The organism is Streptomyces sp. NBC_01016 (assembly GCF_026341035.1).
Classification (GTDB): Bacteria; Actinomycetota; Actinomycetes; order Streptomycetales; family Streptomycetaceae; genus Streptomyces.
The window spans coordinates 5,364,262-5,420,740 of record NZ_JAPEOQ010000001.1 but is presented as its reverse complement, the minus strand read 5'-3'; the positions used below and the strand labels follow the sequence as shown (position 1 = coordinate 5,420,740).

The 56,479-nt window shown below is 70.2% G+C and carries 53 protein-coding genes and 3 pseudogenes (2 of these 56 running past the window's edge); 15 read left to right on the top strand and 41 right to left on the bottom strand.

Annotation, left to right across the window (positions count from 1 at the left end):
* From OG746_RS24400 to OG746_RS24380, 5 genes are all read left to right on the top strand, one after another.
* Positions 1-228 carry the 3' portion of a rhamnulokinase gene (locus OG746_RS24400; RefSeq protein ID WP_266717870.1) on the top strand. Its footprint begins 1,215 nt before the window's first position, so only the last 228 of its 1,443 coding nucleotides appear in the window; its start codon lies beyond the left edge, outside the window; its stop codon occupies positions 226-228.
* 92 nt (positions 229-320) lie between these two features.
* Positions 321-1,094 (top strand): (Fe-S)-binding protein, encoded by a 774-nt coding sequence (locus OG746_RS24395; protein ID WP_266717868.1) that lies wholly within the window; start codon positions 321-323, stop codon positions 1,092-1,094.
* Entirely contained in the window at positions 1,091-2,569 is a 1,479-nt protein-coding gene (locus tag OG746_RS24390; protein WP_266717866.1) for a LutB/LldF family L-lactate oxidation iron-sulfur protein, read from the top strand. Before OG746_RS24395 ends, OG746_RS24390 begins: the two co-directional genes overlap by 4 nt.
* A complete protein-coding gene (locus OG746_RS24385) occupies positions 2,566-3,213 on the top strand; it encodes a LutC/YkgG family protein (protein WP_266717864.1) in 648 nt (215 codons plus the stop codon). Before OG746_RS24390 ends, OG746_RS24385 begins: the two co-directional genes overlap by 4 nt.
* 23 nt (positions 3,214-3,236) lie before the next feature.
* Positions 3,237-4,400, top strand: coding sequence for an ABC transporter ATP-binding protein (locus OG746_RS24380; RefSeq protein WP_266717862.1), 1,164 nt, complete (start codon positions 3,237-3,239; stop codon positions 4,398-4,400).
* A gap of 67 nt (positions 4,401-4,467) precedes the next feature.
* On the opposite strand, the gene OG746_RS24375 is transcribed toward OG746_RS24380, so the two are convergent.
* The 4 genes from OG746_RS24375 to OG746_RS24360 form a co-directional block, all read right to left on the bottom strand.
* The gene (locus tag OG746_RS24375) at positions 4,468-5,628 is read right to left on the bottom strand and encodes an NAD(P)/FAD-dependent oxidoreductase (RefSeq protein ID WP_266717860.1); all 1,161 of its coding nucleotides are present in this window, start codon (positions 5,626-5,628) and stop codon (positions 4,468-4,470) included.
* Positions 5,629-5,717: 89 nt separating this feature from the next.
* Positions 5,718-6,677 (bottom strand): ABC transporter substrate-binding protein, encoded by a 960-nt coding sequence (locus OG746_RS24370; RefSeq protein ID WP_266717858.1) that lies wholly within the window; start codon positions 6,675-6,677, stop codon positions 5,718-5,720.
* Positions 6,677-7,351, bottom strand: a complete 675-nt coding sequence (locus OG746_RS24365) for an ABC transporter permease (protein ID WP_266717856.1) — start codon at positions 7,349-7,351, stop codon at positions 6,677-6,679. The genes OG746_RS24370 and OG746_RS24365 overlap by 1 nt, the downstream gene beginning before the upstream one ends.
* Positions 7,348-8,052 carry an ABC transporter permease gene (locus OG746_RS24360; protein WP_266717854.1) on the bottom strand — a complete coding sequence of 235 codons (705 nt, stop codon included), beginning with the start codon at positions 8,050-8,052 and terminating at the stop codon, positions 7,348-7,350. Before OG746_RS24360 ends, OG746_RS24365 begins: the two co-directional genes overlap by 4 nt.
* A gap of 119 nt (positions 8,053-8,171) precedes the next feature.
* Here OG746_RS24360 and OG746_RS24355 point away from each other — a divergent pair, with 119 nt between their 5' ends.
* Positions 8,172-9,137, top strand: coding sequence for a pirin family protein (locus OG746_RS24355; protein WP_266717852.1), 966 nt, complete (start codon positions 8,172-8,174; stop codon positions 9,135-9,137).
* A 313-nt stretch (positions 9,138-9,450) separates the two neighbouring features.
* Positions 9,451-9,603, top strand: a pseudogene (locus OG746_RS45445) (transposase); the annotation flags it as partial.
* A gap of 376 nt (positions 9,604-9,979) precedes the next feature.
* Here OG746_RS45445 and OG746_RS24345 read toward each other — a convergent pair.
* Both OG746_RS24345 and OG746_RS24340 read right to left on the bottom strand, forming a co-directional pair.
* Complete coding sequence (locus tag OG746_RS24345) at positions 9,980-10,672, bottom strand: SGNH/GDSL hydrolase family protein (RefSeq protein WP_266717848.1); 693 nt, start codon at positions 10,670-10,672, stop codon at positions 9,980-9,982.
* 143 nt (positions 10,673-10,815) lie between these two features.
* Positions 10,816-11,544, bottom strand: coding sequence for an SDR family oxidoreductase (locus OG746_RS24340; protein WP_266717846.1), 729 nt, complete (start codon positions 11,542-11,544; stop codon positions 10,816-10,818).
* 112 nt (positions 11,545-11,656) lie between these two features.
* Here OG746_RS24340 and OG746_RS24335 point away from each other — a divergent pair, with 112 nt between their 5' ends.
* Positions 11,657-12,049: a MerR family transcriptional regulator gene (locus OG746_RS24335; protein ID WP_266717844.1), complete on the top strand. Its 393-nt coding sequence runs from the start codon at positions 11,657-11,659 to the stop codon at positions 12,047-12,049.
* Positions 12,050-12,099: 50 nt separating this feature from the next.
* Here OG746_RS24335 and OG746_RS24330 read toward each other — a convergent pair whose 3' ends face one another.
* The 4 genes from OG746_RS24330 to OG746_RS24315 all read right to left on the bottom strand — a co-directional run bounded on the left by OG746_RS24330 (position 12,100) and on the right by OG746_RS24315 (position 17,209).
* Positions 12,100-13,374 (bottom strand): MFS transporter, encoded by a 1,275-nt coding sequence (locus tag OG746_RS24330; protein ID WP_266717842.1) that lies wholly within the window; start codon positions 13,372-13,374, stop codon positions 12,100-12,102.
* A gap of 98 nt (positions 13,375-13,472) precedes the next feature.
* Positions 13,473-15,293: a sensor histidine kinase gene (locus OG746_RS24325; RefSeq protein WP_266717840.1), complete on the bottom strand. Its 1,821-nt coding sequence runs from the start codon at positions 15,291-15,293 to the stop codon at positions 13,473-13,475.
* Positions 15,294-15,428: 135 nt separating this feature from the next.
* A complete protein-coding gene (locus OG746_RS24320; protein ID WP_266717838.1) occupies positions 15,429-16,235 on the bottom strand; it encodes an ABC-2 transporter permease family protein in 807 nt (268 codons plus the stop codon).
* Complete coding sequence (locus OG746_RS24315; RefSeq protein WP_266717836.1) at positions 16,232-17,209, bottom strand: ATP-binding cassette domain-containing protein; 978 nt, start codon at positions 17,207-17,209, stop codon at positions 16,232-16,234. Before OG746_RS24315 ends, OG746_RS24320 begins: the two co-directional genes overlap by 4 nt.
* A 323-nt stretch (positions 17,210-17,532) precedes the next feature.
* On the opposite strand from OG746_RS24315, the gene OG746_RS24310 reads away from it, so the two are divergent.
* A complete protein-coding gene (locus tag OG746_RS24310) occupies positions 17,533-18,153 on the top strand; it encodes a response regulator transcription factor (protein WP_266719172.1) in 621 nt (206 codons plus the stop codon).
* A gap of 35 nt (positions 18,154-18,188) precedes the next feature.
* Here the strand turns inward: OG746_RS24310 and OG746_RS24305 are convergent, their stop codons facing one another.
* A complete protein-coding gene (locus OG746_RS24305; protein WP_266717834.1) occupies positions 18,189-18,311 on the bottom strand; it encodes a hypothetical protein in 123 nt (40 codons plus the stop codon).
* A 58-nt stretch (positions 18,312-18,369) separates the two neighbouring features.
* Between OG746_RS24305 and OG746_RS24300 the strand changes: the two genes are divergently transcribed.
* Positions 18,370-19,656 (top strand): IS256 family transposase, encoded by a 1,287-nt coding sequence (locus tag OG746_RS24300; protein ID WP_524540447.1) that lies wholly within the window; start codon positions 18,370-18,372, stop codon positions 19,654-19,656.
* A 56-nt stretch (positions 19,657-19,712) separates the two neighbouring features.
* On the opposite strand, the gene OG746_RS24295 is transcribed toward OG746_RS24300, so the two are convergent.
* From OG746_RS24295 to OG746_RS24275, 6 genes and pseudogenes are all read right to left on the bottom strand, one after another.
* Complete coding sequence (locus OG746_RS24295; RefSeq protein ID WP_266719221.1) at positions 19,713-20,237, bottom strand: hypothetical protein; 525 nt, start codon at positions 20,235-20,237, stop codon at positions 19,713-19,715.
* A gap of 51 nt (positions 20,238-20,288) precedes the next feature.
* Positions 20,289-20,476 (bottom strand): annotated as a pseudogene (locus tag OG746_RS24290) (hypothetical protein); the annotation flags it as partial.
* A complete protein-coding gene (locus tag OG746_RS24285; protein ID WP_266717832.1) occupies positions 20,436-20,906 on the bottom strand; it encodes a GNAT family N-acetyltransferase in 471 nt (156 codons plus the stop codon). The gene OG746_RS24285 and the pseudogene OG746_RS24290, both read right to left, overlap by 41 nt.
* Positions 20,907-21,108: 202 nt before the next feature.
* On the bottom strand, positions 21,109-21,336 hold the full coding sequence (locus tag OG746_RS45565; RefSeq protein ID WP_353962431.1) for a hypothetical protein: 228 nt from the start codon (positions 21,334-21,336) through the stop codon (positions 21,109-21,111).
* Positions 21,323-21,667, bottom strand: a complete 345-nt coding sequence (locus tag OG746_RS24280; RefSeq protein WP_266717830.1) for a hypothetical protein — start codon at positions 21,665-21,667, stop codon at positions 21,323-21,325. The genes OG746_RS45565 and OG746_RS24280 overlap by 14 nt, the downstream gene beginning before the upstream one ends.
* Positions 21,668-22,016: 349 nt before the next feature.
* Positions 22,017-23,008: pseudogene (locus OG746_RS24275) on the bottom strand (LLM class flavin-dependent oxidoreductase).
* A gap of 130 nt (positions 23,009-23,138) precedes the next feature.
* Here OG746_RS24275 and OG746_RS24270 point away from each other — a divergent pair.
* Positions 23,139-23,624, top strand: a complete 486-nt coding sequence (locus OG746_RS24270; RefSeq protein ID WP_266717829.1) for an HIT family protein — start codon at positions 23,139-23,141, stop codon at positions 23,622-23,624.
* A gap of 69 nt (positions 23,625-23,693) precedes the next feature.
* Here OG746_RS24270 and OG746_RS24265 read toward each other — a convergent pair whose 3' ends face one another.
* Positions 23,694-24,329: an HAD family hydrolase gene (locus OG746_RS24265; protein WP_266717827.1), complete on the bottom strand. Its 636-nt coding sequence runs from the start codon at positions 24,327-24,329 to the stop codon at positions 23,694-23,696.
* Positions 24,330-24,457: 128 nt separating this feature from the next.
* On the bottom strand, positions 24,458-25,159 hold the full coding sequence (locus OG746_RS24260) for a TetR/AcrR family transcriptional regulator (RefSeq protein ID WP_266717825.1): 702 nt from the start codon (positions 25,157-25,159) through the stop codon (positions 24,458-24,460).
* 106 nt (positions 25,160-25,265) lie between these two features.
* On the opposite strand from OG746_RS24260, the gene OG746_RS24255 reads away from it, so the two are divergent.
* Positions 25,266-26,681: an MFS transporter gene (locus tag OG746_RS24255; protein WP_266717823.1), complete on the top strand. Its 1,416-nt coding sequence runs from the start codon at positions 25,266-25,268 to the stop codon at positions 26,679-26,681.
* 73 nt (positions 26,682-26,754) lie between these two features.
* Here the strand turns inward: OG746_RS24255 and OG746_RS24250 are convergent, their stop codons facing one another.
* The 9 genes from OG746_RS24250 to OG746_RS24210 all read right to left on the bottom strand — a co-directional run bounded on the left by OG746_RS24250 (position 26,755) and on the right by OG746_RS24210 (position 37,814).
* Complete coding sequence (locus OG746_RS24250) at positions 26,755-27,951, bottom strand: GDSL-type esterase/lipase family protein (RefSeq protein WP_524540446.1); 1,197 nt, start codon at positions 27,949-27,951, stop codon at positions 26,755-26,757.
* Positions 27,952-28,019: 68 nt separating this feature from the next.
* Positions 28,020-29,171: an FUSC family protein gene (locus OG746_RS24245; RefSeq protein ID WP_266717819.1), complete on the bottom strand. Its 1,152-nt coding sequence runs from the start codon at positions 29,169-29,171 to the stop codon at positions 28,020-28,022.
* A 134-nt stretch (positions 29,172-29,305) separates the two neighbouring features.
* A complete protein-coding gene (locus tag OG746_RS24240) occupies positions 29,306-30,235 on the bottom strand; it encodes a LysR substrate-binding domain-containing protein (protein ID WP_266717817.1) in 930 nt (309 codons plus the stop codon).
* 64 nt (positions 30,236-30,299) lie between these two features.
* A complete protein-coding gene (locus tag OG746_RS24235) occupies positions 30,300-31,148 on the bottom strand; it encodes an HpcH/HpaI aldolase/citrate lyase family protein (protein ID WP_266717815.1) in 849 nt (282 codons plus the stop codon).
* On the bottom strand, positions 31,145-32,320 hold the full coding sequence (locus OG746_RS24230; protein WP_266717813.1) for a CaiB/BaiF CoA transferase family protein: 1,176 nt from the start codon (positions 32,318-32,320) through the stop codon (positions 31,145-31,147). The genes OG746_RS24235 and OG746_RS24230 overlap by 4 nt, the downstream gene beginning before the upstream one ends.
* A 77-nt stretch (positions 32,321-32,397) precedes the next feature.
* Positions 32,398-33,798, bottom strand: coding sequence for a GntP family permease (locus OG746_RS24225; RefSeq protein ID WP_266717811.1), 1,401 nt, complete (start codon positions 33,796-33,798; stop codon positions 32,398-32,400).
* Between the two features lie 86 nt (positions 33,799-33,884).
* On the bottom strand, positions 33,885-34,649 hold the full coding sequence (locus OG746_RS24220) for an alpha/beta fold hydrolase (protein WP_266717809.1): 765 nt from the start codon (positions 34,647-34,649) through the stop codon (positions 33,885-33,887).
* Between the two features lie 132 nt (positions 34,650-34,781).
* The gene (locus OG746_RS24215) at positions 34,782-36,836 is read right to left on the bottom strand and encodes a phosphocholine-specific phospholipase C (protein ID WP_266717807.1); all 2,055 of its coding nucleotides are present in this window, start codon (positions 36,834-36,836) and stop codon (positions 34,782-34,784) included.
* Between the two features lie 249 nt (positions 36,837-37,085).
* Positions 37,086-37,814, bottom strand: a complete 729-nt coding sequence (locus tag OG746_RS24210) for a TetR/AcrR family transcriptional regulator (protein ID WP_266717805.1) — start codon at positions 37,812-37,814, stop codon at positions 37,086-37,088.
* 89 nt (positions 37,815-37,903) lie between these two features.
* Here OG746_RS24210 and OG746_RS24205 point away from each other — a divergent pair, with 89 nt between their 5' ends.
* Entirely contained in the window at positions 37,904-38,788 is an 885-nt protein-coding gene (locus tag OG746_RS24205; RefSeq protein WP_266717803.1) for an SDR family oxidoreductase, read from the top strand.
* A gap of 10 nt (positions 38,789-38,798) precedes the next feature.
* Here the strand turns inward: OG746_RS24205 and OG746_RS24200 are convergent, their stop codons facing one another.
* Complete coding sequence (locus tag OG746_RS24200) at positions 38,799-39,812, bottom strand: LacI family DNA-binding transcriptional regulator (protein ID WP_266717801.1); 1,014 nt, start codon at positions 39,810-39,812, stop codon at positions 38,799-38,801.
* A 188-nt stretch (positions 39,813-40,000) separates the two neighbouring features.
* On the opposite strand from OG746_RS24200, the gene OG746_RS24195 reads away from it, so the two are divergent.
* Complete coding sequence (locus tag OG746_RS24195; RefSeq protein WP_266717799.1) at positions 40,001-41,479, top strand: glycoside hydrolase family 43 protein; 1,479 nt, start codon at positions 40,001-40,003, stop codon at positions 41,477-41,479.
* 151 nt (positions 41,480-41,630) lie between these two features.
* Here the strand turns inward: OG746_RS24195 and OG746_RS24190 are convergent, their stop codons facing one another.
* Complete coding sequence (locus OG746_RS24190; protein WP_266717797.1) at positions 41,631-42,782, bottom strand: LCP family protein; 1,152 nt, start codon at positions 42,780-42,782, stop codon at positions 41,631-41,633.
* Positions 42,783-42,838: 56 nt separating this feature from the next.
* Entirely contained in the window at positions 42,839-43,366 is a 528-nt protein-coding gene (locus OG746_RS24185; protein WP_266717796.1) for a transglycosylase SLT domain-containing protein, read from the bottom strand.
* 532 nt (positions 43,367-43,898) lie between these two features.
* Between OG746_RS24185 and OG746_RS24180 the strand changes: the two genes are divergently transcribed.
* Complete coding sequence (locus tag OG746_RS24180; protein WP_266717794.1) at positions 43,899-45,302, top strand: FG-GAP-like repeat-containing protein; 1,404 nt, start codon at positions 43,899-43,901, stop codon at positions 45,300-45,302.
* A gap of 226 nt (positions 45,303-45,528) precedes the next feature.
* On the opposite strand, the gene OG746_RS24175 is transcribed toward OG746_RS24180, so the two are convergent.
* The 10 genes from OG746_RS24175 to hutH all read right to left on the bottom strand — a co-directional run.
* Positions 45,529-46,779 (bottom strand): multidrug effflux MFS transporter, encoded by a 1,251-nt coding sequence (locus tag OG746_RS24175; protein WP_524540445.1) that lies wholly within the window; start codon positions 46,777-46,779, stop codon positions 45,529-45,531.
* Positions 46,776-47,288 (bottom strand): MarR family winged helix-turn-helix transcriptional regulator, encoded by a 513-nt coding sequence (locus OG746_RS24170; RefSeq protein ID WP_266717792.1) that lies wholly within the window; start codon positions 47,286-47,288, stop codon positions 46,776-46,778. Before OG746_RS24170 ends, OG746_RS24175 begins: the two co-directional genes overlap by 4 nt.
* Positions 47,289-47,365: 77 nt before the next feature.
* A complete protein-coding gene (locus tag OG746_RS24165; RefSeq protein WP_266717791.1) occupies positions 47,366-48,724 on the bottom strand; it encodes an aspartate aminotransferase family protein in 1,359 nt (452 codons plus the stop codon).
* Between the two features lie 48 nt (positions 48,725-48,772).
* Positions 48,773-49,882: a phosphotransferase gene (locus OG746_RS24160; protein WP_266717789.1), complete on the bottom strand. Its 1,110-nt coding sequence runs from the start codon at positions 49,880-49,882 to the stop codon at positions 48,773-48,775.
* A gap of 199 nt (positions 49,883-50,081) precedes the next feature.
* Entirely contained in the window at positions 50,082-51,032 is a 951-nt protein-coding gene (locus OG746_RS24155) for an SDR family NAD(P)-dependent oxidoreductase (protein ID WP_266719166.1), read from the bottom strand.
* Positions 51,033-51,216: 184 nt separating this feature from the next.
* Entirely contained in the window at positions 51,217-52,650 is a 1,434-nt protein-coding gene (locus tag OG746_RS24150; protein WP_266717787.1) for an amino acid permease, read from the bottom strand.
* A gap of 291 nt (positions 52,651-52,941) precedes the next feature.
* Positions 52,942-53,718: a histidine utilization transcriptional repressor HutC gene (gene hutC / locus OG746_RS24145; RefSeq protein WP_266717785.1), complete on the bottom strand. Its 777-nt coding sequence runs from the start codon at positions 53,716-53,718 to the stop codon at positions 52,942-52,944.
* 88 nt (positions 53,719-53,806) lie between these two features.
* Complete coding sequence (locus OG746_RS24140; protein ID WP_266719164.1) at positions 53,807-54,667, bottom strand: alpha/beta fold hydrolase; 861 nt, start codon at positions 54,665-54,667, stop codon at positions 53,807-53,809.
* A 58-nt stretch (positions 54,668-54,725) separates the two neighbouring features.
* A complete protein-coding gene (locus tag OG746_RS24135; protein ID WP_266717783.1) occupies positions 54,726-55,295 on the bottom strand; it encodes a HutD/Ves family protein in 570 nt (189 codons plus the stop codon).
* Between the two features lie 167 nt (positions 55,296-55,462).
* A protein-coding gene (gene hutH, locus OG746_RS24130; RefSeq protein WP_266717781.1) for a histidine ammonia-lyase crosses the window boundary here: on the bottom strand, positions 55,463-56,479 show its 3' portion. 519 nt of this gene lie beyond the right edge of the window; the window shows 1,017 of its 1,536 coding nt (coding positions 520-1,536); the start codon falls outside the window, past its right edge; the stop codon is at positions 55,463-55,465.

Below are 56,479 nucleotides of genomic sequence, written 5' to 3'. Positions count from 1 at the left end.
CTGCTGTGCCAACTCACCGCGGACGCCTGCGGGTTGCCGGTCGTGGCGGGACCCGCCGAGGGCGCCGCGCTGGGCAACGTACTCGTTCAGGCGCGGGCCGACGGCGTCGTGGGCGACCGGGTCGCGATGCGCCGGCTCGTCGCCGACACCCAGCCGCTCGCCCGCTACGAGTCCAGCGGCGACCGCAGCGCGTGGGACGCGGCAGCGGCACGCGTCCGCACCCCGTGACCAGCCCCCGCTGACGACGTACGCTGCACCCGTCCGATGATCACCCGCAGTCCAGCCGCGCCAACCGAATCCGACCGACCGAAGGGGCCCCGATGCGTGTCGCGCTCTTCCTGACCTGTGTCAACGACACGCTCTACCCGGATACGGGCCGCGCCGTCGTCAAGCTCCTCAACCGGCTCGGTGTGGAGGTCGACTTCCCCGCCGCGCAGACCTGCTGCGGCCAGCCGCACTACAACACCGGTTACCGCCGCGAGGCCGAGCCGCTGGCCACCCACTACGCCGACACCTTCGGCCCCGGTCTCGCCTCGGGTGATTACGACGCAATCATCACGCCGTCCGGATCGTGCGCGGCGATGGTGCGCGAGCTGTACCCGCGGATGGGCGAACGGGCCCGCTCGGAGGGCCGCGGCGGCCACCTCGCGACCACGCTCGCGCCGGTGATCCCGAAGACGTACGAGCTGACCGAGTTCCTGGTCGATGTGCTGAAGGTGACCGACGTCGGCGCGTACTACCCGCACAAGGTGACGTACCACCCCACCTGTCACGGCCTGCGCTCCCTCGGTCTCGGCGACCGGCCCACTCAACTGCTCAGCGAGGTCCAGGGACTTGAGCTTGCCGAGCTGCCGGGCGCGGCCGAGTGCTGCGGCTTCGGCGGCACCTTCGCGGTGAAGAACGCGGACGTGTCCTCGGCGATGGGCACGGACAAGGTCCGCAACGCCGAATCGACGGGCGCGGACGTGCTGTGCGCCGCCGACAATTCCTGCCTGATGCACATCGGCGGCACCATGTCCCGCCTCAAGGTCGGCATGCGCCCCGTCCACATCGCCGAGATCCTGGCCAGCACCGAAGAGGAGCCCCTGGCATGAGCGGCACTTTCGTCGGGATGCCGGCCTTCCCGAAGGCCGCGCACGACGCCGTACGCAACACCACCCTGCGCGCCAACCTGAAGCACGCCACGCACACCATCCGTGACAAGCGCGAGCGCGCGGTCTCCGAACTCGACGACTGGGCACGCCTTCGCCAGGCGGGCAAGGAGATCAAGGACCACACGCTGCACCACCTGGAGCACTATCTGGTGCAGCTGGAGGAGTCGGTCACGGCGGCGGGCGGCACCGTGCACTGGGCGCGCGACGCCGACGAGGCCAACCGGATCGTGGCCGGGCTCGTCAAGGAGACCGGCGAGTCGGAGGTCGTCAAGGTCAAGTCGATGGCCACCCAGGAGATCGGCCTCAACGAGCACCTCGAGACCGAGGGCATCCACGCCTACGAGACCGACCTCGCCGAGCTCATCGTCCAGCTCGGCAACGACCGGCCCTCGCACATCCTGGTCCCCGCCATCCACCGCAACCGCGGCGAGATCCGCGACATCTTCCGCAAGGAGATGGGCAGTTGGGGCCGCCCGGCCCCGGAAGGACTCACCGACACCCCCGCCGAACTCGCCGAGGCGGCCCGCCTGCACCTGCGCGAGAAGTTCCTGCGCGCCAAGGTCGGCATCTCGGGGGCCAACTTCATGGTCGCCGAGACCGGCACCCTCGTCGTGGTCGAGTCCGAGGGCAACGGCCGCATGTGCCTGACCCTGCCCGAGACACTCATCTCGGTCGTCGGCATTGAAAAAATTGTGCCGACGTGGCAGGACCTGGAGGTCTTTCTCCAGACCCTGCCGCGTTCCTCGACCGCCGAGCGCATGAACCCGTACACCTCCACCTGGACGGGCACCACCGACTCCGACGGCCCCCAGAACTTCCACCTGGTCCTCATCGACAACGGCCGCACCGACACCCTCGCCGACGAGGTCGGCCGCCAGGCCCTGCGCTGCATCCGCTGCTCCGCCTGCCTCAACGTCTGCCCCGTCTACGAGCGGGCCGGCGGCCACGCCTACGGCTCGGTCTATCCCGGCCCCATCGGCGCCATCCTCAGCCCCCAACTCCGGGGCACCGGCAGTGAGATCGACGCCTCGCTCCCCTACGCGTCGTCCCTGTGCGGCGCCTGCTACGAGGTGTGCCCGGTCGCCATCGACATCCCCGAGGTCCTCGTCCACCTGCGCGAGCGGGTCGTGGCCGGCGGCCCCGCCACCCGCAACGGCAACAAGGTCATGCTCCGCCCGGCCAAGGGCCACGCCGCCGAACGCGCCGCGATGCGCGCCGCCACCTGGGCCTTCACCCACCCGGCGGCACTCGCCACCGGCCAGCGCCTCGCCTCGCGCACCCGCCGCTTCCACCCACGTACGGTGCCCGGCCCCGGCAAGGCCTGGACGGCGACCCGCGACCTGCCCAAGGTGCCCGCGGAACCCTTCCGCGACTGGTGGAAGCGGACGAACGGCGGCAAGGAGACGAACAAGTGAGCAGCAGAGACGTCATCCTCGGCCGGGTGCGCCGCGCCCTCGGCGGCCCGGTCGAGGCCCCTGATTCGTACGCCAAGGACATCGACCGCAGCTATCTGCGCGAACACGGCAACCGGACGACGCAGCAGACGGTGGAACTCCTCGCGGAGAACCTCGCCGACTACCGGGCGATCGTGCACCGGGCCACCAGTGAGGAGTTGCCGGCCACCATCGCGCGGCTGCTCGCCGGGCACGGGTCGCGGGCCGTGGCGGTGCCGCCCGGGCTGCCGGACGGCTGGCTGGCCGAGGCCGATGCCACGCAGGTCCATGACCGCGCCGAGAACACCCCGGCCGAGCTCGACGAGGTCGACAGCGTCGTCACCGCCTGCGCGGTCGCGATCGCAGAGACCGGCACCATCGTCCTCGACGGCTCCCCCGACCAGGGCCGCCGCCGCATCACCCTCGTCCCCGACCACCACATCTGCGTCGTACGCGTCCCGGACCAGGTGGTCTCCTCGGTCCCGCAGGCCCTCGAACGGCTCGACCCGACCCGCCCGCTGACCTGGATCTCGGGCCCGTCCGCGACCAGCGACATCGAACTCGACCGGGTCGAGGGCGTGCACGGACCACGCACTCTGGAGGTCGTCCTGGTGAGCGGCGGCTGAAGGGCGCGGCTAGCGTTGGTGACATGATCCGGTTCGACCATGTCACCAAGCGGTACGCGGACGGCACGATGGCAGTGGACGACCTCTCGTTCGAAGTGAACGAGGGCGAACTGGTCACGCTCGTCGGCCCTTCCGGCTGCGGCAAGACCACCACGATGATGATGGTGAACCGGCTGATCGAGCCGACGTCGGGTCACATCCACGTCGAGGGCGAGGACATCTCCGGCGTCGACCCGGTGCAGCTGCGCCGCCGCATCGGCTACGTCATCCAGCAGGTGGGCCTCTTCCCGCACCGCACGATCCTCGACAACACGGCGACCGTGCCCGCGCTCATCGGCTGGAAGAAGGCGAAGGCCAGGGCGCGCGCCGCCGAGCTGCTCGATCTGGTGGGCCTGGACCCGAGCACGTACGGGAGCCGCTATCCGGAGCAGCTCTCCGGCGGCCAGCGCCAGCGCGTGGGCGTCGCCCGCGCTCTCGCCGCCGACCCGCCCGTGCTCCTGATGGACGAACCGTTCGGTGCGGTCGACCCGGTGGTGCGCGAGCAGCTGCAGGACGAGTTCCTGAAGATGCAGGCGGCTGTCCGCAAGACGGTCCTCCTCGTCACGCACGACATCGAGGAGGCGGTCCGGCTCGGCGACCGCATCGCGGTGTACGGGCAGGGCCGCATCGAGCAGTACGACACACCGGGCGCGGTGCTCGGCTCGCCCGCCACCCCGTACGTCGCCGAGTTCGTCGGCGCGGACCGGGGCCTGAAGCGCCTGTCGGTCACCGAGATCGAGCCGGACGACCTGGAGCAGCCCTCGGTGGCCCGCTTCGAGGAGTCGCCCGCCCGGGCGGCCGCCCGGATGCGCGAGGACGGGGCGCGGTGGGCGGTGGTGCTCGATGAGGGCGGTGACCTGCACGGTTGGGTCGGTGTCGACGAGGCGTCACTGGCCGGTCCCGACGGCCGGGTCGGCGATCTGGCCCACCGGATGCGGGCATGGGTGCCGGTCGGCGCGCCGCTCAAGCAGGCGTTCGGAGTGATGCTCCAGCACGACGCGGGCTGGGTCGCGGTCCTCGACGGCGCCCGTTTCCTCGGCGTCCTGACCCCGGCGAAGCTGCACGAGGCGCTGCGCCGGTCGGTGGACGCGGACGCACAGGGCGTGGGGCGGGACGAGGTGGAGTTCGACTCGGTGGCGGACGCGTGACCAGGCGTCACGGACAGGGGTCGGCACAGACGCGGGCGCATACGCAGGGACAGAGGCAGACGTAACCCTAAGGTTGAGGTTGAGACTCCCGCCCGCGGCGGTTCATCGCCCGCAGATTCTCGTCCTGTACGTCGCCGTTGATCGCCCGACCGGGGCGGTACGCGTCCAGTTCCTCGGCCGCCCGCCCGCTCGTGATCTCCTGCGCGGCGAGCCTGCCGAGCACCGGGGCGAGCGTCACCGCGCTGTGCGACACCAGGTGGTACAGGCCGGGCGCCGCATCCGCCTCGCCGACCAGCGGCAGCCCGTCCAGCGGCACGGGTCGTACACCGATGCGCGCGTCGGCGATCCGGGCCCCGCCCAGGCCCGGCACGACGGTGCTCGCGCGCCGGTGCAGCTCCGAGGGCAGGCCGTCGGCGGCCATCCCGTCCAGGCGCGCGTCGACCTCCCACGACAGGGCGAGCACGCCGCCGTCCGCCGTGGGCCGCAGGTCGATGCCGGGCGCCGAGAGGATCGCGGTCAGCGGCTCCTCGGCCAGCGGGGCGCTCTCGGCGACGAGCCCGGGCACGTGCCGCAGCGGCAGCCGCGCCCCGGCGAGCGCGGCGATCTGGTCGGCCGCGGGCCCCGCACAGTTCACGACGACGTCCGCGCCCCAGCTGCGCTCTCCCGCCTCCGCGCCGACGACCCGCGCGCCGTCGCGGAGCAGTCCGGTGACGCGGGTTCCGTAGTGCGCTTCGGCGCCGGCCCGTACGGCGGCGTCGAGCAGGGCGTTCACCAGGCGCGGGGCGTCGAACCAGGCGGTGCCGGTGTGCACGACGATCTCGTCGACGGTGCAGGCGGCCGGGTCGACGGCGGGCGCGAGCTCGCGCAGTGCGGATGCCGGGGCGTTGCGGCAGTCGTGGCCCCATTCCCGTACGCGTGACGCCTGTTCGAGCAGTGTGCGCTGTGCGTCGTCGCTGTCGGCCCACTGGACGAGCGGCACCGGGTGCCGCCAGGTGGGTCCGTCGAGTTCCTCGGCGAGGGCGCGGTGGCCGTCGGAGCCCTGGCGGTTCAGCCGGTAGTAGGTGTGCGGGGTCTTCAGGTGGGTGACGTCGGCGGCGAAGGTGGCGCTGGAGGTGCCGGACGCGGGCCCCGCCTCCTCCAGCACGACGACTTCGACGCCCGCGCGGGCGAGGTGATAGGCGACGCAGGCGCCCAGCACGCCCGCCCCGACGACGACGGCTCGATTCATACGGCTTCCTGTACGTGTCCCGGTTGCGGTCGGTCGGTCAGTCAGTCAGTCAACTCCCCGACTGCCCGCCGGACCGCGGCACACACCTCTCAACCGCCCTGCCGCAGCAGTCCCTTGTTCTCCAGGTAGGTCCGCGCGACGTCCTCGGGCAGTCGGCGCCAGCTGTCGACCTGCTGGTTCATGGAGGCGAGGTCGTCGGTGGTGAGCACGGAGTTGAGCTTGCCGAGCGCCTCCGCGACCTTCTTGTTGCCGGCCCGCGAGCGGTTGACGACGGGCACGAGGTAGTCGGCGTTCTGCAGCTTCTTGTCGTCGTCGAGCAGCACGAGCCCGAAGTCGCCGAGGGTGGCGTCGGTGGTCGTGGTGAGCACCATCTGGTCCTGCCCGTTCTGCACGGCGTTCTTGGCCTGCGTGGTGCCGACGCCCTTGGGGTCGATCCCGGTGACGTCGATGCCGTAGACCTTCTCCAGTCCCGGCTGGCAGTACGGCCGTTGCACGCACTCGTCCCCGGCGGCGACCCGCACCTTGAGGCCGGAGGCTCCGAGGTCGCTGAGCGTCTTGAGGTCGTGCTTCTTCGCGTAGGCCTCGGTCACCGCGAACGCGTTCTGGTCGACGGCCTTGCCCGCGTCCAGCACATCGAGCCCGCGCGGGGCTGCGAGGGATCGCAGGGACTTCATGGTGGCGTCGAGATCCGGCGAGCCGACGGGTTTCGCGTCGGGCCCATGGGCCTTGGCGTTGAGCCAGTCGGCGAAGGTGGCGGCGTACTCGGGCACGACATCGATCTGCCCGGACTCCAGGGCGGGCTCGTACAGCTCGCGGTTGCCGACGGACAGTAGCTCGGTCTCGTACCCCGCCTGCTTCAGCAGCAGCGCATACATATTGGCGAGCAGATCGCTCTCGGTGAATCCGGCGGATCCGATGACGAGGTGCTTGCTGTCACCGGGCGGCGCGGTCACCTCACCGCGATCCTCCAGCGAGGGCCCCGTGGCACACCCCCCGACGAACAACACGAGCCCCAGCAGAAGAGCCACTCGACGCAACAACCTGCTCATCAGGCCCCCCTCCCCCGCAGCCACCCGGGACCGAACCGCTCGGCGAGCTCGAACAGCGCCTCGACGACGAGCGCGAAGACGGCCACGAGCACGGCTCCCGCCACCACCTGCGGCGTACTGGCGAGATTGAACCCGGCGGTGATGATCCGCCCGAGCCCGCCGCCACCGGCAATGGCGGCGATGGTGGCGGTGGCGACAAGCTGCACAGCCGCAATGCGCACACCATTCATAATCATCGGCAGCGCGAGCGGCACCTCAACCCGGAACAGCATCTGCCGCCCCGTCATCCCCATGCCCCGCGCGGCCCTCACGACCTCCCGGTCGACGCCGCGCATCCCGACGTACGCGTTGGTGAGCAGCGGCGGCACCGCGAACAGCACGAGGGCGACGACGGTGGGCCCCTCGCTGTACTGCCCAAACGGTGTGAGCAGCAACAGCACGAGCACGGCGAAGGTGGGCACGGCGCGCCCCACGTTGGCGATGTTGACGGCGAGCGCCCCACCCTTCCCGAGATGCCCGAGCACCAGCGCGACCGGCAGAGCAATAAGACAACTGATGACGAGACAGACGACGGTCAAGGTCACGTGCTGGGCGAGCCGGTGCCAGACGCCGTTGTCGCCGGCCCAGTGCGCGGAGTCGGCGAGCCAGTTCCAGGAGTCGGAGAGGAGATTCACGCGCGACTCGCTCTCGTCCAGGGGGTGAGCAGCCGCCCGATGGCAAGGAGCACCACATCGGCGACGAGCGCGATGACGACGCACAGCACGGAGGCGGTGAGCACCTGGGCCTTGAAGTACGTGTTCATGCCGCTGTAGATCAGATTCCCAAGCCCTCCGTAGCCGACGATGGCGCCGACGGTCACGAGCGAGACGGCGGACACGGTGGCGATACGCAGCCCGGCGAGCGCCGCGGGCAGTGCGAGCGGCAGCTCGACGGTCAGCAGCAGCCGGATCGGCCCGTACCCCATGCCGCGCGCGGCCTGCCGGGTGTCCTCGGGCACGGACCGCAGCCCGGCGAGAATGTTCCGTACGAGGAGGGTGAGCGAGTAGAGCACAAGCCCGGCGATCACCAGCGTGGCGGACAGCCCGTACACGGGCAGCAGCAACGAGAACATCGCGAGCGACGGGATCGTGTAGAGCACGGTCGTCAGGGCGAGCACGGGCCCGGCGGCCCACCCCCACCGCCGCGCCAGGAGCGCCAACGGCACGGCGATCACCACGGCGATGGCGACAGCCACGACGGTGATCTCCAGATGCTGCACGGTGGCATCCATCAGCATGTGCCGACGCGTGCTCAGATACTCGCCGCAGATCCAGTCGTTGCGGGCGAGACAGTCGTCGGGCGGCGAAGTGCCGGACCCACCGTTCACAAGGCGCACCCGACCATTCCAGTGCCTTGCCCGCGGCTCGGCGCGCCGGGTGACCCGTACGGGCGGCGCTCCGCTTTCCCCGGGCCGCACACCTGACGCGGCGCGGCCCCGGGGCTAGGGTCTGCGTCATGAGCAATCTTGACCGCGAGCCAGTGCCCTCGGTGTGCGGCGGACGCGGCTTCGTCGTCGCGGAACCGGTACGCGAACTCCTCAGCCCGCGCCGCGTCCGGCTCGGCGGGTCCACGGAGGTGCGCAGGCTGCTGCCTAACCTGGGCCGCCGCATGGTCGGGGCGTGGGCCTTCGTCGACCACTACGGCCCGGACGACATCGCGGACGAGCCCGGCATGCAGGTGCCGCCGCACCCGCACATGGGTCTGCAGACGGTGAGCTGGCTGCACGACGGCGAGGTGCTGCACCGCGATTCGACGGGCAGCCTCCAGACGATCCGCCCCCGCGAGCTGGGCCTGATGACCTCGGGCCGGGCGATCTCCCACTCCGAGGAGAGCCCGCGCGCCCACGCCCGCTTCCTGCACGGGGCCCAGCTCTGGGTGGCGCTCCCCGACTCCCACCGGCACGTGGACCCGCACTTCGAGCACCACGGGACGCTGCCGACGGTGACGGCGCCCGGCCTGACGGCCACGGTCATCCTCGGTTCCCTGGACGGCGCGGCGTCCCCCGGCACGACGTACACCCCCATCGTGGGCGCGGATCTCTCCCTCACCCACGGCACGGAAACGCGCCTCCCCTTGAACCTCGACTTCGAGTACGCGGTCCTGTCGATGTCCGGCGAGGCCCACGTCGACGACGTCCCCCTGCTCCCCGGCTCGATGCTCTACCTCGGCTGCGGCCGCACCGAACTCCCGCTCCGCGCGGACTCGGACGCGGGTCTGCTGCTGCTCGGCGGGGAGCCGTTCGAGGAGGAGCTGGTGATGTTCTGGAACTTCATCGGGCGGTCGCAGGACGATATCAGCCAGGCACGTGAGGACTGGATGACAGGGTCTCGGTTTGGTGAGGTGAAGGGGTACGACGGAGATCGGCTGCCGGCGCCTGAGCTTCCGTCTGTCCCCTTGAAACCAAGGGGACGCGTACGCTGAACAGCGGTTATACAAGTGCAGTAGAGGTGGATTCGGCCCTCCAGCAGAGCACCCCAAGGTCGATGCGGTGCCCTGCCGTCCAGCGCCTCACCGGCTGCTAGTTTCACCTTCAACTGCATGCGAGCGCAGCCAGGTGCGCTCAGGCCTAGTCAGACGGATGCTGGCTCAATGCTGGGTCAACTGATGACTCGTCAGGCCAGCCTGCGCCTGGCGTTGGGTCTGCCGCACGATCGGGTGACATCTTGACCTGCCCCATGTCCTGGGTTCCAGTTCTGGTGGCTAGCTGGCGGCCCTTCACGGAAGGCTGGCAGCCATGCCTCGTCCCTATCCTCCGGAGTTCCGGGCGCGTGCCATCGCGCTGGTCCGCGCCGGCCAGCAGGCCAAGCAGACCGCGGTCGAGCTCGGCATCCATCCCGTCACGCTGTCCAAGTGGTTGCGCCAAGAACGACACCATCCCGGCAGCCGGTTAGTCACCGAACCTGGAGCCCAAATGGTGGGGCAGGTCAACCTGTCACCTAAATCTGCAGCAGACCCGGCCCGCGGGGGTGGGAATTTTTAGATATTGGATCGCTCGGATCGCCGGGGCGGCTTCGCTGTCCTCTCTGGGGGAGAGCCGATGCAGCGTACGGCGGTGCTGTTGCCGTCCACAGAACTCAGGGGCCCGCTATGCCGACTCGAACGAGCGGTCTCGGCTGGCCTCCTTGCCCGACCCGTCCGCCTGACCAGCCCCACCGAGGATTGTCAGAGCCTCCGCCTAGCCGCGACTGGGAGACCTTCCTCACCGGCCGCGTGAATGTCCATGCCTGAGATACCAGTGGGGCGGAGGAACTCTCTCCGCCCCATCAGAGCGCCACCTTTCCGGCGACGATCCGGGCCCATTCCCGGTAGCCGTGGGCCGAGGGGTGGAAGCGGTCCCGGGCGAAGAACTCCGGGCCCATCGGGAGAACGTCCACGGAGCCGACCCAGGTCACGTTCGCGAACTCCGCGCAGACCCGCTGCGAGACGTCGTCCAGTGCCGTCGCCCGTTCCGCCAGGTACCGGCCCAGCGTCCCCGGCACCGAGGGGAACTCCCCGAACGCCGGTATCCCCGTCACCACCACCTGCTCCGCTCGCTGCCCCAACTCTTCGACGACCGCGTGCAGTTCGTCACCCCAGCCCTGCGGGCTGGTCCGCCCGAGGACGTCGTTGACCCCGGCAAGGAGCGCGGCCACCTGAAGATCCGGGCCGACCTCGGGCAGCAGCCGGTACCGGATACGGCGCACCGTCGCCCCGTACTGGCCGTGTACCGCCCACTCCACCGGTCGGCCCGTGCGTGCGCCGAGTTCGCGGGCGAAGTGCCCCGTGAAGCCCTTCCCGTGGCTGTCCACTCCGCAGCCGGCCGCCGTCGACTCTCCGAGGACAGCGATCCGCACCGGCTCATCTTCGGCCGGGCTCTCGGTACCGGAGGTAGGCCCGCCCGCAGGCGTCAGGGTCTCGGTACGCATGCGGACGAGCAGTCCTTGCGCGGCTATGACGGGGAAGAGCAAGGGGTTCATCAAAGATCCTTGGAGGTGAGCGGGCGAGAGCGGCCGGTAGGAGCTGCCGAGGCCGGGGGTTGCCCCCGGAGAGCTTCCGTGCAACAGCAGTGAAAGGGAAGACGCCGATCATCAGCCCGGCGCATCCGGAGGCCAGGAACGGCTCAGACCTGTTCGAAGTGGAATGCCTTGATGAAGCAGTCGCGGGGTTGGGCGAGGGCGAAGAGGATGCAGTCCACGAGTGACTGGGCAGTGAGAGCATCCTGGGCGCCGCGCGGGGTGGTCTCCCACTCCCCCGACAGGGGGTCGGAGTTGTCGAAGTCGGGCGGGTACAGGGAAATCGCCCGGACCCCCTGGGGCCGCAGGCGCTTGGAGAGGATTTCGGCGAAGCCTGCCTGGGCGCTCTTGGCCGCGTAGAAGGCGTCGTGCGCGTCCGAGCGGTGATGGCCGGCCGTCCCGCAGGCGGAGATCATGGTCACCACGTCCGGGCGGAATGAGTTGAGGAGGAGGGGGAGGAAGTTCTTCACGGCCAGGACCGTGCCGGTGGTGCCGGAGGCGAGGGTGTCGGTGATGTCGGCGTCGGAAGCCGACAGCAGATCCGGGCCGTGGAGGTAGCGGGAGCCGTTGTTGATCAGTACGTCGATACGGTCGGTGTGCCGGGCGACGTCGGCGGCGAAGGCGCGGATCGAGGCGGGGTCGGTCAGGTCGCAGGCGGAGGCGTGCACCTTGTGGTGGCCGCGGGCCCGGATCTCGTCGCGGACGTGTTCGGCGGCGGCGAGCGTGCGCGCGGAGAGGAAGACTTCGGCGCCGAGGTCCGCGAGGCGGAGGGCCAGGGTGCGGCCGAAATCGCGGCCTGCGGCGGTGATGACCACGCGGTGGTCGTCGAATGTCATGTCCGTGCTCCTGCTGTGGGGCCGGGCAGCGGGCGTCCCGGTCGTGCTGAGATCATGCGGGCCACGGTCGTCCTTCAAGCACGCTTGAAGTCAAGAGCAGGGAGGGGGCGGCGTGCGGTATCTGCCGATCGGGGAGCTCGCGGCGCGGGTTCACGTACGGGCTTCGGCGCTGCGTTACTGGGAGGAGCGCGGTCTGCTGCCGGGTGCGCGCCGTGAAGGAGGGCGCCGGGTGTGGCCGGTGAGTACTGTGCGGCGGGTCGCTCTGATCAAGATGGCGCAGCGGGCTGGGTTCACGCTCGCCGAGATCACGCAGCTCCTTGCCGGTGACGCCTCCCCGTCCGCCACGCGCCAGTGGCGGGAGATGGCCACCCGTAAGCTGCCCGAACTCGATCAGCACATAGCACAGGCCCAATCCCTGCGGCAGGCAGTCGCGGACTGCCTGGAGTGCGGCTGCATGAACTTCGACCAGTGCGTACTGCTCGACGCTTCTGACGTCACACCGTGAACACGGGAACACCCAGGGGACACTGACGGCGACCCGGCGGGAGGCCCTCCTTATCGCTCCGCGCGGACCGGGCCACGAGGGGGCGTCCCGTACCGGGCCCTGGCGCGGAACCCGGTGGCAACGAGGGCCAGTACCAGTGTCGCGACCCCCGAGACGGCGAGGGTGTCCCGGGGGCCAAGTGCGGCGACGAACGGACCGCCGAGCGCGGTGCCCAGGGGCGCGGCGGTGAGCAGGGCAGCACCGCGGGCGGCGAGGACGGTGGTCAGCCAGTCCGCGGGCGTACGGTCCTGGAAGAGGGTGAAGGACAGAGCGGTGAAGGGGCCGTAGATCAGGCCGCCCATGGCGAAGCACGTGAAGGTGACGGCCGTCGGGGCGCCGAGCCCGAAGGGCAGCAGGGTCAGTCCCCAGCCGGCGACGATGGCCAGGGTGACGGGCCATACCGGGAGTCTGCGCAGGGCACCGACCGTAAGGCCGCCGAGTACCGCGCCCACCCCGAAGAGCGTCCAGTACAGCCCGAGGACACCGGAACCGGCGTGCAGGTCTTCGGTGACGTGCAGCGGGAGGGCGACCTCGACCGGACCGTAGAAGAAGTTGAAGAACCAGGTCAGGGCGAGGATCCCGAGCAGTTCGGGCTGTCCGCGCAACATGCGCAGGCCCGATGCCGACCGGGCGGTGCCGGCGGGCGCGGACGCCGGCGCCTGCTTCGTCCCGTCGCCCAGCCGGCCCACCTGTACGGCCAGGACGACGAAGGACAGGGCGTCGAGGCCGATGAGCCAGGCCGGACTGACAGCCGTTGCCAGGAATCCGGCCAGCGCGGGGCCCGCGATGACGGACGCCGAAGCGCTGGAGCTGATCAGGGCGTTCGCGGGCAGCCGCCGTTCCGGAGGCAGGATCTGCGCGACGAGGGAGTACTTTCCCGCGCTCCCCCACGCGTGCAGCACCGACGAACCGGCAAGCAGCACCACGTACAGGACGGGATGCAGGACCCCTGCCACCCAGGCCAGCGGCACGCAGCCCAGACACAGCGCGCGGAGCCAGCAGTCCACGGCGAGCAACCGCCGGGCGGGCAGCCGGCGCAGCCACCGCCCGAAGACCAGCGCACCAGCCGCGCCGGGCAGGGCGTACGCGGCGATCGCGGCACCCACGTACAGACCGGACCGGCCGGGCGGCGCGGTCTGCACGGCCAGCCAGGCCACGGCGACGATGCTCATCCCGTCCCCCAGGTCGGAGACCGCCAGCGCCGGGAGGAGCCGCCGGAACTCGCGGTACGAGAACAGGGACCGGTAGGTCTGCGGCAGCAGTCGGGACGTGCGTGTGGGCTTCATCGGCCCAGGCTTCTGGTTCACGTGCGCTTGAAGTCAAGGGAGTTCCTTGGGTAACGGTGTGGCGGAACGGGCGGCAAGGGCCCCTCGGACCTGCGTTTTCACCGGGAAACGGGATGTGGAACGAAGCCGAGGAGTCCGGCAGGGTCCGATACGTTCCTTGGCCCCGGTACGGGCGTACGACGCACTTCGTGCCCCTCACTCAGGGAGGGGTGGCTTGCGGACACCGTGTCCTTTGTCAGCAGCGAGTTGCCGGACCAGCAGAGCCGGTAGAGGTCGACCTGGGCCAGCAGATCGCGGCTGGACCGGTAGAACTCGCAACGGGTGCCGGGCGGGCGCGACATGGAACGGACGTGGTCGGACGGGTAGGGGTAGGAGCGGTCCGGCAGCAGAGGGGCGAGCTCCGCGCGCGGCCGGCCGATGGCCAACTCGTCGAACCGGGAAGGCGGCAGCACGCTCGTCGTGAGCTGCCAGGCCAGGAAGAACGCGGACGGCACGAAGAAGGCGGCTGCGACGACAGGTGCCACCAGGGCGGCGGCGGAGCGGCGACGGGCGTCTCTCCGTACGGAGGCGAGTCGCTTGGTGGACTCCGGTACGAAGGTGTCTGGAGGCGTGTCCGTGTCCGGATACGGATCCGAGTCGGGGGTCGTATCCGGGTGCGGAGCGGCCCCGGACGACAATGCGGACCGCCGGGTTCCGACCGGTGTTCCGGGCGCAGTGCCTGGTACCGGCACCGGTGTCCCGGGACGGACGGTGGCCTGGTGCGGAAGGACTGCGGTGACCTGGAACCCGCCTGCGCCGGGCCCGGTCCGCAAGGAGCCACCGAGCACCGTCACCCGTTCCCGGAGCCCTGTCAGCCCCCGGCCGCCGATGTTCGCCTGCCCCTCGCCCGCGTGCGCCGGTCCGCCGGCCGACGCGACGGCGTTCACCACGCTCACGCGGGTACGGACGGCCTCGTGGGTGATCCGTACCCTGATCGCACAGTCCGGCGCGTGCTTCACCGCGTTCGTGAGAGCCTCCTGCACCACCCGGTACATCCCGCGTTCGACCAGAGGGGACATCGAGGGCACCGCCCCACGCCGCTCCCAGCGCACCGGCACCCCGGAAGCGGCCGCCCGTCCCAGGAGGTCCTCGACGGAGTCGTTGACGGGCAGGCCCGTACCCATGTCCGTGACGGGCGGATCGTGCAGGACGGCAACGGTCTCCCGCAATTGCTCCACCGCGTCCGCGATCGTCCCGCGCAGCTCTGCGAGGTCGGCGCGGTCGCGGTCCGTGAGGTCGGGCGAGAGTTCCAGGGCCCCGGCGCGAACGGCGACCAGGCTCAGGGCGTGGCCGAGGGAGTCGTGCATGTCGGCCGCGATGTCCGCGCGTTCGGTCAGCCGCGCCTGCTGTGCGACCAGATGCTGCCGCTCCTCCAGGCTCCGGGCCAGCCACCAGCCCTCCCGCACGAGTTCGCGTCGGCCACGCCAGTGCCGCCCGGCCAGCCAGGGCAGCAGAAGGGCGGCGGGCAGCACGGTCAGCGTGTAGAACCACCACACCGGCTGCACTCGCAGCACCGCGCACGTCGCGAGATCTACCGCCGCACACCCAGCGAGCACGAGCAGCGGGCGCCCTGCCGCGGCGACCCGGGCACCGAGCGCGCAGCTCAGGGCGGCCAGCGACAGGACGTGGGCGTTGCCGGGGGTCGCGGAGTCGGCCAGGCCCAGCACGCACAGCCCGTTGACCAGTACGACTGCGGCCCCCGGCCGGTGGCGGGACCATGGCACGGCCACCGCCAGGACGGCCAGCGGGAGGAACAGATCCAGGACCGGGGAGGCCGTACCCGCGTCCAGGAACCCGTAGCCGGTGGCGGCTGCGAGCACACTCCACAGGGCCACGTTGCCGGTCACAGATCTGGTGGAGGGTATGCGTGTGTGCAGCATGACGCGTCGGCCGTCCTTCCGGTGGCTGTCCTCTGGGGGGCCTCACCTGTCCTGGTCGATTCTGCGAGCCGGTACCTGACGCCCGACGAGGGGGGGCGGCACGGCGAGGGTGTCAGAGCCGGTTCCGGCACGGGGTCATGCGTCCCGGCGTCGCAGCACGAAGAGACCGGCCACATGCGCGGCGACGGCCCACACCAGCAGGATCAGCAGGCTCACCGCGTCCGGGAACGGAGCTTTGCCGTTGCCCAGCATGAAGTAACCACCCACGGTCTGCGGCATGTACTCGTTGATGGCCAGCAGTACCGGGCCCCCCAGCCCGACCAGCATGCTGGGCAAGGCTGATACCAGGAAGAAGATCATGGCAACGGCGCCCGCCGCCGTCCGCAGGGCGAACGACACCCCTACCGTCAGCACGCAGACGAGAGCGGAATAGACGCCCATGGCAAGGGTTTGGTACACCGCCTTCGACAGCTCGAAACTGGCGTGCCCCTCGAACGGCCCCCAGGCCAGCGCGATGCCCAGCACAGCCCACACCAATCCGGCGACGAAGCCCACCAGTGCGCTCAACAGCGCCTTGGCCAGCTGCACATGGCGCCTGACCGGCACCCACAGCAGTGAAGTGCGCATGCTGCTCGTCGAGTACTCACTCGTCACCGTCGTCATCGCCAGGACCACCAGGGCGAACTGGGTGAGGATGACCGACGACACCGAGGCGTTACCGACCGGCTGGACCGGCTTGTCGTTGATCCGGGCGATCGACCCGTAGTAGAAGGTGAAGATCGCGGTCACGATCAGCCCGACCAGCAGGCAGACGTACGGCGTTCGAATCGTCCACAGCTTGGTCCACTCCGAGGCGAACGCGCCCGCGAGCCCGCCACCGGTATGGCCGGAGGCCGTGCGGCCACGGCGGCCATCACTCACGTCGGTCGTTACGGCGCTCATGCCCCCGCCCCCTGTCCCTGAACCCGTGTCTCCTCGGAACCCTGGCCGCCGAACACCGTGTCGCCCGTCTCGTACTCCACGCTCTGCGCGGTCAGTTCCATGTACGCCTGTTCCAGCGAAGCGGAGACCGTACGCAGTTCGTGCAGTCTCAGTCCTAGGCGGTGGGCCAGGTCGCCGACCTGCTCGACGCTACGGCCCTTCACGACGATCTCGTCGGCCGCGGGCGACTCCACGGTCACATCACCGTCCTCCAGGAGGTGGCCGGTCAGCCTGCGCAGGTCCGCCACGTCCGGGGTGCGCACCCGCACCGACGACAGCGAGCTGTTGGCCAACAACTCGGTCATCGGAGTGTCGGCCAGGAGTTTCCCCCGACCGATGACGACCAACTGGTCGGCGGTCAGCTGCATCTCGCTCATCAGGTGACTGGACAGGAAGACCGTCCGGCCCTCCGCTGCCAGGGACCGCACGAGTTCTCGTACCCATCGGACACCGTCGGGATCAAGGCCGTTGACCGGCTCGTCGAAGATGAGGACCTGCGGGTCGCCGAGCAGCGCGCCCGCCACACCCAGTCGCTGGTACATGCCGAGGGAGAACGCCCCGGCGGAGCGCCGTGCCACCTTCGCCAGGCCGACCGTCTCAAGGACCTCGTCCACCCGGCGCAGCGGAATGCCGTTGCTGCGCGCCTGCGCCACCAGGTGGCTGCGTGCGGAACGAGCCGGGTGCAGTGCCTTGGCGTCAAGGAGCGCGCCGACCTCGCGGATCGGGTGCCGCATCGAGGAGTACGGCCTGCCGTCGATCAGCGCCTCTCCCCCGGAGGGATGGTCCAGGCCGAGAATCATGCGCATCGTGGTCGACTTACCGGCGCCGTTGGGCCCCAGGAAGCCGGTCACCTGCCCGCCTTTGATGTCCAGCGTCAGACCGTCCACGGCGACGGTCTCGCCGTAACGTTTGGTCAGTTCCCGAAGGGTGATCACGGAGCTCCTTCATGCCGGTCACGGACCGCGGAAGCCGAGGGAGGCGTGCACCGACCGGCGCATGGGGCTCAGCCCTTGGGCAGCCACCGCGTTTCCTGTACGAGAGCGACGCTAGAAGTCCGCGGGAACGGCGCCCATTGGACGAACGGCAGCGGCGTGCTGCCCTTCGTCAGGGGTGTGCCCCGCCCCTGGGCTGATGTGTGAAGTACGCCGCTCGCGCGGCGGCGCGGCGGCCGTAGGCTCGCCGCGTGGAAGACACAGCAGTGGAAGACACAGCGTCGGACAGCCGGCCGGTCCGTGTCCTGATAGCCGACGACGAGGCGATGATCCGGGCGGGGGTCCGGGCCATCCTCGCCCGTGACCCCCACGTCGAGGTGGTGGCCGAGGCAGTCGATGGGCACGAGGCCGTAGCGCTCGCCCGCAGGTACCGGCCGGACGTGGTCCTTCTCGACATCCAAATGCCCGGTCTGGACGGGCTGGCGGCAGCGGCCCGCCTCCACAAGGAGTCGGCGCCGGTCGGTGTGATCATGCTGACGACCTTCGGCCAGGACGACTACGTCACCCGCGCGCTGGAAGGCGGCGCCGACGGCTTCCTGCTGAAGGCCGACGACCCGAGAGAACTCCTCAACGGAGTACGGGCGGTGGGAGCCGGCGGAGCCTACCTGTCCCCACGGGTCGCAGCCCGGGTCATCGCCGGGCTACGCGCGCACCGGGCGGCACACCCCCACCGCTCACTGGAGCGGCTCACGGAACGGGAACGCGACGTCCTGGCCGGACTCGGGACAGGTCTGTCCAACGCGGAGATCGCGAGCCGACTGCACCTCGTCGAGGGCACGGTGAAGGCACACGTCAGCGCGGTGCTCGCGAAGCTGGGTGCACGCAACCGGGTGGAGGCGGCCATCTCCGCGTACGAGGCCGGCCTGGTCCCACCGGGCCGCCGTTGACCCAGGCGGAATGTGGACCCCGTGCCTCCTCGTCTCTAGGCCGCCCGTCGGGTCCGCGCGTAGTGGCGCCGGGCGCGGTCCCGGTTGCCGCAGTCCAGGACGGACACGAGCGAGACACCGAGCAGCGAGAGCTTGGCGAACAGTGGACGGTCCTCCACGACCAGGTGAGGGTCTGTACGGTGAGTGGTGTAACTCCCTTGTAGAGAGCGACAGTTGATGACTGACGTGACGAGTGGCACCGAGGCCGGCAAGGCAGCCACGGATGTGTCCGAGGCCGTGGACGATGCCCTGCTGAGCGAGCTGATGGAGCGGGCGAAGGCCGGCGGGGTGAGCCTGACCGGCGAGGGCGGGCTGCTGCAGCAGCTGACCAAGCGGGTGCTGGAGTCCGCGCTCGAGGGCGAACTGACCGCGCACTTGGGCCACGAGCCGGGCGAGCGGGCCGAGGGCGGCCGGGAGAATTACCGCAACGGCCGGCGCGCGAAGACAGTGACGACCGAGGTCGGGCCGGTTGAGATCGAGGTGCCCCGGGACCGGGCTGGCAGTTTCGAGCCGCAGTTGGTCAGGAAGCGGCAGAAGCGGCTCGGCGGGGTCGACGAGATGGTGCTGTCGCTGTCCGCGAAGGGCCTCACCCATGGCGAGATCTCCGCGCATCCGGCCGAGGTGTACGGCACCGAGGTGTCCAAGTCGACGATCTCCACGATCACCGACAGCGTGCTGGCCGGCATGGCCGAGTGGCAGAACCGCCCCCTGGACGCGGTCTACCCGGTGGTCTTCGTCGACTGTGTGAACGTGAAGGTCAGGGACGGTCAGGTCGCCAACCGGCCGGTCTACATGGCCGTGGCCGTCACCGCCGACGGGCAGCGCGACATCCTGGGCCTGTGGGTCGGTGAAGGTGGTGAGGGCGCGAAGTACTGGCTGCAGGTCCTCACCGAGATCAAGAACCGGGGCACGTCCGATGTCCTGATGCTCGTCTGCGACGGGCTGGCCGGCCTGCCCGACGCGGTGAACACGGTGTGGCCACGGACCATCGTGCAGACCTGCGTGGTCCATCTGCTGCGGGCGTCGTTCCGTTACGCGGGCCGCCAGGACTGGGAGAAGCTCGCCAAGGCCCTGCGGCCCGTCTACACCGCGCCGACCGAGGACGCCGCCCTGGAGCGGTTCGTGGAGTTCACCGACGCCTGGGGGCACAAGTACCCGGCCATCGTGCGGCTCTGGGAGGCCTCCTGGGCCGAGTTCGTGCCGTTCCTGCAGTTCGACGTGGAGATCCGCAAGATCGTGTGCACGACCAACGCGATCGAGTCGATCAACGCCCGCATCCGCAAAGCCGTCCGGGCCCGCGGGCACTTCCCCACGGAACAGGCCGCTCTCAAGTGCGTCTACCTGGCCGTGATGAGCCTGGACCCCACCGGCACCGGACGCAAGCGCTGGACCATGCGCTGGAAGGCCGCACTCCAGGCCTTCGACATCACCTTCGACGGCCGACTCACCGCCGGCCGCAGCTGAATCAATCAATCCGACCGAGTTCCACCGATCGCTACACAGTCCCTGGGGGCACGGCACTAACCGCCGGGAAGGGGCGCGGAGTAGCGCTTGAGGACCTGGGCAGGGTGGTCTTCGTCGGTGGGCCAAAGCACGACGTGGTAGTGGTCCTCGCCTTCCAGGGCGTCCTCGGAAAGCCTGTTCAGGCCGTGGGAGTAGATGCGCACGGCGTAGTTACCGAGGGCAAGAGGGATGCGGGGAATCTTGTCGCTGGCGTCCTGCATGGAGATCAGCAGGCGTCCTGAGGGGAGCGCGAGGCCGGCCTGTGTGACGTGGTCGGCTTGCCGTAGTTCCGTGCCGTCGGCCGGGGGTGCGCGGCGCACGTCCACGGTGACGGGAACATTGAAGGGGCGAGCGGCTCCGATTCCGACAACGCCAGGAGCAGTGTTGATCCAGTCCGCAACCAGTGCATCGAACCAGCCCAGTTCGGGTTCGCCCAGGTCTGCATCGTCGTCCTGGATCAGCAGGGTGGAGTAGTCGGCGAGGACCGTGAGTTCGTGGCGGGAGATCAAGCCGGGGTCACTGGGCGGCGGGGTGGCGGTCATCTGGAACTGATCTCCGTAGAGAAGTGAGTGTGAGCGGTCTGGGCTGGTGGCCGTGAGGTTGGTACGCCAGTAGGCGGCCACCAGTAGGAGGCAATCCACCAGTGGTGGCTTCCATGGCCGCCCCGGACCGGAGCGGCCACTTCAGCTCGGCGTAGCTGCTTCACCGACCTCCCGAAGATCCGCGGGTCACCCAGCCCTTCAGCTGAGGACCTTGACGTACCAGTGGTCCGCCTTGCCATGCCCTTCGTAGGGTCCGGTTTCCTCGTAGCCATACCTGGTGTACAAAGCCCGTGCCGCGGTGAGTTGGGTGTTGGTCTCGCACACGATCCGGGCAGCGCCCAGCCTCCTCGCCGATTGCTCGACGGCGAGGAGGAGGCCCCGGCCCAACCCCGCTCCCCGCCCAGCGGGGCGCACGAACATCCGCTTGAGCTCCGCGGTCTCAGGAGCACCTCTGAGCAGCCGCAACCCTGCGCAGCCCAGGAACTCACCCTTGTCCCCACGCGCAACGAGAAACTCGCCGTCGGGCGGGCCGAGCACATGGTGAGGATCTTCAACAAGCACCGCTTGCAGCTCCGCCTCTATGGCTGGGCGCCCCAGCACCCGCCGCCCCATCTCGGTGAAGTACTCCCGCATCACCTCATCGACACCCGCGCCGATGACACGCTCCACCTTGATAGTCCACGTTGGCATGCAGGCCATGGTCCCCGAACGACCTGTGGCCGTCCACCGTCCTTTCGACAGGCGCCCTTGCGACAGGCGTCCTTGCGACAGGCGTCCTTGCGACAGGCGTCCTATCGGCAGGTCTCCGACCAACCCTCACGCCACAGAGATCGTTCGCGAGCCCAGCCTCAGCAGACCCGCACGCCGTCGATCATGTTGTTGTACGGCGTGCCCTGCAGTCCGGGATCTTGTGGGGCGCTGTGCTGCCGAACTTGAGGGACCAGTGCCCCTCCCAGTTGTAGAACTTCGATCGGGTTCCGCTGGACTGACGGTTCTTCAGCGAGGTCAGCCGGTCGTTGAAGCCGTAGTCACTCAAATCGCGGAACGCGCACCTGTAGAACGTGAGCTTCGCGTGGTCGTAGTTGTCACCCGCCCACAGGCACAGCCGCCCGCTCGAGCAGCTGCTGCCCAGCGCCGAAACCGGGTGCGGTGAAGGTGATCGTTGTGCCGTCGTTCGCGCGGATCTCGTCGAAGCTCACCTGCTGGGCGGGGGCCTTCATTTCCGCCCGGTGTGCCTCGGTTCGGTCCTGGAGCTGCGCGGCCTGCCTTTCGGAGAGTCCGGCCGCACGTGCTTGCGCGGTGCGTACCGAGTCGGCGGCGGGCGCGCTCTGCCCCGAGAGGGCGGGCTGCGCGGTGACGGTCCCGGCGGCGCGGCCCGCGGTGAGCAGTGCGGCGCCGGTCAGGCTGAGAACGGTTCGGATGGGTCGCATGATTCTCCTCGTTTCCCCGTGGTGTGCCGCTGCTTCGCCGGGGGCGGCACCTGCCCCATTGCCGCGCTGATCAGCGGGCTTTGCCTTCTACCGTGGCCGTGGCGACCGGTCGGTTGTGAGTGCGGTGTGAGCATGCCGTTGATGGCCCTGCGGGCTCCATGCGTTTCGGCCCAGCCCGAAAGGAGCAGGCGAAATCCTGATCACGTCGACCTCGGCTTCATCCGTTGTCAGGCTGATGACGATCTGAAGGCCGACGCCCGATTGATCACCGCTGGGATGGCAGGTGACGCTCACGGATTTGCTCCTGAACACATGATGGGGGCTTCCTTCCGGTCCGGCGGTGTGGGTGTCAGGGGGTGAGGACGCGGGCGAGGGAGTCGAGGTGCGTGAGGGCGTCGGGGCCCGCGGGGGAAAGGACCACGCTGGTCGCGCGGGCGGCGTGGCGTGCGGTGATCGCCGCGCGGGCCTGGTCGGGCGTACCGGCGATGCTCAGATCGCGGACCCAGGCTGCGGGCATGGTCCGGGCGAACTCCCGGGCGTTGCGGCAGGCGGCACGGTGGGCGCGCAGCTCGGCGGCGAAGGGCAGGGGGTCGATGTGGGCCGCCCAGCCCGGCTCACCGATCGCTTCCAGACCGGCGCGGACACGGGCGAGGGCGGCTTCCTCGTCGTCGTCGACGGCCGCGGCGTCGTAGGTGACGATCTCCGGGGCCTTGGTGGTGGCTTCGGGGCCCAGATGGTTCAGGGAAGCGCTGATGTAGGCGGGGGCGGCGGGTTCGGCAAGGAGGAGTCCGTCGGCGACCTAGCCCGCGGCCTGCTGTGATCTGGGGCCGCGGACGCCCAGGACGAGGGGCGGGATGGCCTCGGCGTCGGGGATCTCGGTGAGGACGACGCCTTCGCAGCGCACATAGCGGCCGTTCTCGGGTCCGGGGTTGCCCCGCAGGAGTTGGCGCAGCGCGGTGGTGTACTCCTTGAGGAGCGTCAGGGGGCTGGCGGGCCAGGATCCGGCCTTGCGCATCCAGTCGGGCATGCCGTGTCCGATTCCGGCGATGAGGCGTCCGGGATGGAGCTGGGCGAGGGTGGCGAGTTCCATCGCGGTGAAGCACACGTTGCGGGCACCGGCCGGCAGGATTCCGACGCCGACGGTGATGTTCGCGGTGCTGGCCAGGACGAGGCGGCCTGAGCGATGCCGCCGCGCCAGCCGAGATCCTCCACCACCCACAGCTGATCGAAGCCGAGTTCTTCGGCCCGGCGCGCGTAGGACAGCACCTCGCGAGCAGGCAGGTCGAGGGGCAGCAGGACACCGACGCGGCCGCGGGCGGGGCTGGCGTCGGGTGCAGACATCGTGCTCCTTCGAGGCAGTGGGGGTTTCGCTGTCTCAACCCCATGCTGCGTCAACACCTATGGGATGAGCCGCGCTTGCGGGACCATGCCAGACGCTGACAACGGTGCGGAACCGCAACAAGGAGGATCGATGGGTGCACGTTGGCCGGAGAAATTCCGGCAGCACATGGCAGGCGAGGACTGTCCGATGTGCGGCAATGACTTTGATGCCACAGACATCGGCTGGGGCCTGCTGGTACGCAAAGGCACTGTCAGCAACGCGTACTTGTGGAGGTCGGGCATCATTCGTGGCTACCTCGTGGTCGTCTTCACGACGCGTCACGCGGCCGAGCCTACAGAGATGACACCGGAAGAGGCTGCTGCGTTCTGGCGCGAAACCCTCGAAGCCGGACGCGCAGTTGAACGCCTGTATCGCCCGCTCAAACTCAACTATCAGCTCCTCGGAAACAGCATTCCCCATGCCCACTTCCACATCGTTCCTCGACGGGGTGAGGACGACGATCCCGCAGCCGGCGAGCCCTTGCCGTTCGCGGTCCTCGACCCACCGCTCCGCCAGGACGAGAGCACCCTTCAGGCCGACGCCCGTGAGCTGCGGGCGCTCCTCGGCGAGTGCTGACTACCAGTTCATACAGCTGGGCATGCCGCACTTCCCGGCGGCATCCGTCGTGGGGCTGTCGCCCCAAGCTCAGGGCAGTGTCAGAACACCGTGTGAGATCAGGAGGTTTCGCACCTCCGACAAGGACGTGGCACACGTGTGCGCCTGCCAGAGCGACTCCTCCTGGTGGGTCGTCGTCAAGCCGATCACAGTGCATCCGGCAGCCACCGCCGCGCGTATGCCCGCGGGTGCGTCCTCCACGACCAGACATGACGAGGGGGAGACGCCAAGTCGGTATGCAGCCAAGGCGAAGCAGTCCGGCGCGGGCTTGGCGTTTTCAACATCGCTGCCGTAGACCCGAATGGCGGGTAGAGGAAGTCCAGCTGCCGCAAAACGGGATTCGACGAAGGCTCGGTCGCCGGACGTCACGATCGCCCATGGGCTGTGGGACAGATCCTGTAGCAGATCAAGAGCGCCATCGACCGGCAAGACGCTGTCTCGTTCCTGGGTCAACAGGTCGTCGAGCACCTGCCGTTCGACGACTGGGTCGAGATGGGCGCCAGCGTCCTTGACCGTGTCCTCGGGGCGCCGCCCGAAGGTGAGCTGCCACACCTTCTCAGGATCCAGGCCTCGCAGCAGCGACCAAGAGTTCCAGACTCTCCGGTGAGCGGCTGCTGAGTCCAGCAGGACTCCGTCCACGTCGAAGAGCACGGCAGAGATGGTCATCCCGGCATGCTCCCAGGTGCGAGAGCGCCAAGACCGAGTGTTGCAATCACCGGGCGACGTGGCGTTCGTGACGCCCCGTCAAGTCGAACTGTGTCGGGCGCCGGCAGCCGGAGCGCATCGGACGCAGGTCACTCGGGCTTGCCGGCGATGGCGAGTTCGTTGCGGATCTCGGTGATGACTGCCGAGACGAGCTGGTGGAACTGCTCGTCCGCGGTGGGGAGTCGCAGTGTCGCCGCCTGGCGGAGGGTCGGGATGTCGAGGTCGGCGTGGTCCTCGAGCCAGGTGTCGGGGACGAGTGTGGTGCGGTCGGCTCCGGACCGGTCGGCGGGTTGCTCGACCAGGAGGGCGAAGGAGAGGACGAGCAGGGAGAGGTGGCGGTGGGCCGCGAGCGCCGCCGGGAGGTCGAGGCCGATGTCCTGCAGGAGTCGTAGGAAGCGGTCCAGGTTGAGCAGGCGGTTGGGGTGCACCGAGGTCGGGGGCGTGTCCTCGTCGAGGGAGACGAGCAGGGCGCGTGGCCAGCGGCGGTACAGCTCGCGCAGTGAGCCGGCGTAGTCGGCGACGGACGTTTCCCAGGCCTCGGGGTGGAGCGGCGGCGGGTTCCAGGAGCTCAGCATGAGGTCGACGACGAGGTTGACGACCTCCTGGCGATCCTCGACGTAGTTGTACAACGCCCGCACGGTGACGCCCAGTTCGGCGGCCAGGGCGCGCATTGTGACGGACGGGAACCCCTGCGTGCCGGCCATCTCCAGAGCCTTGGCGGCGATGAGTTCGCGGGTGAGGACCGGGCGGCCCTTGCGTGTGGTGGGGCGGCGGCGGGAGGTGGCGGGCATGGTGCCAGCCTACGACCCAGGCTTAAACTTCACACACGTTGACTTTTAGCGTCGGGCACCTTCAGGCTGGCCTGGTCACACCCGCCCACGCCCGGAGGTCGAACCCATGCCAGCTCAGAAGTCCCGCCGCTTACCGCCGTTGAGCGGGGTGCTGGTGCTCGTGATGGCTTCGACGGGGCTGGTGGTCGTCGACCTCACGATCGTGGCCATCGGACTTCCGCTGATCAGCGCGGAACTCGCGGACGGGGCTTCTGCCGAGTCCGTGGTGGTGACGTACATGGTCGCCATGGGCGCCCTCACCCAGGTCGTCGGAAGCCTGTCGGACCGGTGGGGCCGACGGCCGCTGTTCCTCGCCGGAATCGCCGTGTTCACGGTGGCCTCGCTGGCCGCGACCGCGGCGCCCGATCTGCTGTGGCTCAACGTCGCCCGCGTGGTCCAGGGCGCGGGGGCGGCGGCCATCATGGTGAACGGCATCCCTCTGCTCTCCGACCGTTACTCCGGCGAAGAGCGCAACCTCGCCATCGGCGCCTGGGGTTCGTTCGCGACCGCGGCCGGACTGCTCGCCCCGACCCTCGGCGGGGTACTGGCCGACACCTTCGGATGGCGGGCGGTATTCGCGATCAATCTGCCTCTCGGGGCGGCCGCCTGGGTACTGGCTGCCCGCGTGCTGCCACGCTCACCGGCCGCGCCGGAGGCGGGGCGGTCGGACTGGCTCGGCAGCCTGCTGCTCATGGTCGGCCTCGGCACGGCGACCCTCCTGATGCTCCGCACCGGCGACGCGCCGTGGTCAGGCCGGGACACCATGACGCTACTCATCGCCTGCCTGGCGCTGGCCGCCTTCCTCGCCGTCCAACTCCGCGTGCCCGCGCCGACGCTGCACCTGCGGATGTTCGGCCGGCCCGCGTTCTCCGGCGCGATGCTGGCCATCTTCCTCTCGCGCGTCCTGACCATCGGCGGCTCGGTCTACCTGGTGCTGTACTTCTCCGACGGCCTCGACTTGAGCCCGACAGCGGCGGGCCTGCTGATGACCCCGATCTTCCTCGCCCAGATCGCCATGGGCATGGTCGCCTCCAAGCTGCTCAGTCACTGGGCTCCCGGCCTGGTGATCGGCTCCGGCTACGCGCTCAAAGGCGCCGGCCTCGCCGCACTGGCGCTGCTGATCACACCTCATACCCCGTGGTGGGCGCTGCTCTTGCCGCTGCTCGCCTGGGGAGCCGGCGGCGGGGTCGCCGGCGCACCCGTCATGGCCGTCGCGGTGCGGGTCACGGCTCCTGAACGAGTGGGCATGGTCGCCGGGACCGTCTCCACCCTCGCCTCTCTCGGTGCCGGCGTCGGCACCGCGGCGCTCGGCGCGATCTTCACCCTCCATGGCGGCCACGACAGCCAGGCCGTCACCGACGGGGCCCAGGCCGTACTGGGCGCGTCCGCGGCCCTGGCGGTCGTCGCCGTGCTCACCACCGTCACGCTCATCGACCCGCGCCGCGTCCCACGCCCTGACCGCAGTCAAGTACCCGCATCATGAGGCAGGGCCGAGGCCGCGGGGTGATCCGAACAGGACCCCCGCCCCAGATCAAGGACCGAAAAGAACGACGTCTTCAGCCGAACGGCCCGTCGCTCGCGAAGACATGGTCGGCGAAGTGCTTGCCCATCCGGCGGTATGCGGCAGCTGTGGGGTGGAGGCCGTCGGCCAGGTCGTCCACCTCGTCCGGGCCGAGCAGTTCGCGGCCGTCGAGATAGTGGAGGTGGGGATCGTGTGCCCTGCGGGCCTCCACGATCCGGGCCAGCTCGGAACGGACCACGGTCAGGGACAACGCACCGGTGGCGACATCTCCCGGGTCGCCCAGGGCTTTGATCTTCCCGTCCGGTCCCATCGTGGTCGGGCCGGGGGTCTCCTCGAAAGCGGGACAGCTCACCGGGGACATCAGCAGGAGCGGGGTGTCCGGGTGGCCGTCGCGGATCGTGTCCAGGAATCCGTGGACCGCCGGGCCGAACGTCCGCGTTCGGAAGGCCGCCTGGCTCACGATGTTGATGCCGACCTTGAGGCTGATCAGGTCGGCGGGCATGTCGCGGATCGTCCGGGCGACGTACGGGTCGAGCATCGCGTTGCCCGCCTGGCTGAGGTTGATCACCTCCACCCCGCCGAGCGCGGCCGCCACCACCGGCCAGGTGCCGGTCGGGCCGTCGGCCTCGATGCAGTGGCTGATGGAACTGCCGTGGTGCACCCACCGGCGGCGTCCGTCCGGCAGCGGCGCCAGCACCTCACCGTCGGCGCGCAGTGCCACCAGTTCCGTGGGGGTCTGCTGTGGCAGCCACAGCTCGACGTTCTTCATGCCGGCCGCCAGCCCGGTGAACCGTACGGTCCCCGGCTCGCCCGCGATCAGTCGCTGCTCGGCCCCGGGGCCCGCCATCCGCATCACATTGCCCACCGGCGTCTGACGGCGTCCGGCCGGGGCGCCATCCACCACCAGATCCAGCATCCCGGTCGGGCGCGGCTCGGGATCGGTCTCTAGCTGTCCCGTCGAGGTGAGTACCTCGAGCTCCAGCTCAGTGGCATCGGTGCGGAACACCAGCCGCACCCCCGAAGGCATCACGGTCACTCCATAGACCGTTGGGTCCTGGTACTGCTCCGTGGTCCAGGCGGGCAACCGGCGCGGCATCAGCCCCGCCTTCGTGGTCTCCAGATCCAGCGCACCCCGGAATTCCACCGGCCCACCCACCAGAGGAACCGCCCGCACCGCCACCGTCACCGCTCCTGCCTCAGGTCGAACATCCCAGGTCCGGATTGCCGACATGAACCTACTGATCATCGACGTTCGATGACAACCGGTCGGCCTTCTTCACTGATGACCGCCGTTGTCACTCAGGCGTCGGCGGCCTCGCGCAGGACATCGCAGGTGTTCTGCAACTCCTCCATCAGTCGCGTGGCTTCGACGATGAGGACGCCGTACGGGCGGGAGACGTCGGCCAGTGGCAGGTCGTATCGGTCCGCCGTGTCCATGACCTGTTGCAGTGCCTCTTGCGCCACGCCGGCCGCATCCAGCATCTCCTGGGCCTGTTCGGTGAGCGTGTCGATGTCGAGTTCGGTGATGACATGGACGATGTCCCGCAGGCGGAGGGCGAAGTCGGCGTACGCCTTGAAGGCCGGGGCGTAGGTGTAGGTGTTCTCCGTCTCACGCCACTGGTCCAGGCTCCGGGTGAGCGAGGCAAGTTGGTGGACAGCCCGTTCCATCGCGCTCAGGACCTGGCGAAAACAGCCGAAATCCAGGTAGCTGCGATGGGCCGGCAGCAACCGCCGCGGGTTGAAGGGCAGACTGTTCTCCGCCGTGTGCAGACCTGCCCGGGCCTGGCCCACGGCATCCTGCGCCCGCTCCCCCGCCCGACGCCACTGCGCCGCCCGATCGGCGTCCACGTCACCCTCGCTGAGGCCGTCGGCCAGATCGCCCAGCAACGACTCCATCTCGGCCGCCAGGACGTGCAGCCCCTGCTCGGCGCTGCGGTAGCGCAGCGGCGGCGCGATGCACAGGTTCACGACCAGACCCACCCCACAGCCGATCAGGACCAGGACGATGATCTGCCCCAGCTGACGCGCCCCGTCGGTGCTCGTCGTGGCCGCCGCGTAGGTGGAGAACGCGAAGAACGCCGCTGTGGAGACCTGGGACCGCTGTTCACCCAGCGCCGGCCACTGGCTCAGAACCAGCGCAATGATGGCGACGACCGCGAAAGCGAGCAGGTCCGGTCCGGCCGTGAACCCGATCGCCGCCTGTACGGCCACTCCCACGACGACCGCCGCCACGTACCGCAGCGTCTGCCACACCGACGTGTGCAGCGTGACGTTCATCGTCAGCACCGCGGAGAAGGGTGCGAACGCCGGCGACGTCGCGTTCATCAGGTCGTACGCGATCCACCACGCCAGGGTCGCCGCCACCACACGCTTGACGACCAGAAGGACGGTGTGGCGTTCATGCCCCGCCGACCCCCACGCCCGTCCCAGCCACGCTCCGACATTCCGCATTCGACCCACCACACACTCCAGCTTCCCCTCGGTTTCCGAGCCCCGCACGCGGTGGGCGGGGCCCAAGATCAGGTAACCCGCAATGGCACCTATGAATCACCGTGCACTGGTTAGGTGAATCACTGTGCACCCGGTCAGGCCAGGCGGATGCCCGGCCACCGGCCCGTGTCGGCCAGTTCCCTGGTGACCTCGACGATGCCGCGGCGGACCGCCACCACGGTGTCTCGTGGCTCATAGCTGTCGGTGGCCGTGCGCACCGCGATGTGGCGGCGCAGCGCGGGGTCGATGATGCGGCGGACGCCGATGCGGTGCTGGGCGCCGTGGACCGCGACCACCGAGCGCGGCAGGATCGTGCAGGCCTCGCCGCTCTCCGCGATACGGATCAGCGTGCCGAGGGATTCCACGTCGCCGACGTTCCTGGGCACCAGCCCGTGGGCGGCGAACGCCCGGTCCACCAGGGCCCGCAGGTTGCTGCGCGCGCCCGGCGTCACCAGCGGCACCTGCCGCAGGTCGTGCAGGGACACCTCGTCCGGTCTTTCCGGAGCGGGGTCAGGGTGGCCGATCAGGTACAACTCCTCCGAGTACAGCGGGAGTTCGGCCGAGCGTGGCGCGTCGTCCTCGCGGAACACCGCGGCCAGATCGAGGCGGCCTGCGAGCAGCAGCTCGTGGACGTAGCCGCTCATCGACTCGAAGAGCTGCAGGTGGATGCCCGGGTAGTGGGCGCGCACCCAGGAGAACAGGGCTGGGGCGAGCGGCGCGGTCACCGTGGTGGGCAGGCCGATCGCGACCGGGCCGTGGACCGGCTGCCGGCCGCCGGTGATGTCCTGCGCGAGGCGGTCGAACTGCCGCACCAGTTGCTGCGCGTCCCGGTAGAGCGTCCGGCCCTGGGACGTCGGCCGTACGCCGCGCGGGCCGCGGTCGAGGAGCCGGACGCCAAGGTGTGCTTCGAGTTGGGCCATGCGCTGGCTGATCGCGGGCTGCGACACATGCAGCACGCCGGCGGCCCGGGACAGGCTGCCGGCGTCGACGACGGCGATGAAGTCGCGTAGCTGGGCGATGTCCACGGTGGAGTTCGCAGCCGCCTTCCTGCTCTGATTCCCGCTCGGGTTCCCGCTCTGGGGTGCTGGCCTATGACGTTGCGTGCCGTGCGGCGGGCTCGACCTGGTGGAGGATGCGGCGGGCTCGTTCGACGACAGGCCGGTCGATCATCTCACCGTCCACGGTCGTCGCCGCGTCGTGGCCCGCGTCGTGGCCTGTGGCGAGCACTCGCCGGGCCCACTTCAGCTCGTCCTCGGTGGGCGCGAAGGCCGTGCGCACGTGCGGGAGTTGCGCAGGGTGGATGCAGAGTTTTCCGCCGAAGCCCCAGGCGCGGGCGCGGGCGGCCGCCCGGGTGACGGCATCCGCATCGCGGACGGCCGTGGTCACTCCGTCCACAGGTGCGGGCCGTCCGTTCGCCGTCGACCAGCGGACGAGGTCGGCTCGGGCCGTGTCCAGCGCCCGGTCGTCGGACACGCCCAGGTCGAGGGCGAGGTCGATGCTGCCGAAGAGCAGCCTCACGGAGGCGGGTTCGGCGGTGATGCCGTCGAGGTTGACCAGTCCTCGCGCGGTCTCGATCAATGGGAGTACGCGGCAGCCGCTCGCTTCGGACGCTTCACGCACCTGTGCCGCCGACTCGGTCTTGGGCAGCACGACGGCCGCGGGCGACAGGGTCCGGCAGGCGGCGAGGTCGTCCGCGAACTCGGCGGTTCGGGGGCCGTTGACCCGTACCGCCACCGGCACGTCGGCGTCCCGAGGCCAGGCTGCGCGCAAGTGGTCACGGGCGGTCGCCTTGTCGTCCGCGGCGACGGCGTCCTCCAGGTCGATGATGACGGCGTCGGCGCCGCTGGCGGCCGCCTTCGCGAACCGGTCGGGGCGGGAGGCCGGCACGAACAGCCAACTCACCGCCGCTTTCAGTGGGTTCACCGAGTCGGCGGTCATGCGGCACCCCGGCTGGTGAGTTCGTCGATCTCGGCGTCCGTCAGGCCCGCCTCGGCGAGGATGGCCCGGGTGTGCTCGCCGATGCCGGGCACCGGGTCCATGCGTGGGGTGTCGTCGACCAGTCCCGGCGGGGCCAGCGCGGGGATCGGTCCTGCCGGGGTCTCCACCTGGTGCCAGCGGCCGCGGGCGGTCAGCTGCGGGTGCTCCCACACCTCGGCCAGCGAGTTGACCCGGGCGTGTGCCACCGGGACGGCGGCCAGCAGCTCGACGGCCTCGGCGGCGGTGAGCTCAGCGAACCGCGCCGCGATGATCGCGCCCAGCGCCTCGCGGTGTGCGTTGCGGGCGGCGTTGCCTGCGTAGTCCGGGTGCGTCGTCAGCTCCGGGCGCAGCAGGAAGCGCTCGCAAAAGGCCGCCCACTCGCGCTCGTTCTGGATGCACATCATGACGACCTTGCCGTCCCCCGCGGTGAAGGGACCGTACGGATAGATCGTCGCGTGCGCCGCACCCGCGCGCGGCGGCGGCTCGGCGCCGTCGTACGCGTAGTACAGAGGGAAGCCCAGCCACTCCACCGTGGCCTCCAGCATCGATACATCGACATGGACACCCTCGCCGGTGCGGCCCCGCTCCAACAGGGCGGCGAGGATCGCGCTGTAGGCGTACATCCCGGCGGCGATGTCGGACACGGAAATGCCGACCTTCGCCATCTCCTCGGCGGTACCGGTCACCGACAGCAGCCCGGATTCGCTCTGCACCATCAGGTCGTACGCCTTCGCCGTGGCGTACGGGCCGGGAGTGCCGTAGCCGGAGATGTCGCAGACGATCAACTCCGGGTGGGCGGCGTGCAGTTCGGCCCAGCCGAGACCGGCCCGCTCGGCCGCGCCGGGCGCCAGGTTCTGCACGAAGACGTCGGCGTCGGCGAGGAGTCGGCGCAGGGCGTCCATCCCCCGGGGGTCCTTGATGTCGAGGGTGAGCGACTCCTTGTTGCGGTTGACCCACACGAAGTGGGAGCTGAGTCCGCGCACACGGGTGTCGTAGGCGCGGGCGAAGTCGCCGGTGCCGGGACGCTCCACCTTGATCACGCGGGCGCCGAGGTCGGCGAGCTGTCGGGTGGCGTACGGAGCGGCGATGGCCTGCTCGAGCGAGACGACGGTGATGTCGCGGAGGGGTTGCATGTGCGTCTTTCTCTTGGGGTTCTCTTGGGGTTGCTGCCGGCTTCTCTCGGGCTTGCTGCCGGGTCGGGGCAGCGGTCTCACACCACGAAGCTCACGGCGATGACCAGTACCAGCGAGACGACCGATGCCATCGCGGTCACGAAGGTGAGCGCTTTGAGCGCGCCTCGGGTGGTCACTCCGAGGAGCGGTTGGAACATCCAGAAGAAGTTGCTGTTGACCTGGAGGGCGAAGAGCGAGCCCGAACCGATCGCCAGCGCCAGCACCGCGGGCGGCACGGCGAGGTCGCCCATGATCGGGGCGATGATCCCGGCGGCCGCGATGGCGGCGACACCGATGGAGCCGATGGCCAGGTGCAGCAGCGCCGCGACCAGCCACACGAGCAGGATCGTCACCACGGTGGACATGCCCGCGTCGGCGGAGAAGATCCCGGAGAGCACCTTGTCGAGGCCGGTCTTGCCGATGACGGCACCGAGCGATCCGCCCACGCCAGTGACGAGCAGGATCTGCCCGGTGCTGTGGAAGCCCTCGGTCACCGCCTGGTCCACCCGCTCGTTGGTGAGCACCCGCTTCGCCAAGGTGTACGCACCGACCAGGCCTGCGAACAGCGCGAACGCCGGGTTGCCGAGGAAGGCGAGCAGATCCGACTCCACGCCCGCGGCGTCGGCGATGGCGCCGGTGGCGATGAGCAGCAGCGGGACGACGATCGGCAGCAACGAGAGGTACAGCGGCGGCAACGGGCGGCGGGCGCCGGGGTGTTCGTCCTCGGGCGCGGCCGCGGTGGCGGTGGCGGTGACATCGGCCGGTTCGTCCCGCGCGCCCTCGTTGTCGGGCACGTCCTCGTTGTCCGGCACTTCGTCGGTGTCCGCGTTCCACAGGCCGAGGCGCAGCAGCCGACCGTAGAGGAACGTGGTCAGCAGCGCCGCGAGCGGGCCGAGGACGAAGCCGTACACCAGCATCGTACTGAGCGGCACATGCAGCAGTCCGGCGACCGCCAAGGTGCCGAGGCCCGGCACCACGAACACGTAGCCGACCAGGATTCCCGCGCTCAGTGCGCCACCCATCATGGGCAGGCCGTAGCGTCCCATGCGCGGCGCGGCGGACTTGGCCAGCGGGGCGGCGAGGACGAGTTGGACGTCCACGTAGATCGACGGGAAGACGGCGCTGAGGGCTCCGGCGAGCGCGTAGGGAAGCTTTCCCGGGCCGAGGACGCGCATCAGCTTCTCGACCAGTTTCTGCAGCGCCCCCATGGAGTTCAGCAGTGAACCGAGCAGCACGCCGAAGCCGATCAGCAGCCCCACCTCGGCCATGATGTCGCCGAAGCCGTCGACGATCGTGTTGATGGTGCCCTCGAAGCCGAGGCCGGTCGCGATGCCGAGATAGAGCGAGCCGATGACCAGGGCGATCACCGGTTCCACTTTCGGCACCAGAATCAGTAGGACAACCACGAGGATGGCTATCGCGGTATGCAGAGCTGTCACGGGGGTTCCTCTCACCACGTCGTGAGTACATGTGAGGGAAACACGGTGATCACGGTGGCGGAAGGCAGGAATCCGCGATGGGGGTATCAGGTGCCCTTATGGCGTTCGTGCAAGTCACCAAGCGCCTGCGCCACCAGCTCCGGAGTCTCGTACATCGGGCTGTGGCCGGCGTCCACGAGCGACAACCGGGCCCCGGGCACGGCCGCGGTCATCGCCTCCGCGTCGTCGACGGTCCGTACGGCGTCGAAGCGCCCGTGCACAACCGACACCGGCATCCGCAACTGCCCCATCCGCGGGGCGAAGTCGGTGGCGTGCTGGCTGCTCAGCGCGTCGAGCGCCGCTTGGACCGGGACACCGTGCCCGTACTCGAGCAAGCGCTCGCGCACCTCGGGCGACGGCCTCCGGTGGAACGAGCGGTCCATGACCGCCCGTACGACGTCCGCGGTCCCGTCCCTCCGCATCGAGGCGATCAAGGACGTGACATCACCGTGGTGGTGCATGTTCGGCCCCGTGTTGATCAGCATCAGTGCGCCGACCAGATCGGGCCGGGTCAGGGCGAGTTGCAGCGCGATGGCGCCGCCGGTGGAGTGCCCGACGAGAAGGACGGGATCCTGCCCTGCGTGGCAGATCGATCCGGCGACCCACTCCGCCACTTCCTCGATGCGGTGCGAGGGCGCGTCGGTCATCCACGACAGGGCGTGCATCTCGAAGCGCTCGTCGAGCAGCTCAGCCAGCCGTTCGAAGATCAACGGTGAGCAGAAGGTGCCCGGAAGCGCGATCACCTCCCGGGCCCCGACCCGCCTCACGGCGCCCGACCCGTCCGAACCCGCGGTCTGCTGAGAGGGGATCATGTTCTGCTCCATCGTTGGACAGCGGACCGCACGGGGACGGCGGCGCCGGCGAGCCGACCCTACGAAGATCGGCTCGACCGGACAAGGGGCGGTTGCCACCCCGGTTGGCCGCCGTCCACCGCCGTCCACCGCTCAGACGGTCGCGATACCCGGGTCACTCACCGCCGGCGTGCCGTTCTCCACGTGCCCGGCCAGACGGCGCAGCCAGCCGGTGACACCCTCGGCGCGCACCGTCAGGTCGTACCAGCGCCGGGTGCTCTTCAGGTCGACGGTCTGCCGGACCGTGCCACCGGCGGGCACGGTGTGCGTCTGCACGCCGCCGCCGTACGCGTTGGTGACGGTGAGTCGGACGGCCGCGGACGTCGGGTTCGTCAGGGTGAGGTCGAGGTTGCCCGTGCCCGCGTCGTGGCGCGCGGTCACCTCGGGGCCCGCGGTCTTGTTGTCACCCTGGAAGGCGCGCAGGAAGCCGTTCGGGCCGTGCGCGGTGAGGTCGTAACGGCCCTCGGAGTAGGTCGAGTTCCAGCTGTCCGCGATCGACTTCCCGGCCTCGGCCGTGTACGTCCAGGGGCCGTCGCCGCGGCTGAGCGAGCGCACCTGGAAGGCGGCACCGGACCGGTCGCCGCCGCTGAGGGTGAGCCGGTACTTGCCGGTCGCGATGTCGGCCGCGCCGTCGACGTACGGGGCGTAGGCGAGCGGGCGGCTGGGGCGCGAGCCGGCCTCCTGACGGGGCAACGCGCCCTGTGCGGGCGGCTTCGGTACGTAGCTGGGGTGGCGGTCGCGGTCCGGCGGGGTGTAGCCGGTGGTGTCGGGCAGCTCGGCCGGGTCGGTCACCTTCATGGAGAAGTCGAAGGCCGAGGTGAGGTCGCCGCAGATGGCTCGGCGCCAGGGCGAGATGTTGGTCTCCTGCACCCCGAACCGCCGCTCCATGAACCGCAGGATCGAGGTGTGGTCGAAGGTCTCCGAGCACACGTAGCCGCCGGTGGACCAGGGCGACACGACGACCATGGGGACGCGCTGGCCAAGACCGTAGGGGCCGGCGGCACGCGTTCCACCGGGGTAGTAGTCGAGCTCGGTGTCGACGGTGGACAGGCCCTGGTCCGCGGACGCCGGCGGGTAGGGCGGCACGACGTGGTCGAAGTAGCCGTCGTTCTCGTCGTACGTGACGAACAGGGCGGTCTTGCTCCACACTTCGGGGTTCGAGGTGAGGGCGTCGATGACCTGGGAGATGTACCAGGCGCCGTAGTTCGCGGGCCAGTTGGGGTGCTCGCAGAACGCTTCGGGCGCGGCGATCCAGGAGATCTGCGGCAGCTTGCCGGCCTTCACGTCGGCCTTGAGGAGGTCGAAGTAGCCGTCCCCCGCCTTGGCGTTCGTGCCGGTGCGCGCCTTGTCGTAGAGCGGGTCGCCGGGCTTGGCGTTGCGGAAGTTGTTGAAGTAGAGGAGCGAGTTGTCCCCGTAGTTGCCCCGGTAGGCGTCGTCTATCCAGCCCCAGCCGCCGTCGGCGTCGAGGCCGTCGCCGATGTCCTGGTAGACCTTCCAGGAGACACCGGCCTTCTCCAGACGCTCGGCGTACGTCGTCCAGCCGTAGCCCGCCTCCTCGTTGCCGAGGACGGGGCCGCCGCCCGTGCCGTCGTTGCCGACATACCCGCTCAGCATGTAGTAGCGGTTGGGGTCGGTCGCGCCCATGAACGAGGAGTGGTAGTCGTCGCAGACCGTGAACCGGTCGGCGAGCGCGTGGTGGAAGGGGATGTCCTCCCGGGTCAGGTACGCCATCGTTCCGGTGCTCTTGGCGGCGATCCAGTTGTCGTACCTGCCGTTGGCGAAGGCGCTGTGGCCACCGGCCCAGTCGTGGTCGAGCCCGGCGATGAACTGCATGCCGAGGTCGTCCGCGTCCGGGTGGTACGGCAGGGTCTCCTTGCCGCCACTGGACTGGTGCCAGACCGGCTTGCCGCTCGGCAGAGTGACCGGGCGCGGGTCACCGAATCCGCGGACGCCCTTCAGGGTGCCGAAGTAGTGGTCGAAGGACCGGTTCTCCTGCATGAGCACCACGATGTGCTCGACGTCCTGGACGGTGCCGCTGCGGCGGGCGGCGGGGATGGCGGCGGCGCGGTCGATGGAGCCGTTGAGCGCCGTGAGAGCGGCGGTGGCTCCGGCGATCTGCAGGAAGCGACGCCGGTTGAGTTCGGTCATGTGTGGGGGGTTCTCCTGTTTCTTCAGTGATGACGCGTCAGAGGCTGTTGTGCCCAGAGGCTTGTTGTGCAAGGAGCACGGGCAGAGCAGCACTCATTACGTCACCGCCGACCGACAGTTCGGAGACATCAAGTCGAACTCGTTCTTACGCGAATCGACACAGATGATCAAGACACTGCACCAGGCGCTCACATGCCCATCACTGGCCGACTCACGCCCCCCAACAGCCGACGATCCACTGACGCAGGGTCAGGCCTGAGGCCCGCCACCGTCCGCCGCCAAGCGGGTCAGCCACTCCCGCAGCAGGCCCTGCTCGGCCTCGCTGAGGACATCCACCTTGTCGGGCAGCGCGGCGCGCAGCGCCCGGGCCGCCGGGGCGGGGCCGGACTCCGCGGCGGAGAAGGCGGGTTCGGCCCGGGTGATGGCGGCGACCATGGACTCGCGGAGCACGGTCAGCAGCGCCGGGTCGCGGCGTTCCGCCGGGGTGGCCTGCCAGGCGATGACGGCGCCCTGGCCGGTGGCCTGGATGATCTGCGCCGCCAACTCCTCGTCGACCCGCAACCAGCCTGCCGCCGCGAGCCGGCGCACCCGGCCATGAAGGATCTCCAGGCCCGCATGGTGTGCCACGTCCGCCTCGCGGCCGGTGGCCCTGTTCATCACCGCGAAGAGCTCGGGGCGCGAGACACCGAACTCCACCACCATGTCCCAGCCACGGCGGAGCTCCTCCACCGGATCCTGCGGCGCGGGGTCGAGCCGGGCGCGCTTGCTCTCCAGGAACTGCGCGTAGCCGTGCTCGGCGACCGCCTCCAGGAGTCCGTCCTTGTCGCCGAAGAGCCGGTAGATCGCCGGTGGCTGCAGCCCGGCAGCGGCGGCGACCGCGCGGGTGCTGACCGCGTCCGGCCCCCCGCTCTCCAGCAGCTCGACGGCCGCTTCGACGATGCGGTTCCGGGGGCTGTCTGCGGTGTCACGGGTAGGCATGTATCGATGATACCGAGATATTGCTTCCATCGTTAGTTCCAGTGCTACCGTTACAGTGATTCCACTGGAAACACGGTAGGGAGAACCCCGTGATCATCGTGACCGGAGCCACCGGAAAGCTCGGCCGTCGCGTCGTCGAACGCCTGCTGGAGCGCGTCCCCGCCGAGCGTGTCGGCGTCAGCGTCCGCGACCCCCAGAAGGCTCAGGACCTCGCCGACCGCGGAGTCCGCGTGCGGCAGGGCAGCTTCGACGACCCCGCCTCACTCGTGCACGCCTTCGAGCACGCCGAGCAGCTGCTCCTCGTCTCCTTGGACCGCACCGGCGAGGAGTGCGTCGCGGGCCACCGCACCGGCATCGACGCCGCCGTGAAGGCCGGCGTCGGCCGCATCCTCTACACCAGCCAGATGGGCGCCGCCCACGACTCGCACTTCCAGCCGTGCCGCGACCACGCGAGGACCGAGGACCTGCTGCGCGCCACCGGCCTGCCCTGGACCGCGCTGCGCAACGGCTTCTACGCCGCGAGCGCCCTGCAGTTCCTGGAGCCCTCCCGCCACAGCGGCGACATAGCCCTGCCCGCGGACGGCCCCGTCGCCTGGACCGGCCACGACGACCTCGCCGAGGCCACCGCCGCGATCCTCACCGACGAGGGCCGCTTCGAGGGGCCCACCCCTCCGCTCACCGGTCCTGCGGCGCTCGACTTCGATGCGGTTGCCGAGCTCGCGACCCGGGCCACCGGGCGGCCCTTCACCCGCACCGTCGTCCCCGACGACACCTTCCGCGAGCAGGCCGTGGCGCACGGTGTGCCCGCCCCGATGGCCGACCTGATGCTGAGCATCTTCGCGGCGGCGCGAGGTGGCGAGTTCAGCGCCGTCGACCCGACGCTGACCGAGCTGATCGGCCGTGAGCCCGCCGGCTTCCGAGCCCTGCTGGAGGGCTCCTGGAACGAGGTGGTTGAGGAGGTTCCAGGGCGATGACGTGAGGCGCTCAACTCCCGGTGCTCTCCCGCACGATGAGCTCGTGGCCGACGACATGATCCCGCGGTGGGGTCCCGCCCGGATCGTCGATGCGGTCGAGCAGGAGTGCCACCGCGGCCCGGGCGATCTCCTGCTTGTCCGGGGCCACCGTCGTCAGGCTCGGCACGCTGAAGCGCGAGGCCTCGATGTCGTCGAAGCCCACCACGTCGAGGCTTCCCGGCACGCTCACCCGCCGCTCGTGCAGGGCCCGCAGCGCGCCCAGAGCGAGGTGGTCGTTGAGGCAGAGCAGGGCGTCGGGGCGCGGATCCGTGTCGAGGAGGGCGGTCGCGGCCCGCGCGCCGTCCCGCCATTGGAAGGCGTCCACCGGGATCACGAGGTCGCTGTCGAAGGGGACCCCGGCCTCCTTCAGCGCCTTGCGATAGCCGTCGGTACGCAGCCGGTCCGTGCCCTGCCGACCACGCGCCCTGCCGCCGACGACAGCGATACGACGACGGCCCCGGGACAGCAGGTGTGCGGTTGCCTCGCGCGCCGCCGCCACGTTGTCGATGGCGACATGGTCCGTGCCGCCCTCGGCGGGCCGCTCGCCGAGCAGGACCACGGGGAGGTCCCGGTCGCGGGTGGCCAGGTCACGCGGGTGCAGCGCGAGCGGGCTGAGGATGACGCCGTCGGTGAACTGGGCGTCGAAGCCGTGCAGCGCGGCCAGTTCACGCTCGCGCACGCCGTTCGTCCGGTGCAGAAGGACGGTCCGGCCGCGCCGGTCCGCCTCGGCCATCACGAGCCCGGCCAGTTCGGCGAAGTACGCGACGTCGAGCTCGGGCACGGCCAGGGTGATCATGCCGGTGCGGCCCTGGCGCAGCTGTCGGCCCGCGATGTTGACCCGGTAGCCGAGCGCGTCGATCGCCTCTTTGACGGCCTCGCGGGTCCGGTCCGACACATGCTCGAAGTCGTTGATCACGTTGGAGACGGTCTTGGGCGAGACACCCGCGTACTCCGCCACGTCCTTGAGCCTTGGCCTGCCCGCCACGCCGCTCACCCCTTCCGCTCACCCCGTCCACTCCGTCCGCCGCCAGTGAGCGTATCCACCCGGCTGCACCTCTTGGCCGGATCGCCGTTGGTGGCCGACTCGCCGTCCCAGCCGCCGCGTTGACACGCCTCTGCCCCTTCCCTACCGTCCAGAAGCCTCGGGACTTACATCGATGTAAGGAGAAGCTCATGCGCGCACGACACCGTGCCGCCCTGGTCGCCGGTCTGGCAGCCGCGTTGATCGCCCTGTTCGCCGGCCTGGTCAGCGCGACGCAGGCCACCGCGGAGAAGGCCGCGCCGGCCTCCGCGCAGAAGCCGGCATCGTCTGCGGCCGCATCGAGCACCTTCCGCAATCCGCTCAACACCGGTCCTGACCCGTTCCTTTCCTACGCGAACGGGGCCTACCACCTCACCACCACCCAGGGCGACAGCATCAAGATGTGGAGCTCGCCCTCCCTGGCCACGCTGCTCGACGCCGACCCGAAGACGGTGTGGACGGACAGCGACGCCTCGCGCAACCAGCACATCTGGGCGCCGGAGTTCTACCGCTCCGGCGGGCACTGGTACATGTACTACACGGCCGACGACGGCACGGACGACCACCACCGCCTCTACGTCCTGGAGTCGGAGGGCGACGACCCGACCGGCCCGTACCACTTCAAGGCGAAGCTCACGCCGCCCAACCACGCCAACGACTTCGCGATCGACCCGGGCATCCTCCAGCACAACGGCAAGCTCTACCTGGCGTACAGCGGCATCAACCAGTACCAGCACAACGGCCTCAACATCGCGCCGATGTCGAACCCGTACACCGTCTCGGGCGACGCGGTCGCCATCGACGGCGCCGGCGGCTGCCCCGAGGTCCGCGAGGGCCCGGAGTTCCTGAACCGCAACGGCCGTACGTGGATGACGTATTCGACCTGCGACACGGGCAAGCCCGACTACCAGGTGTGGATGATGTCGCTTGCGGACGGCGCCGACCCGCTCGTGGCCGGCAACTGGAAGCAGCACGACGGGCCGGTCTTCAAGCGCGCCGACGACCGCGGCGTGTTCGGCCCCGGTCACCACGCCTTCTTCAAGTCCCCGGACGGCAAGGAGGATTGGCTGATCTACCACGCCAAGACCACGTCGACGAACACCTACAACAACCGTACGACCCGCGCCCAGAAGATCAGTTGGAACGCCGACGGCAGCCCGAACCTCGGCACACCGCTCGCCATGGGCGCCACCCAGAACCTGCCCTCCGGCGACCCCGGATCGGGCAACCACTGGATCAACGACGACGGCCGCTCCAGCGGGTCCGGCTCCGTCAAGTACACCGGCACGTGGAACTCCGGTACGGGCTGCGCGGCGCAGTGCTTCTGGAGCGACGACCACTGGAGCGACAAGGCGGGCAACACCGCGACGTACTCCTTCACCGGCACCCGGATCGCCCTGCTGTCCGTCAAGGACACCGGTAACGGCATCGCCGCGATCAGCGTCGACGGCGGGCCCGAGCAGCGCGTCGACTTCTACGGCGCGATCCGCACCGGCGAGACCCTCCAGTACCTCAGCCCACGCCTCACGAACGGCCCGCACACGGTGCGGGTCCGGGTGACGGGCGACAAGAACGCGTCCTCCTCCGGCGCGTTCGTGAGCGTGGACCGGGCGGAGGTCTACACGGACTGAGGTCCTACACGGCCTGAGCGGCGGTGACGTCGCCCGCCAGCCGTCGGCCGTCCTGACGAGTCCGGTGTCGGCATGACCGGCGGAGATGAAGACGCTGCCCGAGCCGTCGGCCAGCACGTGGGTGCTCAACTGGGCCCGGACGGTTCGGCCGTCAGGCGCCCGCGCTCGACGACACCACAGGTGAATCGGTCCGGTCGCCCACCGAGCCCTGCGTCGCGTTCTTCGGGACCGGCTGGTCGTGGCGGAGGGCCTTCCATACGCGGTGCGAGGCCTTTTCGAGGGGGAGGACGCGGCCCGCGTCCTGCGCGTCGTAGGTGACCGGCAGGGTGACCATGGTGGTGCGGTCGGGGCTGATGCCCTTCAACTCCTTGGCGAGGCCGAGGAGTTTGTCGGCGGAGGCCAGCTCGGAGTCCGCGCTGATGCTCTTGGTGGCCGTGTCCGCCAGGGCGTAGGACTTGCTCGGGCTGCCCAGCGGGTCGACGGTGTCGGCGCGGTGGATCAGGGCCTTGATGAACGCCTGCTGGAGCTGGATGCGGCCGAGGTCACTGCCGTCGCCCACGCCGTGCCGGGTGCGGACGAGTGCGAGTGCGTCCTTGCCCTTCAGACGGTGCTTTCCGGAGTCCAGGGAGAGGCCGCTGTTGCTGTCGTGGATGGCGTTGCGCGTGGTGATGTCCACGCCGCCGAGCTCGTCGATCATCTTCTGGAAGCCCTTGAAGTCGACCTCGAGATAGTGGTCCATGCGGACGCCGGACATCTTCTCGACCGTCTTCACGGTGCAGGAGGGCCCGCCCAGCGCGTACGAGGAGTTGAACACGGCCTTGTGCTCCGCCTGGACGTCGCCGTGCGAGGTCTTGCAGGTGGGGCGGTCGACCTCGGTGTCACGCGGGATGCTGACGACCGAAGCCTTCTTGTGGGTCTTGTCGACGTGCAGGACCATCGCCGTGTCGGCGCGGGCGCCCATGACGCCGCTGCCGTACTCGCCGTGGGTTCCCGCCCGGGAGTCGGACCCGAGCAGGAGGATGTTCATCGCGCCGTCGTGCTGTTCGTCGGGCCGGTTGGAGCCGAGGGCGGCGTCCACGTCCGTGCCCTTGATGTTGCCGTTGAGGTGCTGCCAGGCGTAGGCCACGCCGCCGCCACCGACCAGCGTCAGACCCAGGGCGCCGCCCGCGATCCAGCGCAGGGCGCGCTTGCGCTTGCGGTGCTTGGAGCGGCGCAACCGGGCGGGGCCGTAGGCGGGCACTCCGGGCGCCGCGGGTTCATCGGCCGGGTGCGCCTGGTGCTCGTTCCCGCTCTCGTGCGGCATGGGGTCTTCCTCACTGCTCAGTGCTACGTACTGCTCGGTGCTGGCCGGCCGGCGGCTCAGTACGCCGAGTCGACGTTGTCGATGGAGCCGTAGCGGTCGGCGGCGTAATTCGCGGCCGCGGTGATGTTGGCGACCGGGTCCGTCAGATCGTTCGCCGTGCCGGAGACGTGGTACGTGTCGAAGGTGGGCTGGATCACCTGGAGCAGGCCCTTGGACGGGGTGCCGTTCTGGGCGTTGACGTCCCAGCCGTTCTCGGCGTTCGGGTTGCCGGCGGACTCGCGCATGATGTTGCGGTGCAGGCCCTCGTACGTGCCGGGGATGCCCTTCGACTTCATGATGTCGAGGGACTCACGGATCCAGCCGTCGAGGTTGTTGGAGTAGGTCTTGGCGGACGCCGCGGTCTTCGTGGTCGTGGCGGCCGTGGCGGTCTTGGCGGCCGTACCGGTGTGCTCGGCGGCGTGCGCCTGCGTGGGGACCAGGGTGAGGGCCGCGGCGATCGCGCCGGCCGCGGCGATGCCGGAGACGGAGATCTTGCGCGTACGGGCGGTGCGGTCGGCGTTCGCCGGCGTCTGGACAAACTGCATGAGGGGTGACTCTCCATCGGTTATACGGGGGACGGCACGGAGTGCGTCGTGAGCGGATGTCCGGTGCCGGTGCTTTCCGGAGGCTTCCGGCCGGTCCCGGCTACTCGGAACTCAGTCAGGGTTAGCGGCGCGCGACGGCGGGACGCAAAGATGTGACGTACTACCCGGGTACGAAGAACCGGCGGATCGGGCACTTCGGACAGGCTCCGGAGGGGACGCCGGCGGCGACTCTCCCGGTCGGCCGCGGCTACTACCGCGCCTAGCATGTGCCGTGGCTCATATGGGTGGGCTCACAGCCGGAGGGGTCCGCGAGGGGTTTGACCGGCTTCGCCGGAAGAGCGATTCCCGGCCGTTCACATCTCCTCCACCCCGGCGTGGGCAACCGGTCACCTGCCCCAGAGGTCTGCTGTGATGTCGATGCGCCGGACTCCGCAAGGGATCCGCTCGGGAATCCCTTCGGAAATCCCCGCGCACCGGCAGCTCAGCCACAGGACAACCGGGAGTGTGTGTGAACGGCATGAGACGGCAACGGATGCTCGCAGCGTGCGCGACGGCGCTGGCGGTGACGGGAGGCGCGCTGCTGGTGGGGCCCGCGCAGGCGCAGGCCGAGCCCCGGGCCGCGGGCTCCCCCGCGGGTGACTTCGACGGCGACGGCTTCGGCGACCTCGCGGTCGGGGCGCCGGAGGGGACGATCGCCGGGTTCGCGAAGGCCGGCTACGTCTCGGTGGCGTACGGCACCGCGCAGGGCGTGCGCACCACCCGCCACAAGGGCATCACCCAGCGCACCACGGGCATCCCCGGCACCCCGGAGGCAGGTGACCGGTTCGGTTCGGCGACGGCCGTCGGGGACGTGGACGGCGACGGGTACGCGGATCTGGTCATCGGAGCCGGCGGGGAGGCCATCGGCTCCGTCAAGGGGGCCGGTTCCGTCACCGTCGTCTTCGGCGCGAAGGGCGGGCTGAGCGCGGACGCGATCGCCTTCCACGCCCCGACCCCGACGGCCCGCCAGGCCTTCGGCGACAAGCTGGCCGTCGGCGACTTCGACCACGACGGGCGCGCCGACATCGCGGTCGCGGCCGGGACGAAGGTGCAGGTAGTGAAGGGGGCCGCTAATCTCCGCGACACCCCGAAGCCGGCCATGAAGGCCCTCACGCCTCCCGGCGGCGGTGCCGGGACCGGACAGATCGCGTCGGCCGACGTCAACGGCGACGGCTACACCGACCTCGCCACCGTCGCCTACGAAGACGACGCGGCGGACGAGGGCACCCTCGGCGTCCTGGCCGGTTCTGCCAGGGGCCTCACGGGCACGACACTGGGCAAGACCGGCCTGCCGTTCGCGGGCTACAGCATCGTCGCCGGTGACGTCACCGGCGACGGCAAGGACGACATCGTCGTGGACACCAGCTTCTCGGACGGCCCGGACGACTTCCTCATGCGCATGTTCCCGGGCACCGCTTCGGGGATGGGCGCGGGTGTCGCCTACGAGGGTGAGGCGCAGCCCGGCCGGGCCGGCGTCCTCGCCGACCTCGACGGCGACGGCCACGCCGACCTCGTCACCGCCGACACCACGGCCACTGACCCGGACGGGTTCAACAACGCGGGGGCGGTGACGGTCGTGCCGGGCGCGGATTCCGGCCTCGACGCGCAGGGCGCGCACACCATCACCCTGGCCACGCCCGGCGTGGTCGGCTCCAGCGAGGGCAACGACCTCTTCGGCTCGGCGGTGGCCGCCGGCGACTACGACGCGGACGGCACGGCCGACCTCACCGTCGGCGCCCCCGGCAAGTACCTCGGCACCGGCGCGGTCAGCGTCATCCCCGGCTCGGCGGACGGCCCGACCGGCACGGGTTCGATCCTCTTCACCCCGCAGGACCTGGACCACCCGACAACCAAGGCCCGCTTCGGCTCGTCCCTGGGCGCAACGACCCGCCACTGACGCCACGAGGGTTCGGGGGGCGTTACTCACCGGGCGCACGGCCGCCCAAGCCCCCCCGGGCCTTCGTCGGTCGGCTCCGGTGGCGTGCTCACGCAGCCGATCGGTGGCCGCTGCAACCCGCGGGCGGACTCCGAGCAGACCGTCCTGGCCCACGGCCGAGCAGGCCCGCTCCGCCGAGCGTGTCGACGAGCAGGGAGGCCGAGCGGTCACACGGGCCGGCTGCGGGTCACTCGCCGGCCCGCACCGCAGCACCCTGCCGACGACACAGCACAGCCCCCACCGTCGTCAGTGCCAGAAAGGCGCCCATCACCAATGCCATGGGGGCGGCACTCCGTGTGCCGAACAAGCCGACCAGCGGCGAAGCCGCGGCACCGAATGCGAACTGCGCCGCACCGAGGAGCGCCGACATCGCGCCCGGCGCCTCCCGCCCTCGGCTCTGCCCCACTGTGGTCAGCGCGGGGAAAAGGAATCCGAAAGACGCCACCGACACCAGCAGGCACAGCCAGATCGGCAACAGGCCAACGCCCACCGTTCCGGCGAGCAGCAGCAGTACGACCTGACCTGCCAAGCCGACTGCCGCGCCCGCCACCATCAGCGATTCCGGGGCGAATCGACGGGCCAGTCTCCCGTAGAGCAGCGAGGCTCCCAGGTTCCCGAGCGCGTTGACCCCGTAGACGATGCTGCTCACCGCGGGCGACAGCCGCAGCAGGTCGTGCAGCACGAACGTGGCCCCTGCCACGTAGGCGAAGACCGCCGCGCCCATGCAGCCCATGGTCAACACCGGCGCCAGCACGGTCGGTCGCGCCACGAGGCGCCCCGTCGCGCGCAGAGCCCCGCCGGCCCCGCCCCCGATGCGTCGCTGCGGCGGCAGGGACTCGGGTACGCCGCGCGCAAGACCCACCACCAGGACGGCACCGACGAACGCGAGCGCCACGAACACGTACCGCCACGGCGCCACCGCCAACAAGGCCCCGCCCAACACTGGAGCGAGCACAGGCCCCAGCGCGCCGACCCCCGCCAACGTCCCGTACACGCGGGCTAGTTCGACCCCGTGGAACAGGTCGACGACGACAGCCCGCCCCACCACCAGGCCCGCGGCCCCCGACACACCCTGCCCGAAACGGAGCACCGTCATCGCCTCGATCGTCGGCGCGAACGCGCACCCCAATCCGAACAGGGCGAACACCGAGGTACCCAGCAGTAGAACGGGCCTGCGCCCCACCATGTCGCTCAGCGGCCCCAGGACGAGCTGCCCGACGATGACGCCGAGCAGAAACGCGGTGAGTGTCACCTGCGTCCCCGCGCTGCTCGTGTCCAACGACTGAGCCATGTCCGGAAGTCCGGGGACATACATGTCCGTGGCCAGCGGACTGGCCGCCCCCAGCCCGGCCAGCACCGCCAGGAGCAGCACCCGTGAGCCGCCACCGGCCCCCGCCCCGACCGTCCGTCGACTCGCTCGCGCCCGACCGGCGATCACCGCGGCCGCCCCCGTGTGTCCGAGCGCCGTGCCTCGCCGCCGGATTCGTCTCCGCTGTCCAACTCAACGTCGACGCGAGCCAGTTGCTCCATCAGCTCACCGGCCAGTCGCAACAGTCCGCGCTCGGCCGGCGAAAGGCTTCGCGCCAGCGCGGAGGCCAACCAGGCGTTGCCGTCACGGACGTGCTCCCGCAGCGCCTCCACGCCCACCTCGGTGACCACGATGTCCTGACGCCGCTTGTCGACGGCGCTCCGACTGCGCGTCACTCTCCCCTGCCGCTCCAGCTCCTGCACCACACGGGTCAGCGACTGCGCCTGGACCCCCTCGATGGACGCCAACTCACTGATGGCCAGCGGGCCCCGGTGCTTGAGGTTCGCCAGCACCGAGGCCGACAACCGGGTCAACGGCTCGGCGCTTCCCAGGTGTTCCGCCCTTAGCCGGGACGCCAGGCGTGAGACGCCCCAGCGCAGTTGCTCAGCGGTGGCCAGGTCCTCGTCGTTCGCAACCATGACACCAAGCTAGGGCTTCTCACTTCAGCAGAGAAGACCGCGTGCGGACTCAGAAATGCCAAGCCAATGCGTCCTACTTAATGCCTCGCGCCGAGGACCTCGTCCAGGACGCTCAGCAGATGGTCCGCATCGTTCGTGTCGAAGACCAGTGGCGGGCGGATCTTCAGGACGTTGCCGTGCGTTCCCGTCGCCGAGATCAGGACCCTGCGTTCGCGCAGGCCGTTGACCACCGCGGTGGTCAGGTCCGGGTCCGGGGTCCTGGTGTCGCGGTCGGTGACGAGTTCCACGCCCACGTACAGGCCCGCCCCGCGGACGTCCCCGATGGCCGGGTGGCGTTCGCTCAGGTCGTCGAGGCCCGCGCGCAGGACTTCGCCGACCCTGCGGGAGTTGTCGAGCAGGTTCTCGTCACGGATGACGTCGAAGGTTGCCTGGGCCGCGGCGATGGCGACCGTGTTGCCGCCGAAGGTGTTGAAGTACCGCATGTCGTGGCCGAATTCGGCGACGGCGTCGTGGGTGACGGCGAGGCCCGCGACGGGGTAGCCGTTGCCCATGGGCTTGCCCATCGTGACGATGTCGGGGTGCACGTCGTGGCGCTGGTAGCCCCACATCCGCTCCCCCGAGCGCGCGAACCCGCACTGCACCTCGTCGGCGATGAACAGCCCGCCGGCCTCCTGCACCGCCTTGACGGCCGGGCCGAGGAGGTCCGTCGGGTGGGCGTACAGGCCGTCGGAGCTGAAGAGGGAGTCGACGACGAACGCGGCCACGCCCACTCCGTGGCGTTCGAGCTCGCGTATCTGCTCGCGCACGTGGTCGGCGAACCATTCCGCCATGCCCTCCCGGGGAATGCGGTACGAGTCCGGGCTCGGCACGCGGCGCACCCAGGTGCCCAGCACGGCGTTCTCCCCCATGGCCGGCGAGATCCCCGCCACCTGGTCGGAATTGCCGTGGTACGCCTCGGAGGTGATGATGACGCCCTGGTTGCCGGTGCGGTACTTGGCAATGCGCAGCGCGAGGTCGTTGGCCTCCGAGCCGGTGCAGGTGAACATCGCGTGGCCGTCCGCGACCGGCCCGGTGAGGGTGGCCAGCAGATCCTCGGCGTAGTCCAGGACGCCTTCCTGGAGGTAGCGGGTGTGGGTGCACAGCGTCTGCATCTGCTGGTGCATGGCCTCGACGACGTGCGGGTGGGCGTGCCCGACGGAGACCACGTTGTTGTAGGCGTCGAGGTACTCGTTCCCCTCGTCGTCCCACAGCCGACAGCCCTTGGCGCGCACGATGTGCAGTGGTTGCTGGTAGAAGAGGCGGTAGGCGGGGCCCAGCAACTTCTCGCGGCGTTCGATCAGTTGGCGGGTGGACTGGGACAGTCCCTCCGCCGCGTTCGGGTCGAACGCGTTGTTCATCTTTCCGCGGGCCTTGGTCCTGGTCTCAGGGGTGCTCATGCTCGTCCTTGGTGTGTGCGACGGGCCGGTTGTCCGCCGGCTGCTCGGTCAGAGGAACGTCGAGGAGATCTCGTCGGGCGTACGGTCGAGGAACCACGCCAACTGGCCCCATCCCGGCGCGGTGTTGCGCAGGATGTACGTGGTGTTCCCGGGGATCAGCGACGCGCGGTGCAGGGTGATGAGCGCCCGGGCAACCACTCGGCCCATGACGAGGTGCGGGAGCAGCGCCAGTTCGGCCTCGGTGAGGTCGGCCGAGCGGAGGTATCCGCGCAGCACGTCGCGGGCCTCGGCGAAGAGGTCCGGCACCGGTCGCGACGCGGTGTCCCGTGGCAGTTGGTTGAGCAGTGCGGTGGCGACATCCACCGCGATCGCGGTGTGCACGGCGTCGCCGAAGTCGATGACACCGGTGACGAATTCGGCGGTGTCGTGGTCGACGAGGAGGTTGGACGTGCTGAAGTCGTTGTGCAGCACCTGGTAGCGCAGGGACTGCAGTTGGGGCACAACCACGTCCATGTAGCGGTCCAACCCCTGGTCCAGAGCCCGGCGTTGCCCGGCGTCCGGGACTTCGTCGAGCAGTGGGTGCAGCGCCGGGAGGTGGCGGACGTCCCAGGCGCACACCCTGTCGTCCGCCGGGTGCCGGAAGTCGGCGGTGGCGTGCCGCAGTTGGGCCAGCATCTCCCCCACGCGTTCCCGTTCCGGCGCGGACGTCGCCCCGGCCGTGTCGAGCGGTGTGCCCACGGCGTGGGTCATGACGCGTGCCAGGCGGTGCCGACCGGCCCCGTCCGTCACCGGTTCGAGCAACCGGCCGTCGGCAGAGGGCAGCAGCTCGGGGACCGGCACGCCGTATCCGGACTCGTGCACGTGCCGCATCAGCTCGGTCTCGAAGGCGACTTCGTCGTCGTCCTCGTCCGGGTGGGAGACCTTGACGACGAACCGGCCGCCATCTGAGGTGTCGAGCCGGAACGTGTCGTCCTTCTCGGTCGCCAGCCGGGTCGTCGCGACGGCGTCCAGGGACCACCGCGCGCGGGCCAGGGCGATCGCCTCGGCCTCGTCCATGACCGCGTGGGCCGCGGCCAGCCGTCCGCTCCCGAGGCCGAGTTGGCCGAGCGTCACACCAGGTTCCACACCCTCGACCTGCCGGGCAACAGCGTCCGTCATGCCACCGTCCTCCCCCGGCGCGCCGGTCACCGGTGATGTCCGTAACGACGTACTCGACGTTGGTGCGCTCCTCGTACCGCTCTTACTCCTCGTACTCCTCGTACTCCTCGTACTCCTCGAAGGAATACGCCGACACGCCCTCGCCAAAACCTGAGCCAGGCAACCGCCTTGGGACAGGCCCTTGCTCGCGGCTCCGCGTCTACCGGAAGCCGAGGTCCGGATCGGTGCCGGTCAACTCTCCGCTGGCGGCCCACAGGCGAGCGGCCACGTCCGCGTCGGCCATGTGCGCGGGGACGGGCTCACTCCGCGGTGTGCCGCGCAGTCCGAAGACGCGCGGCCCCCACAGCTGTCCTCCCTGCACCTCCGGGTCGAGGACAGCCCGTACGACGGGCTGCGCTCCGGCCTCCTTGCCCTGCACCAGGAGCGCGGCCGGCAGGGCGCGCAGCCGCTGACCGGGCGTGGTCACGGACACCGGTGGACGGGACGGCGTGAGGGAGTCCAGCGCTCCGCCGGGGTGGGCCACCACGCTGAGCACCGTGCTGTTGATGGCACGCAGCCTGCGATCGAGCTCGAAACCGAAAGACATCTGCGCGAGCTTCGAGCGGCCGTAGGTGCGCTTGGGCAGGTACTCGTGGGTCGATTGCAGATCGCCGAGGTCCAGCCGTTCGGAGCGCGCCGCGAAGCTTCCCACCGTCACGACGCGGCCCGCGGGCGCCGCGGAGAGCAGCGGGGCCAGCCACTGGGTCAGTGCGAAGTGGCCGAGGTGGTTGGTGCCGAACATGAGCTCGTGGCCGTCGCCGGTCTCCCGGCGGGGCGGGTCGTCGAGCGCGACCCCGGCGTTGTGGACCACCGCGTCGAGACGGTCGAGTTCCAGCCTGCCCACGGCCGCCTTCAGGGACGTCAGGTCGGCGAGGTCCAGGGGAAGGTGGCTCACGTGCGCGCCGGGGACGCGCGAGCGGATCGAGGCCATGGCGGCGTCGGCCTTGGCGGGGTCCCGGCTGCCGAGCACGACGTGGGCGCCGGTGGCGGCGAGCTGCTCGGAGGTGAAGTAGCCGATCCCGGCGTTTCCCCCGGTGACCAGGAAGGTGCTGCCCGAGGCGGCGGGCAGCCGGTGAACGTCCCACGGTCGGTGCTGGGATGCGGAAGACACGGTGTCGGGCTCCTTGCGGTCCGGGGCGGCGTGCTCATGGGAAGCACTCATGCACCCAGCATGCCTGGCGCTACCGACATATCGCCGACAGGTCTCCGACACGCTGCGGCCCGGGCTGTGACGCCAGTTGCACGGCAGGTGCACGGTCGACGTCGCGGTCCGGGCCGCTGGAGTTCCCGGCAGGTCAGCCCGAGACTTCGGCCCGCTCCTGCGAGGTCGTACCGGCCTCGGCCCCGGCCGGTACGGACTGCGGGTCCGTACCGGTCCGATGGCGCACCCACAGGACGTAGACCACGGTGAGCAGCACCAGCCAGACCGCGCCGACCTCGAGCGCCACGCGCGTGCTCTCGTGGAAGCCGAGCAGGACCAGCACGGCGACCATGAACAGGAGCGTGATGATCTGGCCGTAGGGCCAGAACGGGGCCGGGAACTTCAGGGCCGCGGACTCCTCGGCCGACATCGAGCCGCGGGCCTTCATGTGGGTGAGCATGATCATCACCCAGACGAAGACGGTGGCGAACGTGGCGATCGAGGAGATGATCAGGAAGATCTCGCCGGGGACGACGGCGTTCATCACGACGCCGAAGAGCAGGGCGCCGATCATGACGAGGGTGGTCACCCACGGCACGCCGTTGCCGGTCGTCCGACGCATGGCGGCGGGTCCGTGGCCGCGCTCGGCGAGACCGTACATCGTGCGGCCCGCGGCGAAGATGTCACTGTTGATGGCCGACAGGGCGGCGGTCAGGACGACCACGTTGAGGACGGCGGCCGCGGACTTGAGGCCGACCCCGGCGAAGATCTGCACGAACGGGCTGCCCGAGTCGTCGATCTGCTGCCAGGGGGTGATCGACATGATCACGGCGAGGGTCAGGACGTAGAACAGGATGATGCGCAGCGGGATGGAGTTGACCGCGCCCGGGATCGTCTTCTCCGGGGACTGCGCCTCGCCCGCCGTGACACCGATGATCTCGGTGCCGCCGAAGGCGAACATGACGATGGCGAAGGAGATCACGAAGCCGTCGATGCCGCCCGCGAAGAAGCCTCCGTGGCTCCAGAGGTTGTCCAGGCCGACGTGGACGTGGCCGCTGCCGAGGCCGAAGGCGATGACCGCGATGCCGACGAGGATCATCGCGACGATGGCGACGATCTTCACGAGGGAGAGCCAGAACTCCAGCTCACCGAAGACCTTGACGCTGACGAGGTTGAGCGCGCCAACGATGACGACGGCGGCCAGCACCCAGATCCAGCGGGGCACGTCGGGAAACCAGAAGCCCATGTAGACGCCGATGGCGGTGACATCGGCGACGGCCACGATGACCATCTCGAAGGCGTACGTCCAGCCGGTGAGGAAGCCGGCCAGCGGTCCGAGGTGCCGGTTCGCGTACTCGCCGAAGGAGCCGGCGGTGGGCGAAGCCACGGCCATCTCACCCAGGGACCTGAGGACGAGGAAGACGGCGGCGCCGCCGATCAGATAGGCGAGCAGGACGGCCGGGCCGCCCGCCTGTATGGACTCGGAGGAGCCGTAGAACAGCCCCGTGCCGATCGCGGAGCCGAGCGCGATGAAGCGGATGTGCCGCGAGTTGAGCCCACGGCTCAGGCCGGCCTTTTCGGTACGCAAACGAGTGTCTCCCTCTTCGGGGTGGGGCCGGCGGACGGACTGCGGGACCTGCGGTCCGGGCCCCGATGACGCGAACGCCAGCCTGTATATGCCTGTCTATACAGGTGCGTCAAGAGGTAGTCCGGAGAGTGAGCGCACGAACAGCCCTGAGCGGTCCCGACACACGTCGGGCGCGTCCCTCGCAAGGGGACGCGCCCTGGAGTGCTGCTGTACCTCACCGGCCGACCGGGCCTGGTGCAGGCGCCATTTTAGCCTGTGACCTGGGCGTACCGTGCCCGCCCGCCGACCGCGTCAGTGCGTGGCGAACGCGCCCTCGAGGCGGTAGCGGGTGCCGGGGTGGAGCAGCCGCGCGATGCTCACGAGGGCGTCCCTCGACCAGGTGCGGCGCTGGATCAGCAGACACGGCTCGGCCGGGCCCACGTCGAGGATCGCGGCCTCCTCCGGCGAGGCCAGGACCGCCTCCACGATGTGCTCGCCACGGCCGAGCGGCGCGACCTTCGACAGGAACGTGAACGGTGTTTGCAGTGTGAAGTCCTGCTGCAGGTAGCCGGGCGCGAAGGCCGGGTTGACGTACCGGTCCTCCAGTTGGAGCGGCACCCCGTCCTCGTAGTGCACGACCTGTGAGCGGAAGACCAGCTGCCCCTTGCCGAGGCCGAGGTGCGCGCCGGTCCGCTCGTCGGCCTGCTCCTCGCCGAGGGACAGCACGCGGGCCGAGTAGCGGTGGCCGCGGCTCTGCACCTCGTCGGCGATGTTGTGGACCTCCAGGAGCGCGGAGCTGGCCTTGCGCTCGGCGACGAAGCTGCCGACGCCCATGACGCGCCGGATGAGCCCGTCGGCGGCGAGCTCGCGCAGCGCGCGGTTGACGGTCATCCGGGACAGCCCGAGCGCGTCGACGAACTGGCTCTCCGAGGGCAGGGCGTCGTCCTCCTGCCAGTGGCCGTCCCTGATCTGCCGCTCGACGAGCTCCTTGACGCGCTGGTAGGCGGGCACGGCGCTGCGCCCGCCCTCCTCGTACCAACGGGCCAGCTCGGCCTGGTCCACCGTCACATCGCCCACTGTCCTCGCCATCCGCTCCCCCGCTACCGGCCCCTGCTGACTACAGGGAATCCTATGGGGGCGGTGGGGGCGTGACCGGCTGGGACCGACGTCCCCTCGCCTATACGGACACCGCGCCCCGCACGAATCGCCGAAGGTGTGCGCGCACGGCGTCGGGTCGCTCCAGCCAGGGTTCGTGCCCGGCGCCCTCGATCCGTGTCAGTGGGAGGTCGAGCCGGAGCCCGAGTGCTGCGAGGGCCTCGATGGGGCGGGGATCAACGGCGCCGCCGAGGAGTTCCGTGCGCGTCGGCAGGCACGCGCGCAGTTCGTCCAGGCGCGCGTCGAGCGGGTCCGCGCTTCCGTCCGTGCCGAGTTCGGCGTTCATGGCCCAGTTGACGGGGCGACGCCGCCGGGCGTTCTCGGCGGCCCGGTCCCACCCGCGTTCGGGATCGGCGTAGTCGGTGAACCAGGACAGCGTCAGCAGCTCGACCTCCTGTTCCTCCGTGCGCTCCGGCACCTCTTCCAATGCCTGGCGCCGCGCCAGCTGTGCCGCGGACATCCGGCGGCCCCGCTCCGCCCGGTACCCGGTGCGCCAATCACCCACGAACGGCCCGCACATCAGCAGCATCCCGGCCACGCGGTCGAGGTGCGCCAGGCAGAACCGGCTCGCCAGGTCGGTGCCGTAGGAGTGCCCGATCAGGACGGCCCGGGGCGCGTCCCACGTGTCGAGCAGCTCGGCGAGATCGTCGACATGCCGGGCGAGCGAATGCCGCCCCTGCCACGGGGACCGGCCCGTGCCCCGCTGGTCGTACCGGTACACGGGCGCGAGGTCGCCGAGCATGGCGGCGACCTCGCCCAGGTAGTCCGGAAGCCCCGGACCGCCGTGCAGCAGGACGACGGGCGGCTGCCGGGTCCTGTCCCCCAGCGCTGTCCAGCTCAGTTGGGCCTCGTCGGTCAGCGACGCGAGGCCGTGCGTCTCCATCAAGGTCACCGCGGAGAACCTACCGATCCCGCTGACGCACCGCCAAAGGTTAAAGCCCTCAACGGACCTCGGTGAGGGACACGACCGCCAGCACCCCGTCTACGGCGATGTCGGCGGCGTCCTCGTCATCCTGGAGCAGGACCGCGTCCAGCCGGTCGAGGCGGACGGAGTCCCGGTCCAGGGTCGCGGTGCCGTCCAGGACGAGCGCCAGGACGCGGGTGCCGGGGGCCGGTTCGAGGCGCGTCGGGCCGCGTTCGATGCGTACGTCGCCCTTCGCGTCGGTGCGGCGGAGCATGACGTTGAAGTCGACCAGGGGGCCGCCGAGGAGCCGGCAGTCCGTGGTGGCGTCGCCGGAGAAGGCGAAGGGCGCGTAGCGGGTGTCGACGACGTGCTCCGTACCGTCGACGGTGAGGGACATGCCCGGGCCCTCGACGACGGTGATGATCCGGTCGACGCCCTCGAACGCGGAGAAGGGTCCGCTGCCCGCGACGTCGGCGAGGCTGATCCGCCACGCGAAGTCCTCCGTGCCGGACCCCTCGGGGTGGGCCAGGACCTCGGTGGTGACACCTCCGCCGTTCTTCCACGGTGCGGGGGTGCGTTCGTGTGCGCGCAGGATCTGGGGTGCCATGAAGGTGAGTTGTCCTTGTCTTCGTACGGGCGGCAGGGAGGCCGGGCCAGAGACCAAGGCCCTTCTGACGGACCCTAGCCCGCCGGACGCGGCGCCCGGGATGGCGGTGGTGTCACACACCTCCGGGGCCCCGCAGGACCCCGGAGGTGTGAGAGAGAGCGGCCGGATCAGACCAGGGAACCGGTGACCGACTCGGCGGCGGCCAGGGCGCGGCCGGAGGCGACGTACTGGACGGCCTCCTCGATCTCGGGGGCGAGCCAGCGGTCGGTGCCGGGGCCCTCGACGGTCTCGCGCAGCCCGTCGCGCACGGCCGCGGTGGCCGGGGCGGGGGTCAGCGGGGCACGCAGGTCCAGGGCACGGGCGGCGGTGTAGAGCTCGACGGCGAGGACGCGGCCGAGGCCGTCGATGGCGCGGCGCAGCTTGCGGGCGGCCGACCAGCCCATGGACACGTGGTCCTCCTGCATGGCGCTGGAGGGGATCGAGTCAACGGAGGCCGGGGTGGCGAGCCGCTTGAGCTCGGAGACGATCGCGGCCTGCGTGTACTGGGCGATCATGTGGCCGGAGTCGACACCCGGGTCGTCGGCCAGGAAGGCGTTCAGACCGCGGTTGCGAGCCGGGTCGAGGAAGCGGTCGGTGCGGCGCTCGGAGATCGAGGCGACGTCGGCGACGGTGATCGCGAGGAAGTCGAGCACGGCGGCGACGGGCGCGCCGTGGAAGTTGCCGTTGCTCTCGACGCGGCCGTCGAGGGTGACGACCGGGTTGTCGACGGCGCTGGCGAGCTCGCGGGAGGCGACGAGTTCGGCGTGGCCGAGGGTGTCACGGGCGCTGCCGTGGACCTGCGGGGTGCAGCGCAGCGAGTAGGCGTCCTGCACGTAGGTGCAGTCGGGGCCCGCGTGGCTGGCGATGATGGCCGAATCGGCAAGCAGGGAGCGCAGGTTGCCCGCGCTGTCGCCCTGGCCCGGGTGCGGGCGCATGGCCTGGAGGTCGGCGGCGAACACGGCGTCGGTGCCGAGCTGGCCCTCGACGCTCATGGCTGCGGAGATGTCGGCGGTGCTCAGCAGGCGGCGCAGGTCGTGGGCGGCGAGGACGAGCATGCCGAGCATGCCGTCGGTGCCGTTGATGAGGGCGAGGCCCTCCTTCTCCTCCAGAACGACCGGGGTGATGCCGGCGGCGGCGAGGGCCTC

What these genes read in the sequence shown, in the direction of transcription:
- OG746_RS24230 (WP_266717813.1), bottom strand. Translation starts at nt 32,320, where the DNA reads ATGCAACCCCTCCGCGACATCACCGTCGTCTCGCTCGAGCAGGCCATC.
- OG746_RS24380 (WP_266717862.1), top strand. Translation starts at nt 3,237, where the DNA reads ATGATCCGGTTCGACCATGTCACCAAGCGGTACGCGGACGGCACGATG.
- OG746_RS24340 (WP_266717846.1), bottom strand. Translation starts at nt 11,544, where the DNA reads ATGACATTCGACGACCACCGCGTGGTCATCACCGCCGCAGGCCGCGAT.
- OG746_RS24180 (WP_266717794.1), top strand. Translation starts at nt 43,899, where the DNA reads ATGCTCGCAGCGTGCGCGACGGCGCTGGCGGTGACGGGAGGCGCGCTG.
- OG746_RS24195 (WP_266717799.1), top strand. Translation starts at nt 40,001, where the DNA reads ATGCGCGCACGACACCGTGCCGCCCTGGTCGCCGGTCTGGCAGCCGCG.
- OG746_RS24135 (WP_266717783.1), bottom strand. Translation starts at nt 55,295, where the DNA reads ATGGCACCCCAGATCCTGCGCGCACACGAACGCACCCCCGCACCGTGG.
- OG746_RS24160 (WP_266717789.1), bottom strand. Translation starts at nt 49,882, where the DNA reads ATGACGGACGCTGTTGCCCGGCAGGTCGAGGGTGTGGAACCTGGTGTG.
- OG746_RS24370 (WP_266717858.1), bottom strand. Translation starts at nt 6,677, where the DNA reads ATGAGCAGGTTGTTGCGTCGAGTGGCTCTTCTGCTGGGGCTCGTGTTG.
- OG746_RS24280 (WP_266717830.1), bottom strand. Translation starts at nt 21,667, where the DNA reads ATGCGACCCATCCGAACCGTTCTCAGCCTGACCGGCGCCGCACTGCTC.
- hutC (WP_266717785.1), bottom strand. Translation starts at nt 53,718, where the DNA reads ATGGCGAGGACAGTGGGCGATGTGACGGTGGACCAGGCCGAGCTGGCC.
- OG746_RS24300 (WP_524540447.1), top strand. Translation starts at nt 18,370, where the DNA reads ATGACTGACGTGACGAGTGGCACCGAGGCCGGCAAGGCAGCCACGGAT.
- OG746_RS24250 (WP_524540446.1), bottom strand. Translation starts at nt 27,951, where the DNA reads ATGTCGGCAATCCGGACCTGGGATGTTCGACCTGAGGCAGGAGCGGTG.
- OG746_RS24245 (WP_266717819.1), bottom strand. Translation starts at nt 29,171, where the DNA reads ATGCGGAATGTCGGAGCGTGGCTGGGACGGGCGTGGGGGTCGGCGGGG.
- OG746_RS24215 (WP_266717807.1), bottom strand. Translation starts at nt 36,836, where the DNA reads ATGACCGAACTCAACCGGCGTCGCTTCCTGCAGATCGCCGGAGCCACC.
- OG746_RS24375 (WP_266717860.1), bottom strand. Translation starts at nt 5,628, where the DNA reads ATGAATCGAGCCGTCGTCGTCGGGGCGGGCGTGCTGGGCGCCTGCGTC.
- OG746_RS24190 (WP_266717797.1), bottom strand. Translation starts at nt 42,782, where the DNA reads ATGCCGCACGAGAGCGGGAACGAGCACCAGGCGCACCCGGCCGATGAA.
- OG746_RS24210 (WP_266717805.1), bottom strand. Translation starts at nt 37,814, where the DNA reads ATGCCTACCCGTGACACCGCAGACAGCCCCCGGAACCGCATCGTCGAA.
- OG746_RS24235 (WP_266717815.1), bottom strand. Translation starts at nt 31,148, where the DNA reads ATGACCGCCGACTCGGTGAACCCACTGAAAGCGGCGGTGAGTTGGCTG.
- OG746_RS24355 (WP_266717852.1), top strand. Translation starts at nt 8,172, where the DNA reads ATGAGCAATCTTGACCGCGAGCCAGTGCCCTCGGTGTGCGGCGGACGC.
- OG746_RS24320 (WP_266717838.1), bottom strand. Translation starts at nt 16,235, where the DNA reads ATGAGCGCCGTAACGACCGACGTGAGTGATGGCCGCCGTGGCCGCACG.
- OG746_RS24325 (WP_266717840.1), bottom strand. Translation starts at nt 15,293, where the DNA reads ATGCTGCACACACGCATACCCTCCACCAGATCTGTGACCGGCAACGTG.
- OG746_RS24220 (WP_266717809.1), bottom strand. Translation starts at nt 34,649, where the DNA reads ATGATCCCCTCTCAGCAGACCGCGGGTTCGGACGGGTCGGGCGCCGTG.
- OG746_RS24140 (WP_266719164.1), bottom strand. Translation starts at nt 54,667, where the DNA reads ATGGAGACGCACGGCCTCGCGTCGCTGACCGACGAGGCCCAACTGAGC.
- OG746_RS24345 (WP_266717848.1), bottom strand. Translation starts at nt 10,672, where the DNA reads ATGAACCCCTTGCTCTTCCCCGTCATAGCCGCGCAAGGACTGCTCGTC.
- OG746_RS24260 (WP_266717825.1), bottom strand. Translation starts at nt 25,159, where the DNA reads ATGCCCGCCACCTCCCGCCGCCGCCCCACCACACGCAAGGGCCGCCCG.
- OG746_RS24165 (WP_266717791.1), bottom strand. Translation starts at nt 48,724, where the DNA reads ATGAGCACCCCTGAGACCAGGACCAAGGCCCGCGGAAAGATGAACAAC.
- OG746_RS24270 (WP_266717829.1), top strand. Translation starts at nt 23,139, where the DNA reads ATGGGTGCACGTTGGCCGGAGAAATTCCGGCAGCACATGGCAGGCGAG.
- OG746_RS24255 (WP_266717823.1), top strand. Translation starts at nt 25,266, where the DNA reads ATGCCAGCTCAGAAGTCCCGCCGCTTACCGCCGTTGAGCGGGGTGCTG.
- OG746_RS24170 (WP_266717792.1), bottom strand. Translation starts at nt 47,288, where the DNA reads ATGGTTGCGAACGACGAGGACCTGGCCACCGCTGAGCAACTGCGCTGG.
- OG746_RS24390 (WP_266717866.1), top strand. Translation starts at nt 1,091, where the DNA reads ATGAGCGGCACTTTCGTCGGGATGCCGGCCTTCCCGAAGGCCGCGCAC.
- OG746_RS24265 (WP_266717827.1), bottom strand. Translation starts at nt 24,329, where the DNA reads ATGACCATCTCTGCCGTGCTCTTCGACGTGGACGGAGTCCTGCTGGAC.
- OG746_RS24395 (WP_266717868.1), top strand. Translation starts at nt 321, where the DNA reads ATGCGTGTCGCGCTCTTCCTGACCTGTGTCAACGACACGCTCTACCCG.
- OG746_RS24295 (WP_266719221.1), bottom strand. Translation starts at nt 20,237, where the DNA reads ATGACCGCCACCCCGCCGCCCAGTGACCCCGGCTTGATCTCCCGCCAC.
- OG746_RS24310 (WP_266719172.1), top strand. Translation starts at nt 17,533, where the DNA reads ATGATCCGGGCGGGGGTCCGGGCCATCCTCGCCCGTGACCCCCACGTC.
- OG746_RS24330 (WP_266717842.1), bottom strand. Translation starts at nt 13,374, where the DNA reads ATGAAGCCCACACGCACGTCCCGACTGCTGCCGCAGACCTACCGGTCC.
- OG746_RS24185 (WP_266717796.1), bottom strand. Translation starts at nt 43,366, where the DNA reads ATGCAGTTTGTCCAGACGCCGGCGAACGCCGACCGCACCGCCCGTACG.